We start from the raw sequence: 56799 nt of genomic DNA on the forward strand, positions 1-56799 counted from the left end.
CGCAGAGCATGGTTGCCCAGCTTCGCTCAAATGCTATTTTCGCGGTGCTTCTAGAGATGCGTGAATCGGCCTCGGCGGCCCGAAGGAACAGATGTCTATTCTGAAGAAAATCAGCGCGCAGCTCGAGACCATGGCGCCGGCCGACCGCCAGATCGGGCAATTCATCGTCGACAAACCCGACCAGATGCTGCGTCTTTCATCGGCGGCTCTTGCCGTCGAAACCGGCCGCAGTCAGTCGAGCGTCGTCAAGTTCAGTCAGAAGCTTGGCTATGCCGGCTATCAGGAACTGAAGCTCGCGGTCAGTGAGGCGAAGGCCCAGGAATGGCCGGCGCCGGCAGGCATGATCCACGGCACGATCGAAGTGGACGACGGCTATCTGACCATCCTGCAGAAGCTCTTGGGCAGCAAATTGCAGGCCATGCAACAGACCATCTCGGTCAACAACGAGGCCGATATCGAAAAGGCGCTGGAAGCCCTTCACGATGCCAGACGCATCCACCTGGCCGGTGTCGGCGCCTCGTCGCTGGTCGCCAGAGACTTTTCCTACAAGCTGATGAAGCTCGGCCGCAACGTCCTGCACGATAGCGACAGCCATGTGCAGATGGCGAATGCTTCGACGCTCGGGCCGGACGATCTGCTCTTTGCCCTTTCCTATTCCGGCGCCAGCATCGAGACACTGCGGATCGCCGAGCTGGCAAGCCAACGCAAGGCGACCGTCATCGCCGTGACCGGACTTCAGGACAATCCGCTTGCCCGTGTCGCCGATATCCGCCTTCATACCGTCGGTGACGAGGACCGCGTTCGCTCTTCATCGATCACGGCGCGCGATGCTCAGCTGATGCTGACGGATTTGCTGTTCATTCTGCTGGTCCAGCGCCAGCCCGATGCCCACGACTATGTCCACAACAGCGAAACGGCTGTCTCCGTGCTAAAGGCCAAGCGCCTTTCATAGAGGCCAGTAAACAAGCTGTGACGGCGACAAGTCTATACGCCACGGATTTACGGACGTAGCTTGCGAGCCCTTTCGCAATGCACCCGGAGATAGCTCATGGACCTCGGCCTCAAGGATAAAGTCGTTCTGATCACGGGCGGCTCGAAGGGCATCGGCTATGCCTGCGCCGAACTCTTCCTGTCGGAAGGCGCACGCGTTGCCATCTGCTCGCGGTCGCAAGCCAATATCGATGCCGCCCTCTCCAGGCTTTCTGGCGCACATGGCTATGCCGCCGACCTGATATCCGACGAGCAGGCACTCGCGGTCGTTGACAAGGTCGAGGCCGAAATCGGCCCCATCGATATTCTCGTCAACAGCGCAGGGGCTGCGGCACGCACGCCGGCAGACGAGCTGACTCCCGCCATCTGGCGCGCCGCGATGGATGCGAAATACTTCTCTTACATCAACGTGATCGACCCCGTCATCAAGCGCATGGGCACGCGCGGCTCGGGCGCCGTCATTAATATCATCGGCAATGGCGGCAAGATCGCCTCGCCCTTCCATCTGGCCGGCGGCTCGGCCAATGCCGCCCTGATGCTCGCAAGCGTCGGGCTTGCTAATGCCTATGCCGGCAAGGGCGTGCGTGTCGTCGGCCTCAATCCCGGCCTGACGGAAACGGACCGCGTTGCCGAAGGACTGAAGGCTGCAGCCAAAGCCACCGGCTCGACCGAGACGGAAGCACTCGCGGATGCCTTGAAGCGCATCCCGATCGGCCGCATGGCCGATCCGACCGACATTGCCAATGTCGTTGCCTTCCTGAGTTCGGCCAAGGCAAGCTACGTCACCGGCGTCATCATCAGCATGGACGGCGCTCAGGTGCCCGTCGTGGTTTAGGAAGCCAGACGGCGGCTCAGGCCGCCGCCTTCCAGTCCAGACCGATATCGAGCGTCGGCGCGCTATGGGTCAGCCATCCCGCGGAAATGAGATCGACGCCGGAGGCGGCGATGGCGGCAGCGGTTGCCGGCGTGATACGGCCCGATGCTTCGGTAATGGCACGGCCAGCGACGATATCGACAGCGGCACGGAGTTGATCCGGCGTCATATTGTCGAGCAGCACGGCATCCACACCCTCGGCCATCGCTTCGCGCAGCTGTTCCAGCGTATCGACCTCGACTTGGATCTTGACCATATGGCCGACGCTCGCCTTGGCGCGGCGGATCGCCTCGACGACACCGCCGGCAATGGCGACATGATTGTCCTTGATCAGAACCGCATCATAGAGCGCGAAGCGATGGTTCATGCCGCCGCCGGCGCGGATTGCATATTTCTCCAGCGCCCGAAGACCCGGCGTTGTCTTGCGGGTGCAGACGATCGACGCCTTAGTGCCCGCAATCGCCTCGACGATACCGCCCGTCACGGACGCAATGCCGGAGAGATGACCGAGGAAATTGAGCGCCGTGCGTTCCGCCGTCAGCAGGCCGCGCGACGGGCCTTCGATCGTTGCGATCACGTCACCGACCTCGACCTTAGTCCCGTCTGGCACATGACGGGTCATGACGATCGCCGGATCGACAAGCTGGAAGGCAAGTTCGGAGGCATCGAGGCCAGCAATCACGCCCGGCTGGCGCGTTACCATCGCTACGCGGGACCGATGTGTTGCGGGGATCACGGCTGTCGATGTGACATCACCGGCGAGGCCGAGATCTTCGAGGAGCGCATTGCGCACCAGCGGCTCGACGATGAGGCGAGGAAGGGGGGCGAGGGTCATGTCAGGCACTCCTGGCAAGGGAATAAGGGGGAACAGATCTGGCGATATCAAGCGCATCGGACAGGCGCATGGTGCGGCGCTGCGCGTGCGGCAGCTTCAGCGGGAAATCCGTGCGGGCATGGGCCCCGCGCGATTCCGTCCGAAGGCTGGCAAAGACGGCGATCAGCAGCGCGACGAGAGCCGGATCGGCCGACGCCCCGTCCTCGTCGAACAATGGCAGGAGGGCCGCGGTCGCGCCATGAATGGCGCCGGCATTGCGCAGCACGCCGAGATGGCGCGAGACGATTGGCCGAACGAGCGACAGATCCGGCGCCGCCATGCTCGGATTGTCTCGCGGCAATTTCACTTGGCTCGCATCGGTGTCGGCGATATCACGCGCCGCCCGTATGCCCATGACGGCAGCTTCCAGCAACGAGTTGCTGGCAAGACGGTTGGCGCCATGAAGGCCGGTGGAAGCGGCCTCGCCCACGACCCAAAGGCCCGGCACCGAACTGCGACCAGCCTCATCCGTCGCAACGCCGCCCATATGATAGTGAACGGCAGGACGCACGGGGATAAGCTCGTGGGACGGATCGACACCGGCCTCACCGCACAGCGCATCGATGACGGGGAAGCGCTGGGCGAAGCTGTTGCCAAGCGCTTGACGGGCATCGAGGAAAACCCGGCCGCCACGCGCGATCTCCGCGCTGATGGCGCGCGCAACGACATCGCGGGGTGCAAGTTCCGCACCGTCGACTTCGGCCATGAAGCGCTCGCTCTTTTCATTCAGGAGCAAGGCACCCTCGCCGCGAACCGCCTCGCTGACGAGTGCCAGCGGCCACCGGCGGCTATCGAGCGCCGTCGGGTGGAACTGCACGAACTCCATGTCGGCCAGCAGCGCTCCGGCGCGGGCGGCAAACGCGATCCCTTGACCGAAATTGCCGACCGGATTGGTCGTAGCATCGTAAAGGCCGCCTATGCCGCCCGTCGCAAGCACGATGCGGGAGGATGGCAGGATGACCGTGCCCTTCTCCGTTGCGCACAGGAGACCGGCAACATGATCGCCGTCCAGCAACAGGCGTCTTGCTTCATAGCCTTCGAGCACCGTGATCGATGGTGTGCGGGCGACCGCTTCGACCAGCGCGCGAACGATGGTCGCACCCGACCCGTCACCCTTGGCATGCACGATGCGGCGCAATGAATGAGCTGCTTCGAGACCCAGGGACAACTCGCCTGCACTATCGCGATCAAACTCGACGCCGGCGCGCTCAAGAGCCGCAATGGCAGCAGGCCCCTCCGCGAGAATTCTCGCCGCGACCTGCGCGTCGCAGAGGCCATCGCCGGCGGCAAGCGTATCTGCCAGATGCAGCGCTGCGCTGTCATCTCGGCCAACGCAGGCAGCGATGCCGCCCTGTGCCCAACCGCTCGATGTTTCCGCGCCGACCGCAGCACGCGTTACGATCACGGTCGGCTCAGGCGCCAATGTCAGCGCCGTCATCAGCCCGGCAAGGCCGCTGCCGACGATGACGATACGACCACTTAATTCCTCAAGGATCTCGCTCATATCGCCAGCATCCTCTCTACCGCGCGCCGCGCGTCGGCCGCGATTGCGGGATCAATGGTCACTTCATGCTGGCCCTGCTCCAGCGCCTGGCGAATATTGCCGAGCGTGATGCGCTTCATGTGCGGGCAGAGATTGCAGGGCCGGATGAACTCGACATCGGGATGGTGCACGGCGACATTGTCGCTCATCGAACATTCCGTCAGAAGCACGACGCGCGCTGGGCGCTTGTTGCCAACGTAATCGGACATGACGGCGGTCGAGCCGGCAAAATCGGCCGCCTCGACGACATCGGGCGGGCATTCCGGATGCGCAAGCACGGTTACACCGGGATAGTTCTCCCGAAGCTGGCGAATATCGTCCGCAGTGAAAAGCTCATGAACCTCGCAATGCCCATGCCAGGCGATGAGCTCGACATTGGTTTCGCGCGCGACATTGCGTGCCAGATATTCGTCGGGGAGCATCAGCACCTTCGGCACCCCGAGCGATTCCACCACTTGCTTAGCGTTGCCCGAGGTGCAGCAGATATCCGATGCTGCCTTCACGGCCGCCGAGGTGTTGACATAGGTGACGACAGGAACGCCCGGATGCGCCTGCCGCAGCAGGGCGATATCCGCAGGCGTTATCGAATCCGCCAGCGAGCAACCGGCTCCCATATCCGGGATCAGAACTGTCTTCGTCGGGTTCAAGAGTTTCGCCGTCTCGGCCATGAAGTGCACGCCGGCAAGCACGATGACGTCGGCGTCCACTTCCACAGCTTTGCGGGCAAGAGCCAGACTGTCGCCGACAATATCGGCAACGCCGTGGAAGATTTCCGGCGTCTGGTAGTTATGCGCGAGAATGACGGCGTTGTGCCGTCGCTTCAATTCGAGGATGGCGTCAACGTCATCCTGAAATGTCAGCCACTCGGCTTTCGGGATAACGCGGCTCACGCGCTCGTACAGGGAAGATGCGGATACGGGAAGATTCATGACCGGCTCCTTATTATACTCACTCTGAGTATATCATGCGCAAATAGATATTCTCGATATGAGCATATGTCAATTGCGGGAGAGCGGTAATTTCGTTCCGGAGAATTCGCGTTCTTCAAGGATGGCGCGGCGGAAGCGGAAGAGCTTGGCCGGACGTCCGCCGGTCTCGCTTTCAGTGCCGCCGGTCTCTTCCACCAGTTCCTGCTGCTCGATCAGCCGGCGAAAGTTCTGCTTGTGCAACGTCAGGCCCGCCAGTGCCTCGACGGTTTTCTGCAATTGCAGAAGCGTGAAATTTTCGGGCAGGAGCTCGAAGACGACAGGGCGATATTTGATCTTGGCCCGCAGACGCGCCATGCCGGTGGCAAGGATACGGCGATGATCGGCAAACATCGTCCGGCCGAACGTCCGTGACCCATCGCAACCTGCCTCCGCAACAAGACGCGCCTCGTAAAGCAGCTCATAGCGCTGCAGAACAAGATCCTCGTTCCATCCAGCCCCATTCATTCCGAAATCGAAGTCGACGCGGCGGCGGCGCTGACCGCTTCGTGCTGTATCCGCATCGACCCATGCAGCCAGACTGGCAGCGATATCATCGAGAATTGCCGGACGGCCCTTGCGGTGGTCTTCCCAGGGCAGATATTCGTACCAGCCATGCCAGCCTGGCAGGCCGCCGCCTGGCGCCGCCTGCTCCCGCACGAGGCCGAGATAGCTGATCGAAATCGTCCGTCCGCCCAGGATTTCATTGTTCCGGTCGCGATCGGCGAACGTATAGAGCTGTTCGAGATAGCCGACCGGATGGGCCGTCTGCTCCCTGATCCATTCGCGCAGTCCGCTTTGCAGCGTTCGATGCCCAAGCTCGAACGGACCGGAGGGCAAGGCTTCGCCGGAACGCACTGTCATCACTCTGGGATCATTCCCCGTAACGGCCGTCAGAACCGCGATCAGTTCGGCATGCGCAAGCCCGATGGTCAAGCGAACTCCATCATTCGTTTCACTATGGATGTTCTCGCATGAAGCGAGGCGCAAGCCAACGCCATAAGCAACGTTGACGACACAAGCTTGCCGGGGAAATTGCACCCCTATAGTGTGAAGACACCCATAAAATAGATGCAGCCATACATGCCGCCCCCGGCGAGGAGTCACATTGTCTGAGAACGATTACGACGCTTTCGCCGCCGCTTATCAGGCTGACAACGAGAACAATGCCTGGAATGCCCATTATGAGCGGCCGGCAATTCTCTCGTTGGCCGGGAAAGTCGCCGGGCTTCGCGTACTTGATGCCGGATGCGGCGGTGGCGCTCATGCCGCCGCGCTCGTCGATGGAGGAGCGATCTTGACCGGCATAGACCTGAGCGCGGGTCTGCTGGAAATTGCGCAACATCGCCTTGAAGGACGGGCGCAACTGCTGCTCGCTGACCTCAACGAACCGCTCCCCTTCGATGACAGCGCGTTCGATTTGGTCATTGCCTCACTGGTCATGCATTATCTGCCTGAGTGGTCCTTGCCACTTTCGCAGTTCAACCGGGTCTTGTCCCGAGGCGGCCGACTGGTTTTTTCCACGCATCACCCCTTCATGGATCACGACCTCGCCAGCGGCGACAACTATTTCGAGACCTACAACTTCAGCGAAACGTGGCACCGCGGGGGGAAAAGCATCGCCATGCGCTTTTGGCATCGGCCACTTCATGCGATGTTCGATGCGCTCAAATCGGCTGGATTCCATATTGATGTCGTAAGCGAGCCTCGGCCCGATCCAAAGGTCGGCACACTTTTCCCCGAGGCCTATCGAAGCCTGACGACCAAGCCTCGCTTCCTGTTTTTTTCGGCAGTCAAAGTGTGATCTACCGGCTCACATAGTCGGGATATTGCTCGCAGATCAGATCGATGATCGACAAGGTGCCGGATAGATGCTGACGCAGCGCGGCTACGGCCGCCTCCGGATCGCCCAGGCGAACGGCATCGACGACGGCCTGATGATCGACGATGATCTGCTCCAGCTTGCCCGGCATCGGCAGGTTGAGCATGCGCAACCGGTCGATATGTACGCCCTGACGCCGGACTGTCGCCCACAGACCAAGAATGTCCGCCCCCTCGTAAAGCACCCGATGAAAATCCTTGTCGAGCGTGTCGAAGAGATCATAGGTCTCCGGCGACACGACATGCTTCTGGCGAGACAGAACCGTTTCCAAAGCTGCTGCCGTCTCATCGGGCGATTCCAGCGTCAGCCGGCGGACCGCCTCAAGCTCGATCGACAGCCGCAGGAAATGCGCCTCGATCGCATTGCGGACATCGATCCTTGAGACAACCGTCGCATATTGCGGATAGACCTCGACGAGCCCCTCCTCTTCCAACCGGATCAGGGCGTCGCGCACCGGCGTCTGGCTGACGTTGAATTCGCTTTGCAGCGAGATGCGCGACAGAACAGTCGTTGGCGGCAAGCTCATGGAAAGAATACGGGATCGCAGGATTTCCAGGATCTGCGGCGCAACCTGCCGGGAACGGTCCAGGGCGAATTCTTTCGGGTTGAGCTTCACTGGCGGCCTTTCTGATCGAGAGCGTCAATCCATTAAGCACAGTTTGGGGCTTGATGCACTGATACATTAGTGCTTTAGTCTTACCAACCCAACTTCATTTCTCAAGGGTTGGATCCAAGGGGAGGAATAAATGAGAGGATTTCTTCGCTGTCTGACCGCGGCCGGCATCGTCTTTGCCGGTGCTCTTTCAACCAGCGCCGCCGAGAAGACCGATATCTCGATCACGCGCCAGCCGGGCATTCTTTATCTCGCAAGCCACGTCATGGAGACGCAGAAGCTGATCGAGAAACATGCGGCGGCCGATGGTCTACCCGGTGTCAACGTGGAGTGGCGCACCTTCAGCGGCGGCGGCGCGCAGACCGATGCGCTACTGTCCGGCAATGTCGACATCGTCAACACCGGCACCGGCAATCTGCTGCTGCTCTGGGACCGCACCAGGGGCAAGGTCAAGGGCATCGTCACCAATTCCGCCCAGCCGGTCATCATGGTCTCGCGCGATCCGCGGGTTCAGTCGCTGAAGGATATCCAGCCGGGCGACAAGATCGCGGTGCCGACGGTCGGCGTTTCGACACAGGCGATTCTGTTGCAGATGGCCGCCGCGCAGATGTATGGCAATGATCAGGTTCATAAATTCGATGCCAATACCGTGCAGCTCGGTCATCCCGATGCGATGGCCGCGCTTGCCAACCAGACCCATGAGGTCAAGAACCACTTTTCCGCCCCGCCCTTCCAGTATCTGGAATTGAAGCAGGCCGGCGTCCACAAGGTCATCGATTCCCGCGACATCATCGGTGGCGAGCTGACCCAGGGCACCTTCTTCACCACGACACAGTTTGCCAGCGCAAATCCGACGATCATCAAGGCAGTGCGCGAGGCGACGGCGGACGCGATCGATTTCATCAAGAAGGATCCGAAATCGGCGGTGGAGGCCTACAAGACCGTCAGCGGCGACAAAACGAGCGTCGAGGACCTGCTGGCGATCCTCAACGAGCCGCACATGATGGAATTCCGCATGGACCCGCAGGGCACCATGAAGTTCGCGGACCACCTCTATAAGACCGGCGTGCTGAAGACGATGCCCAAGGCTTGGACGGATTATTATCTGCCGGAAGCGGCCGATCTCAACGGCAACTGACGCCCGCGGGCGGCTTCAATGCCGCCTGAAAGCCATCTCTTGGAGAAGCCCTCATGCTTCAGGCAAACATTGCCGCTGATAGGCCGATGACAGAAACGACGATCGCCAAGCCGCTGTTGAATGTCGAGAAGGTGACGTTGCGTTACAAGACGCCGAACCTCCTCATCACTGCGACCGAAGACGTCAGCTTCTCGGTGGCCCAATCCGACCGTTTCGTGCTCCTCGGACCCTCGGGCTGTGGGAAGTCGACGCTGCTGAAGGCCATCGGTGGCTACATGACGCCGACGGCGGGCCGGATCGAGATCAAGGGGCAACAGGTGAGGAAGCCCGGTGCCGACCGCATGATGGTCTTCCAGGAATTCGACCAGCTGCTGCCCTGGAAGACCGTGCTGGAAAACGTCATGTTTCCGCTGACGACGGCCCGCCGCCTGCCGCGCAAGGAAGCGGAGGCCATTGCCCGCGACTATATCGAGAAGGTGAAGCTCACCCGCGCGGTGGACACCTATCCGCATATGCTTTCCGGCGGCATGAAGCAGCGTGTTGCTATTGCCCGCGGCATGGCGATGCAGCCTGATATCCTGTTGATGGACGAACCCTTTGCCGCGCTCGACGCGCTCACTCGTCGCCAGATGCAGGACGAGTTGCTGCAGCTCTGGGAAGATACCCGTTTCACCGTCATCTTCGTCACCCATTCGATCGCCGAGGCGATCAAGATCTCCAACCGCATCCTGCTGCTCTCGCCGCATCCAGGCCGCGTCAAGGCCGAAGTGCGCGATGTGGAATCGGTCCGCGACGATGCCGCGGCTGCCGCAAAGCTCGAGCAGGAAATCCATCACATGCTGTTTGCCGAACAGGGACACAGGGAGTGAGACCATGAGCGCACCGCAGATCATCCTTGCTCCGCAGGCAGCAGAAACGGCTGGCCACATTGCGGCCGTCGAACAGAAGCTCGGCACGCTCGAACTCCTCTGGCAGTCGAGCCTGTTTCGCAAATCCCTGCTGATCGTCATCCTCGCCATCATCTGGGAGGCCTATGCCAGGCATCTCGACAATCCGCTGCTGTTCCCGACGCTCAGCGACACGCTGACCGCGCTTTACGACCGTTTTGCCGATGGCGTCCTGCCGGCACGCATCTGGACGACGCTGAAGGTACTAGTGACGGGTTACGTCTCGGGAACGGTGCTCGCCGCCATCCTCACGGTCGTCGCGATCAACACCCGTATCGGCACCGATTTTCTGGAAACCATGACCGCAATGTTCAATCCGCTGCCAGCAATTTCGTTGTTGCCGCTCGCGCTCATCTGGTTCGGTCTCGGCCCGGCAAGCCTCGTTTTCGTGCTTATCCATTCGGTTCTTTGGGCTGTGGCGCTCAACACCCATGCCGGCTTCCTCGGTGTATCCCGCACGCTGCGCATGGTCGGCGCCAATTATGGGCTGACGGGACTTTCCTATGTCTTCCGCATCTTGATCCCTGCCGCCTTCCCCTCGATCCTAACCGGATTGAAAATCGGCTGGGCCTTTTCCTGGCGCACGCTGATCGCCGCCGAGCTTGTGTTCGGTGTTTCCTCCGGCCAGGGCGGCCTTGGCTGGTTTATCTTCGAAAACCGCAATCTCCTCGACATTCCCTCGGTCTTCGCCGGCCTGCTGACTGTGATCGTCATTGGGCTTATTGTCGAGAACTTGGTCTTCCAGACGATCGAGCGTCGAACCCTGCAAAAATGGGGCATGAAGGAATGATGCGGCGCATCGATTTATCGCTTCCACCAACATTTGGATACAAGGCTGGAATATAATGAGCAGCAGGAAAAAGCCCTCGGAACTGCGCAGCGCCAGATGGTTCGCACCGGACGATCTTAGAAGCTCTGGTCATCGCTCGCGCACCATGCAGATGGGCTATGCGCCCGAAGAATGGGTAGACAAGCCCGTAATCGCCATCCTCAACACCTGGTCTGACGCCAATCCTTGCCACGCGCATTTCAAGCATCGCGTCGAGGATGTGAAGCGCGGCATCCTGCAGGCCGGCGGCTTCCCGTTGGAACTCCCCGCCCTGTCGCTATCGGAAAGCTATGTGAAGCCGACGACCATGCTTTATCGCAACATGCTGGCGATAGAAGCCGAGGAGCTTTTGCGCTCGCATCCGGTCGACGGCGCCGTCTTGATGGGTGGCTGCGACAAGACCACGCCGGGCCTCGTCATGGGCGCGCTTTCCATGGGTCTGCCGATGATCTATCTGCCGGCCGGCCCGATGCTGCGCGGCAATTATCGCGGCGAATATCTGGGCTCCGGCTCCGACGCCTGGAAATTCTGGGACGAGCGCCGCGCCGGCACCATCTCGGAGAAGGAATGGGTTGATGTCGAGGCCGGTATCGCCCGCTCCTACGGCCACTGTATGACCATGGGCACGGCGAGCACCATGACGGCGATCGCCGAAGCGCTCGGCCTCACCCTGCCCGGTGCAAGCTCGATCCCTGCTCCAGATGCCAACCATATCCGAATGTCCTCGGCCGTCGGCCGCCGCATCGTCGAGATGGTGTGGGAGGATCTCGTTCCCTCCAGGATCGTCACGCAAGCCGCTGTCAACAATGCCGTTGCCGTCGCGATGGCGACGGGCTGTTCCACCAATGCCGTCGTCCACCTGATCGCCATGGCGCGGCGGGCCGGCACCAATCTCTCGCTCGACGACCTCGACAGGGCCGGCCGCACCACGCCGGTACTGGCCAATATCAGGCCGACCGGCAAGACCTATCTGATGGAAGACTTCTACTATGCTGGCGGCCTTAGAGCCTTGATGGCGAAGCTTTCCTCCAAGCTCGATCTGTCGGCCCTCACCGTATCGGGCTTCACCCTCGGCGAAACGCTGGAGGGTGCCAAATGCTACAATGACGACGTCATCCGATCGCTCGACAACCCTGTCTATCATGAGGGCTCGCTTGCGGTGCTGAAAGGCAACCTTGCCCCGACAGGCGCCGTCATCAAACCCGCCGCCTGCGATCCGCGTTTTCATAAGCATCAGGGGCCGGCGCTGGTCTTCGACACCTATCCGGAGATGAAGGCGGCAGTGGACGATGAAAATCTCGACATCACGCCCGACCACGTTATGGTGCTGCGCGGCGCCGGCCCACAGGGCGGCCCCGGCATGCCCGAATGGGGCATGCTGCCGATCCCCAAGGCGCTCTTGAAGCAGGGGCATCGCGACATGCTTCGCCTCTCCGACGCCCGCATGAGCGGCACCAGCTACGGCGCCTGCATCCTGCATGTCTCGCCTGAATCCTACGTCGGCGGCCCGCTGGCGCTTCTACACAACGGCGATATCATTCGTCTCGATCTCGAGGCACGTCGTATCGACATGCTTGTCGACGAAGACGAATTGCAACGGCGCCGCGAAGCATGGGTCAAGCCGGCTGAAAAATTCGGCCGCGGCTATGGCTGGATGTTTTCGCGCCATGTGGCGCAGGCCGATACCGGCTGCGATTTCGACTTTCTGGAAACCAGCTTTGGCCCGACACCGGGCGAACCCGACATCTACTGATCATAGAGGATATATCGCATGAGCAATTACGTGCTGAGTAACGAGACACGCGACAAGCTGAAGGGGGTCGCGACGCCGACGATCGCCACCGCACTCTTCAAGCGCGGCTTGCGCAACCAATTCATCCAGGATGTGCGGCCGCTATCGCCGAAGAAGGCGAACATGGTCGGCCAGGCCTTCACGCTGCGCTATATCCCGGCACGCGAAGACTTGAACACGCTCGAGGTCTTCCGCAATCCGGAACACCCGCAACGTGCCGCCGTCGAGCAATGCCCTCCCGGTTTCATCCTGGTCATGGATAGCCGCAAGGATGCGCGAGCAGCCTCGGCGGGCTCGATCCTGATCTCGCGTCTGCAGGTGCGCGGCGTCGCCGGCGTCGTCACCGACGGCGGCTTCCGCGACAGCCCGGAAATCGCCGCGCTCGATATCCCCTCCTATCATCACCGCCCGTCCGCCCCGACAAACCTTACGCTGCATCAGGCAATCGAGATCAACGGCCCAATCGGCTGCGGCGATGTCGCAGTTTTCCCCGGCGACGTTCTGGTCGGCGACAATGAAGGCGTTATCGTCATTCCCGCCCATATCGCCGACGAGATTGCCGACGAGACGGTGGAGATGACGGCCTATGAGGACTTCGTCACCGAAGAGGTCTTGAACGGCGCCACCATCATCGGCCTCTACCCGGCAACGAGCGACGCTCCGAAGCTGAAATTCGCCGAATGGCGGAAGCAGAAGGGCCGTTAATCCCGCTTCGAACAAATGCAGCCGGGAGCAAACGACCGGCTGCGTTTCTCAGCGCTATTCTTCCCGCACCAGTTTCAGAACGAGCTGCTGGAGATTGCCGCCGTCGCTGAATTCGACCTTGTCGAAATCGACATTGCGCTGCCGTTCCTTTTGGGAAATCTCGCCGAGCCGCTTCGTCAATTCGACGCGGATCTTGCCGCACTTCGGATCGTCCGGCACAGAAAAACCGACGCTCATGGCCTCGATTTCCTTGACCATGTCCTTGATGTACCCGCCATGCACCCGCTCATGCGCCTCGACGCCGGCGATGAATTTCTGCCAGCTTCTGCGGGTCTGGGCCGGCAGCTGCCCGGTGGGCTTCGGCAAGGTGTAGGTGATGATCACCTTGGGAATGTTGGTGGTGATCGTGCAGGCGCCATTGGGTTGCGGTTCGTATTTGCGGGTCCAGGTAAGCTTGAAATCCGTATGAGCGATCGCCCTTACCTTAGGACCGAGCAGCGGGCCGCGCTCGCCGATCGAATCGTAGAGTTCAGCGCCGGACGTTCCGGTAATCGAATAGGTCTTGATGACCTCAACCGGCTGCCAATCGGCATGTGCGGTCATGGGCAGAAAAGCGATGAAAAGTGCCATCGCCGGCAATCGAATAGCTGATCTCACAAACTTCCCCGTGCACGCGGCTCTCAAGCCCGCCAAGCTAGCCGGTGACCCAGGCTATTTCAATGAGCGTCAGGTCTCAGAATGCCGAAGCAGAGTAGAGGACCTCTTCGGCGTCCTCTCGCTCCATATCGAAAACCCGTTTGCCGATGGCAAAGCTGAAGCCATTGCGGGCGAAAGCGGAGAGTTCCTTCGCCTTGCGCTTTTCGTCGAGATCGCCGCGGCGAAAAGGTCCGAAACCACGCTTCCTGGCAAAGATGACGGCGGAATGGAGATCATCGACCTCCTCCACTGCCGCGACGACCGTCTCGCCAGCAATGCCTTTGGAGGCGAGCTTGAAGGCGATGGCTTTCTTCGATTTGCCGGAGCGAACCGCCGAACGCGTGCTGATCTCGGCAAAGGCGACATCATCGAGCACCTTCAGCTCATAGGCGAACTTTACGGCAAAATCGGCAAGCGCCTTGATCTGGGCCTCGCTGATGTCCTCGAACTTCTGCTTCGCTTTCTTGGCAATCGCTTCGAACAATTGCTTCTCGGTCATCATCCGGCGCTCGAGACGATAGATGGTGGAGTTGCGCGCCCAGGAGAGCATGCGGCTGGTCGGCGGTGTTTCATCCATACAGGAAGGCATTCGGCGAAAGAGGAATCATCACGGAGAATTTTACGCAAGCCGAGCCGTCCAGGCAATGAATGCGCTTGGTTATCATGGGATGATTGGCTAAGTTGCACTGCGGCCTCGGCAGTAACATGTCGAGCGCCGAACCCCATCGACGGTGGAGGCCGTCTCAAGCATCACATTGCTATGGATCACGGAGTCTGCGGCTCTCCCGGCCGCGCTGCCATCAGGCACCAGTGCTTCGTCAGAGGAGACAGAAATGGATTATCGCAAGCTCGGCCCGAGTGGGGCTGTCGTCACGGCCTATTGCCTTGGCACCATGACCTTCGGCGCGGAAGCGGACGAGGCCGCGTCCCACAAGCTGCTGGACGATTATTTCGCCTGGGGCGGCAATTTCATCGATACCGCCGACGTCTACAGCGCCGGCAAATCGGAGGAGATCATCGGGCGCTGGCTGAAGGCACGTCCGACTGAGGCACGGCAAGCCGTCGTCGCCACCAAAGGCCGTTTTCCTATGGGCAAAGGCCCGAACGATATCGGCCTCTCGCGCCGGCATCTGGGCCAGGCCTTGGACGACTCGCTGCGCCGCCTCGACATCGATCATATCGATCTCTACCAGATGCATGCCTGGGACGCCCTGACACCGATCGAAGAGACGCTGCGCTTTCTGGACGATGCCGTGCGTGCCGGCAAGATCGGCTATTACGGCTTCTCCAACTATGTCGGCTGGCATATCGCCAAGGCCGCCGAGATCGCCAAGGCGCGCGGATATACGCGGCCGGTGACGCTGCAGCCGCAATACAATCTGCTCGCTCGCGATATCGAGCTTGAGATCGTCGACGCCTGCCTGGATGCTGGCATGGGCCTTCTGCCCTGGTCGCCGCTCGGCGGCGGCTGGCTGACCGGCAAATACAAGCGCGACGAGACGCCAACCGGTGCGACCCGTCTTGGTGAAAACCCAAATCGCGGCAACGAATCCTATGCCGCCCGCAATGCACAAGAGCGGACCTGGGCGATCATCGATGCTGTCGAAGAGATCGCCAAGGCGCGCGGCGTCAGCATGGCGCAGGTGGCGCTTGCCTGGACGGCGGCGCGGCCAGCTGTGACCTCCGTCATCCTCGGCGCCCGCACGCGCGAACAGCTTGCCGACAATCTCGGCTCGGCAGAACTGAAACTGTCGGAAGCGGAGATGGGCAGACTGAACGACATCAGCGCGCCACAGGCGGCCGCCTACCCTTATGGCGAAGGCGGCAGGAACCAGCGCCATCGCAAGATCGAGGGTGGCCGGTAACATGAAATTGGCGGCGGAGATTGCTCTTCGCCGCCAATTTTTTTCGTTGCGATATCGGAAAGCCCAAGATTCCCGGTCAGACCAACGGCGGATTGAGCCGGGCAAACCCTTCCTGCCGCCGATAGGGAAAATAGGGATAGGGCGCGGTCACGGCGCTGACCTTGTCCAGTTTTTCGACCTGCTCCTTGGAAAGCGCCCAGCCGACGGCTCCGAGGTTTTGCCGCAGCTGCTCTTCGTTGCGCGCGCCGATAATGACGCTCGACACCGTCGGGCGGCTCAAGAGCCAATTAATCGATATCTGCGGCACGCTCTTGCCGGTTTCGGCGGCAATCTCATCCAGCACCTCGACAATATCGTACAGTTTTTCGTCATCGACCGGCGGACCGAAGGTTGCGGTCTCGTGCAGGCGGCTTTTCTCCGGCAGCGGCTGACCACGGCGGATCTTGCCCGTCAGTCTGCCCCATGCAAGCGGGCTCCAGACCAGGGCGCCGACATTCTGATCAGCGCCAAGCGGCATCAATTCCCATTCATAATCCCGGCCAGCAAGCGAATAATAGACCTGATGGGCGACGTGGCGTGCATAGGAATGCTGGTCGGAGATGGCGAGCGATTTCATCAGCTCCCAGCCAGCAAAATTCGAAGCGCCGATATACCGGATCTTGCCGGCCTTCACGAGGCTGTCGAGCGTGGAGAGCGTCTCGTCGATCGGCGTCGAGGCATCGAAGGCATGCAACTGCAACAGGTCGATATAGTCTGTACCCAGACGGCGTAAGGCGGCATCGACGGATTTGATCAGCCGCGACCGCGAGGTGCCCCAATCAGCCGGTCCATCTCCCATCGGCAGAGCGGTCTTGGTCGAGATCAGCACCGCATCACGCCGGCCCTTGATCGCCTCGCCGAGGACTTCTTCCGAGGCACCGGCCGAATAGACATCGGCCGTGTCGAAGAGATTGACGCCGGCCTCGAGGCAGATATCGACGAGACGGCGAGCCTCCGCCGCATCCGTCGTGCCCCAGGCGCTGAAAAGCGGCCCGCTGCCGGCAAACGTTCCAGCTCCGAAGCTGAGTACGGGCACCCTCAAACCGGAAGCACCAAGATTTCTGTAATCCATCGTCTGTCTCCTTTGCTTTCCCAATAGATAGACGCTCCCGCGCTGTTGATATAGATTGCCGATAAGAAACTGATTTGTGATTTCAATTCATCATGAGCCGTCAAGATATCAATCGCTCCGGTGAGATGGAGGTCTTCGTCCGCGCCGTGGAGCTCGGTGGCTTCACCGCCGCCGCTACAGCCTGCCGCATGACGCCCTCAGCCGTCAGCAAGCTCGTGGCAAGGCTGGAAAAACGCCTCGGCACGCGCCTCATCAACCGCTCGACGAGACGTCTGCAACTGACGCCCGAGGGATGCGGCTTCTATGAGCGCAGCGTGGCAATCCTCGCTGATATCGCAGAGGCGGAACGCCATGCTTCGGCTGGCGAGCAGGTTAGCGGGCATATTCGCGTCAATACCAGCGGCTCTTTCGGCAACCACGTCCTCGCCCCGCTCATCCCCGCCTTCATGGCGCTCTACCCGGATGTTTCGCTTGAGGTCTTCCACACCGATCGTGTCGTGGACCTGATGGAAGAGCGGGCGGATGTCGCAATCCGTACGGGACCGTTGAAAAGCTCCAGCCTCATCGCTCGCAAGCTCGGTACGGTGCGCAATATGCTCATTGCATCGCCCGACTATCTGAAGCGGCATGGCACTCCGACTTCGCCGCCCGAGCTTGAAAGGCATTTCCGCATCGACTTTTCCTATTCTCGGGCAACACAAGGCTGGCCTCTCCGGCTCGGCAATCAAATGATGACAATTCCTGCGACACGCGGCCTGCAGGTGGGTGATGGCGAAGCCATGCGCCATCTCGTGCTTGCGGGCGCGGGCATTGCACGCCTCGCCGCCTTTACCGTCAAAGCCGATCTTGAAGCCGGCCGGCTTCTGCCCGTCCTGGAAGAGTTCAATCCGGGCGATGTCGAGGAATTCTACGCCGTCTATATCGGCCAGGGCGGGCCGCTACCGGCGCGGGTGCGGGCGCTTCTGGAATTCCTGCGGGAAAATGTCAGGCTATAAAAAGCGATGCGGCCCATCGGACCGCATCGAACAAACCGATAATCTTGCCGTCGCTACTCGTTAGGCAGCCGGCTGACGGGTCTTGCGCAGATAGGGCAATACCGTGTCGAACGAGCCGAAGCGGGTGATCGCATCCTCGTTGGAGACGGCGGCGGTGATGATGACGTCTTCGCCCTGCTGCCAGTTTGCCGGCGTTGCGACCTGGTGCTTTGCCGTCAGCTGGATCGAGTCGATGGCGCGGAGAATTTCGCCGAAGTTGCGGCCCGTTGTCATCGGATAGGTGAGGATCAACTTGATCTTCTTGTCCGGGCCGATGACGAAGACGGAGCGAACCGTGGCGTTGTCAGCCGGCGTGCGCCCTTCCGAGCTTTCGCCGGCACCTGCCGGCAGCATGTCATAGAGCTTGGCGACCTTGAGATCCTTGTCGCCGATCAACGGATATTCGACTTCGAAGCCGGTTGCCGTCTTGATGTCGCTCTTCCACTTGCTGTGGCTTTCGACCGGATCGACGGAAATGCCGATGACCTTGACGCCGCGCCCGGCGAATTCCTGTTCCAGGCCTGCCATCGCTCCGAGTTCGGTGGTGCAGACGGGCGTGAAGTTCTTCGGGTGAGAGAACAGCACCGCCCAGCCGCCGCCAATCCAGTCATGGAACTGGATCTCGCCCTGCGTCGTCTCCGCGGTGAAATCAGGAGCAATATCGTTGATACGCAAACTCATTATGGTACCTCCAAAATGTGAACCTCGTCGCATGCCTTGAAGGCTGGGCGAGAGGCAGCACGGTCAAAAAAGTCGGCCGCACAATGACGTTGAATGCCTCGCATGAAAAGCCCTCTTTCAGGCGGATGCGGCGATTGCTGTCGAAAATCCGTGCGGCCTGCGATGTCTGGCACGCGCCTTCACCATTTCGAGGAAAGCGTAGCCGCTGGGCCACCGTCCAAAGCCGCTGGCGACATTGATATGGCCGGCAAGGCCAATATTGCGGATATCGGAATTCCACAGCCGCCCGAACATTGTGAGGCGATCCAGCCGCATATAGAGATCGTTCAGGCTGCCGATCGTCATGCTCGGGAAAGGCAATGTCTCCGTCGGCATGGTCCCGAAGGAAAGATGGCCCGGATGAAGCGTCTCGGTCGCGGGAATATCGCAAGGTGCGACGAGAAGCGCGCCCTTGATCCTTCGCGCTGCCGGGCGACCGGCCAATCTGGCCGTCAGCAGGCAACCGAGGCTATGGGCAACGATATAGGCTTCGCCTGCATCTTCCAGCGCCGCCTCAAGCCTTTCCCTCCAAATGCCGAGATTGGGGAAATCCCAATCATCCTGCTCGACAAGCCGTGCGTCAGGCTGATCCTGCAGCCAATGGCGCTGCCAATGCCCCTCGCCCGATCCGAATAATCCCGGCACGATCAGCACTCTGGTCATGATACCCCCGCTGCCGATTTAATCGAGAACCGTAGCTCGCAACACGAAACCAAAGGCAGCCCCCTCAATACCAGGGCGCCGGCATGGAGCACCAATAGTAGAGTTCATAGTCGCGGGCTGAAGGCTCCCGGTCGTGAGAGGCCGGCGCCGCCGCTTGCACGGACACTTCTCTCTTTCCATCCAACGGGAAGAAACCAAAAATCGTCTTCAGGCGACTGATGATATTAGATCTCATGCAACCCTCCATCGCGTTGAACTCCGGCCTGACCTCGCAGACCGCATATCTCCAGGTACTATTCCGCAGCGACCAGCGCCGCTGTCCGATGCGGAAAGAAGGCGGCGAGCTCGCCGACAACCTCGTTGATCCGGCTGGCGAGCGGCTCCGAGGAAACTTTGTAATTGGTGAAATCGCGATCCGAGGCATAGACTGCGGTCGGCAGCGTATGGGCCATGAAGAAACCGAAGAGCGGCCGCAGCTGGTGCTCCACCATCAACGCGTGGCGATCGCCGCCGCCGGTAGCGGTGATGATGATCGGCTTGGCGCGCAGCTCGTGCGGATCGATAAGGTCGATGAGATGCTTGAAGAGCCCCGGATAGGATCCCTTATAGGTCGGCGAACCGATGATCAGCGCGTCCGACGAGACGATATCGTCGATCACGCGCTTCGCCCGATCGTCGAGATCCTGGCGCGATAGCGCAAGGCCGAGCGAAGGGCCGACATCGTGCAGGTCGTGGACCTTGGCGGAGAACCCGTATCGGTCTCCCGCCAGATCCGCGACGGTCTGGACCAGTGCGTAGGTCTTCGATGGCCGGTTGAAGCTGCCGGCAATGCCGACCAGTTTAGGCGCACTCATTCTCATCCCTTTCAGAACGTCGGGCATGTTTTCGATAATGCGAATATTGTCCATAAAAATGGTAGATTAAAAGAAATAGCGATCTCTCAACGCACCGAAAACGAGAAATCTCTTTCCCGCGTCGCGGCGTCTGAAATCAGCGGGCCTTCCGTTCGTCAGGCTCAAAATCCAGAGGAAACCAATCGCAACAGGTCATTTCCTGTGGGAAAACTGCAAACTTCATCCGTCCAACACATGATGCCGGTGCACATGTGGCAGTAGTCCCCACGCATCCCGACCCTGATAGTGGATCGGGTTTACCCGGCGTAGCCTTACGCATCCGGGTATCGCAAAAGCGAATGGAGACAGTCCATTGGGTTCGCCCGTGGCAGCCTTCCAGAACAGCAACATCAGGACCTGGAGGTCTTAAATGAAGAAGCATATCGCTGCCGCCTTATTCGCCGCAGCACTCTATACCTTTGCCGGCGCCGCACATGCCGATTGCGGCTCGGTATCGATCGCCGAAATGAACTGGGCGTCGGCGGGCGTCGCGGCAAATGTCGACAAGATCATCCTCCAGGAAGGTTATGGCTGCTCGGTAGAACTCGTCACCGGCGATACCTTGCCGACCTTCACCTCGATGAACGAGAAGGGACAGCCCGACATCGCTCCCGAGCTTTGGATCAATGCAGTCCGCACGCCTCTGGATCAGGCCGTCTCCGAAGGGCGTTTGGTCATCGCCGCCGGCATTCTCTCCGAAGGCGGCCAGGACGGCTGGTGGATTCCGAAATTCCTCGCCGACGCACATCCCGATATCAAGACCGTTCAACAGGCCCTGGAACATCCCGAACTCTTCCCCGCGTCGGACGACCCGAAAAAGGGCGTCATCTACAATTGTCCGCCCGGCTGGCAGTGCCAGGCATCGCTCGGCAATCTCTTCAAGGCGCTCGATGGAGAGAAGAAGGGGTTTGAAATCGTCGAGACCGGCTCCGCTGCAGCCCTTGACGGCACGATCGCCAACGCCTTCGAAAGGAAGACCGGCTGGCTCGGCTATTACTGGTCGCCGACATCAATCCTCGGCAAGTACCCGATGGTTCGCCTCTCCTTCGGCGTACCCCATGACAAGGCCGAATGGGATGCCTGCACATCCGTCATCGACTGCGCCAATCCGAAGGTCAACTCCTATCCCGTCTCGGAAGTCTACACCGTCGTCACCAAGAAATTCGCCGAAAAGGCCGGGGTTGCGATGGACTATCTGAAGAAGCGGAAATGGGCCAACGACACGGTGAACAGCCTCCTTGCCTGGCAGACGGACAACCAGGGCACCAACGAAGACGCGGCCAAATATTTCCTGAAGACCCGTGAAGACATCTGGACGACCTGGGTGAGCCCGGAAATTGCCGCCAAGGTAAAGGCTTCCCTTTAAAAACCTCGAACATTGGCGACGCGATGAACGATCGCGTCGCCAGCCCCCGCGCCGTGCTTCTGCAAACCCCAATCCCCTCTCGAATGGTGTGATGAAAAAACTTGTTCCAGGGGGTGGCAAAAAAATAAAGCACGCTATGTAACGCATATAAGCGGAGAGAGATATTAAGTCGGTGGAGGAGACAGCCCGGCACAAAGGAAGAGGTTTGCGATGCCCAATTCAGTTTTGAATGCCCTAGGCCAGCCACTCTACTATAGCGACACCTCGACGGGGTTCTTCTCAGCGACCGGTTCAGGCCCGACGCTCTACGGCACCAGCGGCAATGACTCCATGTGGGGCGACAGCTCCGTCAACGTGACCATGGTGGGCGGTACCGGCGACGATATCTACTACCTCTATTCGAGCCTCAATCACGCCTACGAAGCCCCCAATGCCGGTGTCGATACCATCAACACCTGGATGGACTATACCCTCCCCGAAAATTTCGAAAATCTCACAGTGACCGGCAACAACCGCCATGCCTATGGCAACGATGCCGATAACATCATCACCGGCGGCAGCGGCAGCCAGACCATCGACGGCGGCGCCGGCAACGATGTGCTGACGGGCGGCGGCGGGGCCGATACCTTCATCATCTCCAAGGGCAATGGCAGCGATCTCATCACCGATCTCAGTGATGACGACAAGGTGCGCCTCAACCAGTATGGCCTGACGTCCTTTGATCAAGTCATCAGCCATTCCAGCCAGGAAGGTGCGAATGTCCGTCTCGATCTCGGCAATGGCGAGAGCCTGGTTCTCGCCAATAAGACCGTTGCCGACCTACACGAGGATCAATTCCAGCTCGGGCTGGACAGGTCGTCGCTGACGCAAACCTTTTCGGACGATTTCAACTCGCTCTCCCTGCATGAGGGAACACAGGGCACCTGGGATGCGAAATATTCCTGGGCGCCCGACAAGGGCAGCAGCCTGAACGACGAGCTGCAATGGTACATCAACCCGTCCTACGCGCCGACGGCATCGGCGAACCCGTTTTCCATATCTTCCGACGGTATCCTGACCATCACGGCGAAGCCGACGCCCGACGCATTGAAGACAATCGTCGAGGGACATGACTATACATCCGGCATTCTGACGACCTATTCCTCCTTCTCGCAGACCTATGGATATTTTGAAATGCGCGCCGAGATGCCGCATGACCAGGGCGTATGGCCTGCTTTCTGGCTGCTCCCAGAGGACGGCTCCTGGCCGCCGGAACTCGATGTCGTGGAAATGCGCGGCCAGAACCCGAATACCGTCAACGTGACTGCCCATTCGAACGCCACCGGCGAACACACGATGACGTCCATTCCCGTCGAAGTGCCAAGCACGGACGGCTTCCACAATTACGGCGTGCTCTGGGAGAAGGATCAGATCACCTGGTATTTCGACGATGTCGCCGTCGCCCATGCCGCGACGCCCGCCGACATGCACAGCCCCATGTATATGATCGTCGATCTCGCCGTCGGCGGTGTGGCGGGCACGCCGTCAAATGGGCTTCCAAACGGGTCGGAGATGAAGATCGACTACATCAAGGCCTATTCGCTGGATGACCACGCTTCACAGCTGGCAGCCTCGGCTCAAACAGCCCATACGTCGGACTGGCACATCTGAGATCAGGCAGTCAAATCCATGACGGGGGTGCCTCGCGGAGGCACCCTAATCCTCCTTGAACGCCCGCCGGATCTGATCGGTCATCGGCTTTGTCAGATAAGCCAGAACACTTCTCTGGCCTGTTTGCATGAAAGCTTCTGCCGGCATGCCGGGCAGCGGCGTCAATTTCCCCAACCGATCCCACTCCTGCTTCGGCACCCTCGCCCGCACGATGTAGTAGCTCTGGCCTGAACGCTGATCCGTCGCCAGATCGGCAGAGACGGTTTCCACATGCCCGTTCAACTCTGGCGTAATCCGCTGATTGAAGGCCGGAAATCGCAGCGAGACCGGCTGTCCGACAGAAATCTGATCGATATCCTGGGGTGAAAGTTTCAGCTCGGCCACGAGCGCATCCTTGTCGGGGACGATCTGCATGACAGCTTCGGCAGGTGAAATCACGGCTCCCTCGGCGTGGATGCCCAGTTGATCAACGACACCGGCCTGCGGCGCCCTGATGTCCACCCGCTTCAAATCATCTTCCGCAGCAACCAGACGTTCCGAATATTGTCCCGTATCACTCTCCGCCTGTCGCAGCTGATCGGAAACCTGCGAACTCTGATCGGCATCGATCTGGAGGATCTGCAGCTCGGTTTCCGCGATCTTGCCACGGGTCTGGGCGATCGACGAGACGACATTGCCGAGATCGCCGTTCAGCGAAGCGCTCTCCCTTTGCAACGAATAGACCTTGGTCGCCGAAATGATACCCTGGCTGAGCAGCCCTTCGAGACTGCCAAGCTCCTTGCCAATCAGCGCGATCTCGCTGCGTTTGCCCTGCTCCTGCGCCAGAAGTCCCTCGATCTCCTGCTGCAGCTGCTGAATTCGCTCGCGCAGCTGCGATTTCTGGCCATTGCGCGAAGTCTGGCGGTCTTGAAAGAGCCGCCGCTCCCCTGCCAAAATGGCTCCAACGTCTTCGTTGCTGGCGGAACGAAGCAGATCGGCCGGAAAGGCGATGTCATCCTTGGCGTCACGCTCGGCGACCAGACGTGCGGTGCGGGCGGAGAGTTCATTGAGGCGCTTGCGAATGATCGCAAGATTGGCCCTGGTCTGCGTGTCGTCAAGCCGCACCAACACCTGGCCTGCATCGACATGCTCGCCGTTCTTCACGAAGATCGTCTTCGCGATGCCGCCCTTGAGGTGCTTCACCGACTTTACATAGCTGTCGACGACCAGGCTGCCGGAGGCAATCACCGCGCCGGAAATCTTCGTCGCGGCGGCAAGGCCGCCCATCACGCCGAACAGCAGCAATATCGCGGCTACGATGAGAAGCGACAGGCGGCGTATGGCGCGTTCGGTCGAGGGCGAAGGCCTGTCGTTCATCGTGCTTCTCCCCCGGCGATCGCGAGTGCCGCTGACCCCGCATGCTTGGGCGGCAACCCAAGGATCTCCTTCTTCGGACCGAATGCCTGCACCTGGCCGCCGGCAACGATCATCACCGTATCGGCGGCAGCAAGCGCGCTCGGCCTATGGGCAATGACAATGGCGATGCCGCCGCGCTCCCTCACGCCCGTCAGCGCCGCGCTCAGGCACGCTTCTCCTTCCGCATCCAAGTTGGAATTGGGCTCATCCAGCACCACCAGGAACGGATCGCCATAAAGTGCGCGCGCCAATGCGATGCGCTGCCTCTGGCCGGCCGAAAGCCGCGAGCCGCTTTCACCGATCACCGTATCGAATCCTTCGGGAAGCTTGACGATCATGTCGTAGACGCCAGCAGCCCTGGCGGCCGTTATGATTGGTTCGGGCGCCATATCCCTGGCGAAGCGGGAAATATTATCCGCGATCGACCCTTCGAGCAGACCGACATCCTGCGGCAGATAGCCGATATGCCGGCCGAGTTCATCCGAATCCCATTGCGACAGCGCTGCCTTGTCGAGCCTGACGCTGCCGATCGCAACCGGCCAGAGGCCGGTGATCGCGCGTGCCATTGATGATTTTCCCGATGCACTCGGGCCGATGACGCCCAGCACCGTTCCCGCCGATATCTTGAACGACACATTGCGCAGGATGAGATCGCGGCCGCCGGGAGATGCCACACTGATGTTCTCGACGCTGAGCTCCTGCATTGGTGCCGGCAGCGTGAGCACGTGCTGCTCGACGGGTGCGACATCGATGAGTTTCGCAAGCCGCGCCCAGCCCTGACGCGCCGCAATGAAACCCTTCCATTGCCCGATTGCAAGCTCGACGGGCGCCAGCGCCCGCGTCACAAGGATAGAGCTGGCGATGATGATGCCGCCCGTCGCCTCCTGGCGAATGACGAGGATCGCGCCGACGGCCAGCACTGCGGATTGAAGCATCATACGCGCGATCTTTGCCGTAATCGTCAGCGCGCCGACGATGGAGCCCGCGGCCGACTGATGCTTCAGATAGTCGTCATTCATGGCGACCCATTTCTCGGTCAGCCGGCCGGCAAAACCCATCGAGATCGCGGCCTCCCAGTTTCGCCGAGCAGCCTGGGCAAAACCAAGGCGCTGCGCTGAGGATTTGGCCGCCTCGAGCGCCGGCCGCCGCGACAATATTTCCGCGAGCAGGGTAATGCCGACCAGTAAAACGGCGCCACACAGGGCGGTGACGCCGATCCAGACATGAAACAGCGAGCAGAGGATCAGATAGAACGGCACCCAGGGCAGATCGAAGAGCGCAGTCGCGCCGCTGCCGGATAAAAACGTGCGGATCTGCTCGAGATCGCGAACGGATTGCAGCCCGTCATCCGATGTCTGCTTCTGGGTCGGCAAAAACAGAAGCGAGCGGAAAACCTTTCTGTTCAAGCGCTCATCCAGAGACATGCCGATGCGCGCAAGCAACATGGAGCGCAGCAACTCCAGTGCTCCCTGGAAAAGAAATAGCGTGGCTACGATGATGACGAGCCCCGACAGCGTCGGCAAGCTGTGGCTCGGAATGACCCGATCATAAACCTGCAGCATGAAGAAGGAGCCGGTCAGCGCCAGCACGTTGATGGCAGCACTTGCAAGCGCGATGCTGAAGAAGGCCTTGCGGAGCGACGACAGCATCAGCGAGACGAATGTCTGCGGCGGTTCTTTCGGGACGGCAAGCATCTCGCTTCGTTCCTCAGCATTGGCCGTCGCATGCGGCAGGGGTTTGCGCGACGTTCGTCAGCATCGCCTCCCGCTCGGCGCCTAGAACATGCAAAACGATCGGTGGTGCTTCCGTCACCGTTTCCGTCCTGCACCTAACCTTCGGCGATCCCACGCAATTTAGGAAGTCGAAATCTGCCCCGATTTCAGTCGAGGTGAACCCAATCTTAGCATTGGGGCCCTCGTCCATTTACGGCACAGTTGTGCCATGAGATGGAGCAGCAAGATTGGCCGGCAAGATCTGCCGCTCTTCACATTGCGATTGGCGAGCGGTTTTTCATATCCGCCCGCCATATCGACGCTTATTCGAACTTCTCAGTCGTATCAGCCTTGCCCTTCACCCAGTAGCCGGATGCCTTGATCCAGCTCAACGGATAGCCACGCTCTTCGACGAGATGGGCACGCAGCGCACGCGTCACCGATGCTTCGGCGGCAATCCAGACGAAGGTGCCGGGCGCGAGCTCGACCGTTCGGAGAATGGCCAGCAACGCCGACGCGTCGGTCGCTTGTGACAGGGGCCGATGAGCCCAATGAGTTTCCAGCTGCGCATCGGTCTGAAAAACCTGATGTTCGGCGCCATCCGCAACCGCGACGATCGCCGTGACGTGTGCATCGCCACCCGTCTCCTCGATGCGGCGGCCGATTGCCGGCAAAGCCGTCTCGTCGCCGATGAGCAGCCAGTTCTTGATGTCGCTGGAAACGACTGCGGACCCTCGGGGCCCGCCGATCTCGAGCTTGTCGCCGAGACGAGCGTCGAGCGCCCATTGGGTAACCGGCCCGGCTTCATGAATGGCAAAATCGATGATGAGCGTGCGAGCGTCATTATCGTAGCGCCGAGGCGTGTAGTCGCGCCGTTCCATCTCCTCGCCTGCGCCGGCGACGAAGATCTTGATGTGATCGTCAGGCGCCAGGCTGACGAAATCGGCAAGGTCTTCGCCGGCAAGTTCAATACGCAGCATGCCCGGCGTGATCTTTTCAAGACTGGAGACGGTGAGGGAACGCCGCTTCAACTCATGACGCACGCGCTCGATCTTCGGAGCCGAGCTATTCGGATTTGATGTTTGGGGGTTATCCATCTGTACCCTTTCGAGGCTCTTGAACCTCGATCTGCAGGACACAGCCGCGCAGATCGAAGCCGCAAAGCCGTCCGATCATACGCGTTGAGTGACGTTAACGCTTACGTGGCCGGACATAACCAAGCCAATTGGAGCCTTCTATAAAAGAAGAATTCTCATCTCGCAACAAAAGATGATAATTTGAGACAAGATTTTATTGCGGCAAACTAATTTAGCTGCCTGATCGTCTTGTGGACAGGCCGGCACGGCTCTTTCGAACCGTGCCGGCCCCAATCGGCTACTGAAGAGCCTTTTCCATCACCCGCACCAGACGCTCGGCAAAGGCACGCGGATCGGCCGGCTTGTCGCCATCGAGCACGCGCGCCTGGTCGAGGAGCAGTAATGCCGCATCGTCGCGCAGCGACGGCGCGTCGATCTTGGCGGCGATCGCCTTGACGACCGGGTGGTCCATATTGACCTCCAGGATCGGCTTGGCGCCGGACTGCAGACGGCCAGCCCCCTGCAGTATCTTCTCAAGCTGGCGGTCGTAACCCTGTTCGGAGGCGACGAGGCAGACGGCGCTTTCGATCAGGCGATCGGATGCGCGCACGTCGGATACCTCATCGGCAAGCTTTTCCTTGGCGAAATCGATGAAGGCCTGCACTTCGGCGGGCGCGCTCGTGCTTTCCGCCTTGTCCTCCTGCAGCTTCTTGAACTGCGCGAGATCGGCGGAACCCTGGGTGATCGACTTGAAGCTCTTGCCTTCGAACTCAGGCGCATTCATCACCCAGAAGCTGTCGACGGAATCCGACAGCAGCAGCACTTCGATGCCGCGGGCGCGGAACCCTTCGAGCTGCGGCGAGGCCTTCAGCTGTTCCAGGCTGCCGCCAACGAGATAATAGACCGCCTCCTGACCTTCCTTGCCATCCTTGACGTAATCAGCAAGCGAACGATAGCCCTCGCCGGAGGCCGTCGTGCGGAAGCGTGACAGCGCCAGCAATTGCGAGCGCCGCTCGAAGTCCTCGTGGATGCCTTCCTTGATCAGGCTGCCAAAGTTTTCCCAGAGCTTCAGGAAAGCATCCTGGTCGCTTTCGGCCAGCTTCTCGATCGCCGTGATGATGCGGTTGGTGACGCCCTTGCGGATTGCCGACAGGATCGCGCTTTCCTGGATCATCTCGCGCGAGACGTTGAGCGGCAGGTCGTTCGTATCGACAAGGCCGCGCACGAAACGCAGATAGCGCGGCAGCAATTCCGCCTCGTCGGTAATGAAGACCCGCTTCACATAAAGCTTCATGCGGCCCTTGCGATCAGGATCGAAGAGATCGAAGGGCTGCGAGCCGGGCACGAAGGCAAGCGCCGAATATTCATGGCGACCTTCGGCGCGGAAATGAACCGTCAGGGCCGGCTCGTCATATTGGCCGGACATGCCGCGATAGAAATCGGCATATTCTTCGCTGGTGATGTCATTCTTCGACTTGGTCCAGAGTGCCGTGCCGTCGGTCAGCTGCGTGGCTTCCTCGCCCGGCTTTTCGGCGATCTTGATCGGCACCGGCACATGGCCGGATTGCTCCTTGACGATGCGCTCGACACTCCAGCGCGATGCGTAGTTCTTGGCATCCTCCATCAGATGCAGCGTGATGCGCGTTCCGCGGGCGGGAGCATCGGCCACGTCGATCGGAGCGACGCTGTAGCCGCCCTTGCCGTCCGACGACCAGATCCAGGCATCGTCGGCACCGGCGCGGCGGGAGACAACATCGACCCGGTCGGCAACCATGAAGCAGGAATAGAAGCCGACACCGAACTGGCCGATGAGCTGGGCGCCTTCGCCCTGCTTCTGGGCCTCGATGCGTTCCATGAAGGCGCGCGTGCCGGAGCGGGCGATCGTTCCGAGCGCCTCGATCATTTCCTCGCGGCTCATGCCGATGCCGTTATCCTCGACGATGAGCTTGTTGGCATCGGCGTCGAGCGTCAGCAGGATGCGGCTTTCGGGGTCCTTGGCCAGCAGCGCCGGTGCGGCGATCGCCTCATAGCGCAGCTTCTCGCAAGCGTCGGCCGCGTTCGAGATCAGCTCGCGCAGGAAGACGTCCTTATCCGAATAAACCGAGTGAACCATCATGTGCAGAAGGCGGGCAACGTCAGCCTCAAAGACGTGGCTCTCGGCGGTATGTTCTGCGGTGGTGGCTGTCATAAGCGTCTAGTCTCCTGGGAATAACAAATGTCGCGCCGAACAGGTGGCGGAAGACGAGGCGAATTTCAAGCGTGCGTTGTTGCGTCATTGCATGATGGCGGGAGATTTCCGTCGCATCATGTCCGGTTTTTCAGCCGCGACATCAATCCATCCGCACAGCTTGCGACCGAGAAACAAGCCGTCTTGCCATCCAAAGTCGGGAACTATAAAGCCCGCAATCGCCGGATTGCCAGCGGCTCGGCTCTGCTATAATAACTTGAGTTAAATATGAAGGATTTTCGCGCGGAGCAACACCGGAAGCTGCAAATGACGTTTCAGCCCAGAATGCAGAACAAGATTGGCGGCTTCTCCGTTATCGGCGGCGTTCATCGCCGCCAATGGAACGGCATCGTCGCCGACATTTGGAACGTCAATTGCGCGGCGCGTGCGGGTGGATATTACGTCGCCCAGGATCCGCGGCTTTTCATTTTGCTCGATCAACGCGGCTCTGGAGCGACAAACGTCAGGCTGTCACCGCGCGCGCAGAGCCGTGCGCAAGACTATGATCACGGCCGCATTTCCTACATCCCGGCCGGCATGGAGCTTTGGGCCGATCTCACCGGCATCGAATTCGTGCGCCACCTCGACATCCATTTCGATGCCGCGATCATCGGCCAGAGGCTGATGGAAGACATCGATCCCGCTCGAATTGATAATCCACGCCTGCACTTCAGCGATCCGCGCCTGATCGCTCTCGCCGAACTGATCGCCGCCGAATGCGAGAATCCCGAGCCTCTCCACGATCTCTATGGCGATGGCCTGACGCTCTCGCTGCTGATCGATGTGCTGCAATTGCGTGCGCAGCAGCCGCGCCGTCGCAGCGCGCTCGCCGCCTGGCAGCTCCGCCGCGCCGTCGACTACATCGAGGAAAATTGCGTGCGCAACATCCGGCTAGAAGAACTCGCCTCGCTGACCGGCCTATCGCAATCTCATTTCAGCCATGCCTTCAAAGCCTCGACCGGCCTGCCGCCGCATCAATGGCAGACACAGGCAAGGCTCGAACGCGCCAAGCACATGTTGTTGACGAGCGAAATGCCGCTGACCACGGTCGCAGTCGAAACCGGGTTTGCGGACCAGGCGCATTTCACCCGTGTTTTCCGCAAGAATGTCGGCACTGCTCCGGCCAACTGGAAACGCAGCATGCTTGCCTGAAAACCACAGTTCACGAGCAATTGCGCGCGCCACGGAGAATTGCCCAAAAACGTTCAATTTCCCCAGAAACAGACAAGCGTCGCCGTTAAATATGAGTTAACTGCTCATCTTATTGAGGGATCGGCCACCTTGGCCGGGCAGGCGCAAGATCGGGACAGATGACGGAAATGCTGGGATTGAAGCAAGACGTATCACGGGCGTGGATATTGGCGACGGGCGTAGCCATTACCGCACTGCTGGCAGGTTCGCAGGTAGCGGCACAGGAAAAGGCCACGGAATTGCAGCCGCTGGTCATTCAAGGCGGTGGCTCGCAACAGACGGGCGAAGATAGCGGCACGGCACCGGTCAAGGGCTATGTTGCCAAGAAAACCACTTCCGGTTCGAAATCCGACACGCCGATCACCGAAGTCCCGCAATCCGTCTCCGTCATCGGCCAGCAGGAAATGCAGGATCGCGGCATCACCAACAAGGTCGATGAAGCACTGCGCTATACGCCGGGCGTTACCACGCAGCCTTTCGGCAATGATGGTGATACCGACTGGTTCTATATTCGCGGCTTCGACGCGACGCAGAGCGGCGTCTTCATGAACGGCCTGACGCTCTATAGCTATGGCTTCGGCGGCTTCCAGATCGATCCTTACATGCTCGAGCGCGTCGAGGTCTTGAAGGGTCCTGCTTCCGTACTTTACGGCGGCGCCAATCCGGGCGGCCTCGTCAACATGGTCCGCAAGGAGCCGACGGATAGCCCGCAATATTCCACCGAGATCGGCATCAACAATCTCGGCAACGCTTTCCTCGGCTTCGATTTCTCCGACAAGCTTTCTGCGGATGGCGTCTATCGCTACCGCCTGACCGGCAAGATCGCCGGCGGCGATACCTATAGCGACGGCACGCATGACCTACGCGGCTTCATCATGCCGCAGGTGACGATCTCTCCCGACGAATCCACCAAGCTCACCGTCTTCGGCATGCTGAGCGGCCTCGATGAGATCCACAGCGGCAACGGCTTCTTCCCCTATGTCGGCACCGTCGTCGACGCGCCGTTCGGCAAGATCAAGCGCGATGCCTTCTATGGCGAACGCAGCATCGACAACCTGAAATACGCCCAGCAGATGCTCGGTTACGAGTTTTCGCATGACTTCGACGGCGGCTGGACCGTGTCGCAGAATGCGCGCTACGGCCACCTCTACAAGCGCGAGGAAGGTCCTTATCTCAATGGCTATGTCGGCGGCAATCCGCTAAGCCCGGGCTATAGCGACCCGAACTACATGCTGAACCGCATCGGCTTCTTCGAGCGCTCGAAGGTGGACACCTTCTCGGTCGACACCCGCGCAGAGAACAAGTTCGATACCGGCCCCATCAGCCACGACTTCCTGATCGGCACCGATTACTCGATCTACCGCCTCGATCAGATCCAGTCCTGCTGCGGCTCCAATCCGATCAGCGCTACCAACCCGATCTATGGCACACCGCAGGGAACCAACTTCGTCTACCTCAATCAGGTCATGACGCAGCAGCAGCTCGGCATCTATACCCAAGACCAGATACGCTTCGGCGACGGCTGGCTGGTAACGCTCAACGGCCGTTATGACTTCGTCGACACCAACTCCGACTCCAAGGTCGGCACGAGTTACAAGTCGAACGAAAACGCGCCGAGCGGCCGCGCAGGCCTTGCCTACGAGTTTTCGAACGGTATCACGCCCTATATCAGCGCCGGCACCTTCTTCAATCCGCTGATCGGCACCAGCGTCACCGGCGGCGGCCTGACACCTGAAAAGGGCGAGCAATACGAAGCCGGCGTCAAGTACCAGCCTGACTTTATCGACGGCCTGTTCACCGCCTCCATCTTCCAGATCGACCGAAAGAACATGGCGCTGACCGATCCGACGACCTTCCTGCAGCGCCAGATCGGCGAGGTCCGTTCGCGCGGCGTCGAATTCGAAGGCAAGGTCAATCTCGACGACAACTGGAAGGTGCTTGGTTCCTATTCCTATACGGATCTGGAAGTCATCAAGGATCTGAATACCGCCATCATCGGCAATTCGCCCTACCTCGTACCAAACTCGACCGCCTCGCTCTGGCTCGACTACGCCTTCACGAGCGAAGCGCTTGACGGCCTCAGCATCGGTGCCGGCGTACGCTATCAGGGCAAGTCATGGGCTGACCAGGCCAACACGCTGCGCGTACCTTCCGCAACGCTCTTCGACGCCGGCATCCGCTACGAGAAGAAGGGCTGGGGCGCGTCGCTCAACGTCGCCAACCTGTTCGACAAGGACTATGTCTCGGGCTGCGCGGGGGAGAATGTCTGCGGCTATGGCGAAGCACGCACGGTCACCTTCAAGCTCACCAAGAAGTGGTAAGTTGAGATTAAAAGTATACTTTTGTTCTCGATCATGGCAAAGAGCCGGGGATTGCCAAATGGCAGTCCCCTTACCCGTTTGAAACCAAAGGCGTCGCAATGAAGACGGCTGGACAGCTGCAGCGCATTTTCAACGTCGATATGGACGTGCTTTCCCGCCTGCCGCGTTGCGAAACCATCAGCTATCTTCCATGACTGCGCGACGCGAACATACCCTATCACGCCGGCAATTCCTGGCGACGGCTGCGGCCGGCGCGGTTGCCGGTTTTGCGCCAGCGCAGGCAGCAACGAGCCCGCGCGTTGCGACGCTCGATTGGGCGATCCTCGAAACGCTGTTCGCCATTAATGCCAATGTCGTTGCCGGAACCGAGCTTCTGCAGTTCAGAGAGGTTGCGGTCACGCCCACGGTGCCTGCCGGCGTCGCCGATCTCGGCCTGCGCGGCACCCCGAATTTCGAAGTCCTCTACGCCACCAAGCCCGACCTGATCTTCAACTCCAATTTCTATGCCTGGGCCGATGATCGCATGCGCCTGATTGCGCCGGTCGAAAGCCATGCCGTCTATAAGCCGGGCAGCAGCCCCTACCAGCTCTCCGAGCATATGACGCTTGCGCTGGGCGACCGGCTTGGACTGGCCGCCGGCCGGGCGCTGGTCGATACAATGCGAGCAAAGCTCGAAACCTATCGCGACCGGTTCAGCAAGGGTGACCATCGGCCGATCCTGCCGATCAACCTTGGTGATGCCAGGCACTTCCGCGTCTTCGGTTCCGACAGCATGTTCGGCGAAGTTCTCACCCGCACCGGCCTCACCAATGCCTGGCCTGACCTCACCAGCTATTCGGCCACCGCCCCGGTCGGGATCGAGCGTCTGGCCGCCATGCCGGAAGCATGGATCGTGCTGATCCCGCCGCATCCGGCGGATGCTTTTGCCGAACTGCAGTATAGCGCCTTCTGGAAGGCACTCCCGCCGGTCCAGGCCGGCCGCGTTCTTCTGCTCGGTTCGATCAACCCCTATGGCGCATTGCCGGCGGCCGGACGTTTTGCCGATCTCCTTGCAGGAGGGCTCTCCCATGCATGGAACGGTTGAGCGGCCCGGCATCGTCAGACGCGGACCGCTGGGCCTCAGCAGCCTCGTCCTTGGCCTTGCCTGCATCCTCGCCTTCACCCTGCTGGTCGCCCTGCGTCCACAGCTCGCTCCGGATTTGACCGGTGCGGCGGTTCTCAATCGCATCCTGCTTGTCGACAGCCTGTTGCCGCGCTCGGCCATCGCGCTCATCGCGGGCGCGGCTCTCGGCCTTTCCGGCGCGCTGCTGCAGAGGGTTCTGCGCAACCCCATCGCCGACGCATCAACACTCGGGATCGCCGCCGGCGCGCAACTGGCAATGACGATCACGATCGGCTTTTTCCCGCTTCTGATCGGCTTGCCACGCGAGATCGCGGCGTTTGCCGGCGGACTAGCGGCTGTCCTGATCGTGCTGGCGCTAAGCTGGCGCCGCGGCCTCGATCCGGTGACGGTCGCGCTTTGCGGCATGATGGTGACATTGGTCGCCTCGGCACTCAGCGTGACCATCATTCTTGCGCGCGGCGAGTATGCCATGTCGATCTTCATCTGGGGTGCCGGCGCCCTGAACCAGCAAAGCTGGGATGGTGTCATTACGCTCGCCCCACGGCTCGCCATAGGCTTCATCGCCGCTGCCGTGCTGATCCGTCCGCTTGCTATCATGAGCCTAGACGACACGAGCGCAAAGAGCCTCGGGCTCGGCCTCCACAGCACGCGCTTCGCCATTCTGGCGCTTGCAGTGTGGCTCTCGGCCTCGGTGACCGCTGAGGTCGGGATCATCGGCTTTCTCGGGCTCGCCGCGCCGCATCTCGCCCGATTTTGCGGCGCCCGCCGCACGGGGCAGTTGTTGATCGCCGCACCGCTTGCCGGGGCCGGCCTGCTGTTCCTCACGGATTGCGCGGTACAATTGCTCTCGCCCGGCTTTTCCGACATTGCGCCGACCGGTGCGGCAACGGCGCTCCTCGGCGGCCCGCTGCTGCTTCTGCTTTTGCCAAGGCTGCGTTCTGCCAGCGCACATCACACCCAAGGCGCGCCGCGCGTAAGGCAAAATCTAGCCAAGCCGCACCGAACACTGGTCCTCCTCGTCGTCACATTCGTCCTTCTGATCCTGTGGGCGCTGTCGGTCGGTCGCAGCATGGATGGCTGGCAGGTGGCAATTGGCAGTCAATTCCCGGAACTTCTGCCGTTCCGCCTGCCAAGGACCGTAGTCGCCGGAGCAGCCGGCGCGATGCTGGCGGCCGCCGGCTTCATCATGCAGCGCCTCACGGGCAATCCACTCGCCAGCCCCGAAGTGCTCGGCGTCAGCGCCGGCGGCGGCGCGGGGCTGACGGTGGCCCTGTTCCTGTTCGCCTTCCCCTCGCCTGCGATCATGATCACGGCCATGACGATCGGCGCACTCGTTGCCTTCCTCATCATGCTCGCCATCAGCGCCCGAGGCGGCTTCGGACCGGAGCGGCTGCTGTTGTCGGGAATAGCGATCGGCGCGCTATCGATGGCGATCGTCACCGTCGTTCTCGCCCGTGGCGACCTGCGCGGCTATCTCCTGCTGACCTGGCTGTCAGGCTCCACCAATCGCGCCGGCTCGTTCGAAGCATGGACCGGGGTCATTTCGGCTGCCGTCCTCATTCCGTTGCTGCCGCTGCTGCGGCGATGGTTCGACATCCTGCCGATGGGCGGTGGCGTCGCCCACTCAGTCGGCCTATCGGTTGCGATAAGCCGGCTCGTTCTGGCGGTGCTGGCTGCCCTGTTGACCGCCATTCCGTCCTACCTCGTCGGCCCGCTCAGCCTGACGGGACTGATCGCGCCACATCTCGCCCGCCTGATCGGGTTTCGCAGCACCATCCACCAATTGATCGCCAGCGTACTGCTTGGAGCGATGCTGCTGACCATCGCCGACTGGTTGTCGCGAATGGTGATTTTTCCCTACGAGGTGCCGGTCGGCCTTTTTGCGGCCCTGATCGGCGGCCCATATCTCATCTGGTTCCTGACCCGCAAGGAGACAAAGCAATGATGCATGCAAGGGACTTCACAGCGTCCGGCGTCGCCACACCACATCAGGATGCCGGTCAGTTGCTGGAGCAATTCTGCGGGCGTTTTGCCGAGCACGTCAAGGTCACGCGAAGCCCATCCGGAGCGCGCCTGGAGACCGTCATCGGCAGCGCCGACATCGCCATTTCCGACAATCGTCTCGACATCAAATTGCGTTGCCCGACAGCGGCGATGCTTTTCACCGTGCGCAGCATGGTGGCCGAGAACCTTTTCGAGCTCTCGGCTGGCAATGCGCTTGATCTGACCTGGGCCGATGGGCCACAACCATCCGTCATTCCAAACCTTCGCGAGATTACCGTCGTCAACGCCTATAACGTCACTCCGCATATGCGCCGTGTCGTGGTCGCGACCGATGACGTCAGGCATTTTTCCGAAGGCGGCATGCATGCCCGCCTCCTCATTCCGCCGAAAGGCCGCGAGCCGGTCTGGCCGCATACGGAGCCGGACGGCCGCATCCATTGGCCGAAGGGCGATGATGCGCTGACCATTCGTGCCTATACGATCCGCAGCATCGACCTTGTTCGCAACCAGATGAACATCGATTTCGTCGTCCATGAAGGCGATGACGTCCCCGGCGCAACATGGGCGCTGACAACTCGGCCCGGCGACCGAGCTGCTCTCATCGGCCCCGGCGGCGGTGGCGTGCCTGCAGCCCGCAAGCTTATTCTCGCCGGTGACGAAACGGCCCTGCCCGCTATCGCCCGCATCGCAGCGTCTGTGCCCGCCGAAGCCAATCTGCGCATTTTCCTGGAGGTCGCCGACAGGCTCGAAGAGCAACCCTTGCCCTCAGCCGCTTCGATGAATGTCACCTGGCTCCATCGCAATGGTGCCGACGCGGGAACGACGGATACGCTCGAACGCATCCTGAAAGAGATCGTGCCATCAGCCGATCCCGAAACTTTTGTCTGGGCTGCCTGCGAGCAGCAGCAAGCCCGCACCATCCGCTCCTTCATGAAAGGCGAGATGGCCAGAGATGCCGGCACCTTCAGCATTGCCGCCTATTGGCAGCGCTGAGGGGTGGTGCTTTTGAATAAGCTATTGGCATAATATTTAGGCAAATTCCTTTTCGCCTAATATTTTAGCGCATGGCTTGCCCGTTTTGCTGCATTGCGTCATAAAGGCGCAATGAGCCGTCTCGATCTGACCATTCTTGTGATCGATGAGAACGCCATCCGCGCCTCGATCATCGAAGAGGGCCTGCGGGAGGCTGGGCACGAGCGCGTGACCGTCATCCATGAAGTCCATGGCGTGGCACGCACCATCGATACGCTGCGGCCGGACGTCATCATCATCGATCTCGAAAACCCCAACCGCGACATGATGGAGCATCTGTTCCAGCTGACGCGGACTGTGGGGCGACCGATCGCCATGTTCGTCGACCGCTCCGACACAGCCTCGATCGAAGCCGCCGTCGAGGCCGGAGTCTCGGCCTATATCGTTGATGGACTCAGGAAAGAGCGGGTGAAGCCAATCCTGGACATGGCTGTCAGCCGCTTCAACGCTTTCAGCCGACTGCAGCGGGAACTCGCGGATGCCAAATCGGCCCTTGAGGAGCGCAAGATCGTCGAGCGCGCCAAGGGCATTTTGATGAAGATGCGCGGCCTCTCGGAAGAAGAGGCCTTCGCCCTGCTGCGGCAAACGGCCATGAACGAAAAGAAGAAGATGTCCGACATCGCACAAAGCGTGGTGACGGCAGCGGGGTTACTGATGTGACCGCCCCTCGCCCCATCTCGTCCGCCGCCCGCAAGGGGGAGACATCGGAGTGAACATGAGAGCACAAGCAGCCAATTCCACTGGGGATCGCGTGGCAGACGGCGGTAAGCTGGCCGCCCCTTTCCGCAGCAATGGCGAAGGCCCGCGCACGCTCCGTGCCGGCTTCATTCCACTGGTCGATGCTTCCGTGTTGATCGCTGCGGCCGAATTCGGCTTCGCACGCAAGGAAGGCATCACGCTCGACCTCGTCAAGGACGTGTCCTGGGCCAATGTCCGCGACCGCCTCGCATTCCGGCAATTCGACATCGCCCATATGCTCTCGCCGATGCCGGTCGCCGCGATGCTGGGGCTGGGATCGAACCCTTCGCCGACCATCACGCCGTTCTCACTCGGTCGCGGCGGTAGCGCCATCACCCTGTCGACACGGTTGTTCGAACGCATGAGCAACGAGGCCGGCCTTTCCGACCACGCAAGTGCCCTGGAAAATTCAAAGGCCTTGGCCCAGGTCGTTGGAACAATGAAGGAGCGTGGCGAGCAGCCGCCGACGCTCGGCATGACCTATCCGTTCTCGTCGCATAATTACGAATTCCGCTATTGGCTGGCGGCTGGCGGCATCGATCCCGATCGGGACGTGAAGCTCGTCGTCGTACCGCCACCACTGACTTCAGACGCACTAGCGGCAGGCGCAATCGACGGCTTCTGCGTCGGCGCGCCCTGGAACATGGTCGCATCTTCCAGGGGTGTCGGGCGTATCGTCGCCGCCAAGCAGGATATCTGGCCGTCAGCACCGGAAAAGGTGATCGGCATGCGGCCCGAATGGGCCGAAAGCCATCCGGAGACCGTCTCGCGCCTGATCGTGGCGCTGGATGCGGCGGCACGCTGGTGCGACCGACCTGAAAACCATGATGCGCTTGCCGAAGCGCTGGCCGATCAGCGCTATATCGCAGCCCCCGTTGAAATCATCCGCCATGTGCTGGCGGGGGAATTCAACCTCGATGCCAAGGGTCACCGACGCGTCATCGACCGATATTTCAGCTTCCATGGCGGCTTTGCCAATTATCCGCGCCCGAGCCAGGCCCTTTGGATTCTCAGCCAGATGGTGCGCTGGGGCCAGACCGCTCTCTCCGAGCAGAATATGAAGATGGCAGCCTCCGCCTACCGCTCCGATCTCTATCGGCTGGCGCTAGGAAACGAGGCATCACCAGGCGATGCCGATATCCGCATCGAAGGCGACAAAGACGGCGATCGCTTCATGGACGGCCACATCTTCGACCCCAACAAGATGGCAGATTATGTTGCCGGCTTCGCAGTCCAGGCGAAGGCCGCTGGGTCATCTTCCAACGACGAAATCTGACACCTGAATACGCTGCATTGCACAAAATCGACGCAACGCGCAAAGCCCAGCACTGCTCATTCGCTCAAAATATTTGCAGCTGCCGCAACTGCGCACGCAATGAGCAGACACGTGAAATTTCAAAATAACGAATACATTACAATGCAATAGCCTCTTCATCAAAAACTGGCACGCTGATTGCTTCTTTATATTCGCTTCGGTCAATGGCGATCGAAGCACGCAATGCGCGGAAAACGCGCTCGCAAAGACATCGACGTCGCAAGGTTCATGCCCCGGGGACTCTCTTCCTGTTCCGGGCCGCATTGACCGAGCGGCGTTTTTTTATGTCCGAATTTCATCCGTCACGAGCAAAACAAGGGGAACTGCAAGTGAAGAAGATCCTGTCCGGTGGCGTTACCCGCCGAAACATTTTGAAGACATCTGCTGCCGCGGCCTTGATCAGCGCGGTGAAGACAGCCTTCCCCTCCGGCGCCTTTGCAGCGGCAGCCGGCCCCGAAGTAGCGGGGGTAAAGCTTGGCTACATCGCGCTGACCGATGCAGCTCCGCTGGTTATCGCCAAGGAAAAAGGGCTCTTCGAAAAGCACGGCCTTCCAGATGTCGATGTCGCCAAGCAGGCATCCTGGGGCGCAACCCGCGACAATCTCGTGCTGGGCGGCGCTGCGAATGGCATCGATGGCGCTCATATCCTCTCGCCTCTTCCCTACCTCATGCACACCGGCAAAGTGACCCAGAACAACCAGCCGGTGCCGATGGCGATCCTCGCTCGCCTCAACTACGACAGCCAGGGTATTTCGGTTGCCAAGGAATATGCCGACACCGGCGTCGAGCTGGACGCTTCCAAGCTGAAGGCTGTCTTCGACGCAAAACGCGCGGCCGGCAAGGAAATCAAGGCCGCCATGACCTTCCCCGGCGGCACGCATGATCTCTGGATTCGCTACTGGCTTGCGGCTGGTGGCATCGACCCTGACAAGGACGTCTCGACCATCGTGGTACCGCCGCCGCAGATGGTTGCGAACATGAAGGTCGGCAACATGGACGTCTTCTGTGTCGGCGAACCCTGGAACGAGCAGCTCGTCAACCAGGGCATCGGCTTCACGGCCTGTACGACCGGCGAGATCTGGAAGGGCCATCCGGAAAAGGCGCTCGGCATGCGCGCCGACTGGATCGAGAAGAACCCCAATGCCGCCAAGGCACTGCTGATGGCCGTCATGGAAGCCCAGCAATGGTGCGACAGTATGGAAAACAAGGAGGAAATGGCGACCATTCTCGGCAAGCGGCAATGGTTCAACGTGCCGCCCAAGGATGTGCTCGGCCGCCTGAAGGGCGATATCAACTACGGCAACGGCCGTGTCGCCAAGGGCACCGATCTCTACATGAAATTCTGGAAGGGCGGCGTTTCCTATCCCTATCAGAGCCATGACGCATGGTTCATCACCGAAAACATGCGCTGGGGCAAATTCGCTCCCAGCACCGACGTCAAGACCCTGGTCGGGCAGGTAAATCGTCAGGACATCTGGCGCGACGCCGCCAAGGACCTCGGCGTCGCCGCATCGGACATTCCCGCCTCGACTTCGCGCGGCAAGGAAACATTCTTCGACGGGAAGGTCTTCGACCCGGAAAACCCTTCCGCCTACCTCGAAAGCCTCTCGATCAAGGTGGCGTCGTGATGTCTGCACTCGCTCGCAAGCAAACACCCAACCCGGCAGCTCCAACTGTGCCCAAGAGCCAGGTTGTCACCCTCTCCGCTCGCCCTGTGCGCCGCATCGACATCCGTCAGATCGCTTTCGCGATCCTGCGGGCCGTGGTGCCGCCGCTGGTAGTTCTCATGATCATGCTCGGCGTCTGGCAATTGCTCTGTGAGCAGCCGGGCGCCAGCCTGCCGCCGCCCTCGGTGGTCTGGCAGGAGAGTTACGACCTCATCGTCAATCCGTTCTTCAATAACGGGCCACAGGATATCGGACTTGCCTGGCGTGTGCTCGTCTCGCTGCAGCGCGTCGCCTATGGTTTCGGCCTTGCCGCTGTCGCCGGCGTGCTGATCGGCGCACTCATCGGGCAATCCATCTGGGCGATGCGCGGGCTTGATCCGATCTTCCAGGTGCTGCGCACGGTGCCACCGCTCGCCTGGCTGCCGCTGTCGCTTGCCGCCTTCCAGAATTCCAACCCCTCGGCGATCTTCGTGATCTTCATCACCTCGATCTGGCCCGTGATCATCAACACTGCGGTCGGCATACGCAACATTCCGCAGGATTATCGCAATGTCGCGAGAGTGCTGCGGCTGAACCAGATCGAATTCTTCTTCCGCATCATGGTGCCTGCCGCCGCCCCTTACATCTTCACCGGCCTGCGCATCGGCGCCGGGCTCTCCTGGCTTGCGATCGTCGCCGCCGAAATGCTGACCGGCGGCGTCGGCATCGGCTTCTTCATCTGGGATGCGTGGAACTCGTCGCGCCTGCCCGACATCATCGTGGCGCTGGCCTACATCGGCGTCACCGGCTTTGTCCTCGACCGCCTGGTCGCGGGGCTCGGCGCCATCGTCACCCGCGGCATGACCAGCAATTGAGGAGAACAGGATGAGCGCTTATCTGAAGCTCGATCATATCGACAAGCATTTCGATCGTGGCGGCCAGCGGGCCGAGGTGCTGAAAGGCATCGAACTCACCATCGACAAGGGCGAATTCGTCTCGATCATCGGCCATTCCGGCTGTGGCAAATCCACCCTGCTCAACCTCATTGCCGGCCTCACTCGGGTCTCCGCCGGCGCGGTGCTCCTGGAAAACCGCGAGGTCAATGAGCCGGGCCCCGAGCGTGCCGTGGTCTTCCAGAACCACAGCCTTCTGCCGTGGCTCACCGTCTACGAGAACGTCAATCTCGCCGTCTCGAAAGTGTTTCGCGGCAAGAAGACCAAGGCCGAGCGACATGAATGGGTGATGCGCAATCTCGATCTTGTGCAGATGGCGCATGCCAAGGACAAGCGCCCCTCGGAAATCTCCGGCGGCATGAAGCAGCGCGTCGGCATCGCCCGCGCGCTCGCCATGGAGCCGAAGATCCTGCTGCTCGACGAGCCCTTCGGCGCGCTTGACGCGCTCACCCGCGCCCATCTGCAGGATGCCGTCATGGAGATCCATGCCCGCCTCGGCAGCACGATGGTCATGATCACCCATGACGTCGACGAGGCGGTGCTGCTCTCCGACCGCATCGTGATGATGACCAACGGGCCTGCCGCCCATATCGGCGACGTGCTTGAGGTACCGATCCCAAGGCCGCGCAGCCGCCTCGATCTCGCCTCCGACCGAACCTACCTCAAATGCCGCGAAGCCGTGCTGAAGTTCCTCTACGAACGCCACCGCTTCGTCGAAGCTGCGGAGTGATCTCCATGACCCAGAAACTCATCATCATCGGCAATGGCATGGCGCCCGGCCGCATGCTGGAGCACCTTCTCGAAAAGACACCCGACCTCTATCAAGTCACGATCTTCAACGCCGAGCCGCGCGTCAACTACGACCGCATCATGCTGTCGCCGGTCCTGTCAGGCGAAAAGAGCTATGAGGAAATCGTCATTCATGGCGACGGCTGGTACATCAAGAACAACATCACCCTCTACAAGGGCCACAAGATCGTCGCCATCGATCGCGCCGCCAAGACCGTAACCTCGGATCACGGCGTCACCGAGAGCTACGACAAGCTGGTCATCGCCACCGGCTCCGTTCCCTTCATCATCCCCGTTCCCGGTGCGAACCTGCCCGGCGTCCTGAGCTATCGCGATCTGGATGATGTCAACGCCATGTTGCTGGCGGCGCAATCGCGCGCCAAGGCTGTCGTCATCGGCGGCGGCCTGCTGGGCCTCGAGGCGGCGGCCGGCCTCAATCTGCGTGGCATGGATGTCACCGTGCTGCACGTCAATGAGACCTTGCTCGAGCGTCAGCTCGACCCCGCCGCCGGCTATCTCCTGCAGAAGGCGATCGAAGAGCGCGGCATCAAGGTCATCACCAAGGCCAATACCAAGGCCATTGTCGGGAACGGCAAAGTCGAGGGTCTGGAACTCTCCGATGGCACGATCATACCGGCAACGCTGGTGGTCATGGCCGTCGGTATCCGCCCAAGCGCCGGGCTCGCGAAGGAAGCCGGCCTTGCGGTCAATCGCGGTATCGTCGTCGATGCCGGTATGGGCACCTCTGACGGCGATATCCTTGCGCTGGGCGAATGCGCCGAAGTCGGCGGGCAGGTCTATGGCCTTGTCGCGCCGCTCTACGAGATGGCGCGCGTTGCAGCCGCGCGGCTTGCCGGCGATACATCCGCCAGCTTCGTGCATTCGGATACGCCAACCAAGTTGAAGGTCACGGGCATCGACCTGTTTTCGCTCGGCGACTTCGCCGATGGCGACGACCGCGAGGAGATCGTCCTGCGCGATGCGGCAGCCGGCGTCTACAAGCGACTGATACTCAAGGACAACCGCATCATCGGCACCGTGCTTTACGGAGAAACGGCCGACGGCGCCTGGTTCAACGACCTGAAGAAGAAGGCGACCGACATCTCCGAGATGCGCGAGACGCTGATCTTCGGTCAGGCCTATCAGGGAGGGTCACCGCTGGACCCTATGGCGGCCGTTGCAGCCTTGCCGGATGACGCGGAGATCTGCGGCTGCAACGGCGTCTGCAAGGGCAAAATCACCTCGACCATATCAGCTAAGGGCCTGACTTCGCTCGATGATGTCAGAGCCCATACCAAGGCCTCCGCCTCCTGTGGCTCCTGCACTGGTCTCGTCGAGCAACTGATGTCGATCACGCTTGGTGATGCCTATAATCCAAAGGCCGTGCAGCCGATGTGCACCTGCACCGAGCTTGGCCATGACGACGTGCGCCGCCTGATCAAGGCCAAGAAGCTGAAGACCATACCGGCCGTTATGCAGGAGCTGGAATGGAAGACCTCCTGCGGCTGCGCCAAGTGCCGGCCAGCATTGAACTACTATCTGGTCTGCGACTGGCCGGACGAGTATGCCGACGACTACCAGTCGCGCTTCATCAATGAGCGCGTCCACGCCAATATCCAGAAAGACGGCACTTATTCAGTGGTGCCGCGCATGTGGGGCGGCGTCACCAATTCCGGTGAACTGCGCGCCATCGCCGATGTCGTCGACAAGTTCGAGATCCCGATGGTGAAGGTGACCGGCGGCCAGCGCATCGATCTGCTTGGCATTCACAAGGAAGACTTGCCGGCCGTCTGGGCCGATCTCGGCAAGGCCGGCTTCATATCGGGCCAGGCCTATGCCAAGGGCCTGCGCACGGTGAAGACCTGCGTCGGTTCCGACTGGTGCCGTTTCGGCACGCAGGATTCCACCGGTCTCGGCATCCGCATCGAGAAATTCATGTGGGGCTCCTGGACACCGGCAAAGCTCAAGCTGGCGGTATCGGGGTGTCCGAGAAACTGCGCCGAAGCAACCTGCAAGGACATTGGCGTCATCTGCGTCGACAGCGGCTTCGAGATCCATTTCGCCGGTGCTGCCGGCCTCGACATCAAGGGCACGGAAGTGCTCGGCCTCGTCAGGACCGAGGACGAGGCACTGGAGCATATCGTGGCGTTGACGCAGATGTATCGCGAACAGGGCCGTTATCTCGAGCGCATCTACAAATGGGCCAAGCGCATCGGCCTTGACGAGATCCGCCGCCAGATCATGACAGACCGGGAGAAGCGTGAAGCCTATTACCAACGCTTCGTCTTCAGCCAGAAATTCGCGCAGGTCGATCCCTGGTCCGAGCGTGTCTCCGGCAAGGACAAGCACGAATTCCGGCCGATGGCGACAGTCGGCTTCCATCAGGCGGCCGAGTGAGGAGATGGACATGAACTGGATCGAAATCGGCGATATCTCGGATATTCCCTTGCGTGGCGCGCGGTGCGTGAAAACCCCGCAGGGCAAGATCGCCGTCTTCCGCACCGCCGAAAACCAGATCTTCGCCATCGAGGATCACTGCCCGCACAAGGGCGGCCCGCTGAGCCAGGGGATCGTCCATGGTGCGGCCGTCACCTGTCCGCTGCACAATTGGGTGATTTCGCTCGAAACCGGCGAAGCACTTGGTGCGGACAAGGGCGCGGTCAGGACCATTCCGGTGCGCAACGAAAATGGCGTGCTGTCGATAGCTCTCGACAGCCTGATGATGGCGGCAGAGTGAGCGGCGCGACCATGCCCGTTGAGACCAAAACCACCTGCCCTTATTGCGGCGTCGGCTGCGGCGTCATCGCCAGCGCTGGCGATGACGGCAACGTCTCCGTCAAGGGTGACCCCGACCATCCGGCCAATTTCGGCCGGCTGTGTTCCAAGGGATCGGCCCTTGCCGAAACCATCGATCTCGACGGGCGGCTGCTCCATCCGGAGATCAACGGCGAGCGGGCGAGTTGGGACCAGGCGCTCGATCTTGTTGCGAAACGCTTCGGCGAGGCGATTGCCGAGCACGGGCCGGATTCCGTTGCCTTCTACGTTTCCGGCCAACTGCTGACGGAAGATTATTACGTCGCCAACAAGCTGATGAAGGGCTTCATCGGCTCGGCCAATATCGACACGAACTCCCGGCTCTGCATGTCATCCTCCGTTGCCGGACATCGCCGCGCCTTTGGCGCTGATACCGTGCCGGGCACCTATGAAGATATCGAGCTTGCCGACCTGGTGATCCTGACCGGCTCCAATCTCGCCTGGTGCCATCCGGTCATCTACCAGCGGCTGGCCGCAGCCAAGGCGGCGCGGCCATCGATGAAGATCGTCGTCATCGACCCGCGCCGGACAATGAGCTGCGATATTGCCGATCTGCATCTGGCGATCCGCCCGGATGGAGACGTCGCGCTTTTCCTCGGCCTCTTCGCGCATCTGATCGCAAACAACGCCGTCGATCAGAATTACGTCGCGGAACACACCAATGGCTTTGCCGAGGCTTTTGCCGCCGCATGCGCCGTGTCGTTCAACGAGGTGCTTGACCTCACTGGCCTGCCGGCGATGCAGCTTCGCGAATTCTATCGGCTGTTTGCCGCGACCGATAAAGTCGTCACCTGCTACAGCCAGGGCGTGAACCAATCCGCGTCCGGCACGGACAAGGTCAACGCCATCATCAATTGTCACCTCGCCACCGGCCGCATCGGCCGGCCCGGCATGGGCCCCTTCTCCTTGACGGGACAACCGAACGCCATGGGCGGCCGCGAAGTCGGTGGCCTCGCCAACATGCTAGCCGCACACATGGCGATCGAGAATGCAGAAGACCGCGACCGCGTGCGGCGCTTCTGGCAGGCGCCGGGGATTGCCGCCAGGCCGGGGCTGAAAGCTGTCGACATGTTTCGCGCAGTCGGCGATGGCCGCATCAAGGCGCTGTGGATCATGGCCACCAATCCTGTGGTCTCTATGCCGGATGCCGACGCCGTCAAGGCCGCGATCGAGGCCTGCCCCTTCGTTGTCGTCTCCGACATACTGAGAGAGACCGATACGACGCGGCATGGGCATGTGTTGCTACCCTCGCTCGGCTGGGGCGAAAAGGACGGCACCGTCACCAATTCCGAGCGACGGATCTCCCGGCAGCGGCAGTTTCTTTCGGCACCCGGTGAAGCCAGGCCCGATTGGTGGCAGATGGCCGAAGTCGGCCGCCGCATGGGTTTTTCTGCCGCCTTTTCGTTTCAGACTGCCGCGGACATCTTCGCCGAACATGCCGGCCTCTCCGGCTTCGAGAACGATGGCAGCCGCGACTTCGATATCGGCGTCCATGAGGCGATCGGTGAAGAAGAATATGACGCCCTAGTGCCGTTCCAGTGGCCGCAGCCGGCCGGATCGGCGCGGCAGACGACCCGCTTCTTCGCCAAGGGCGGATTCTACCATGCCGATCGCAAGGCACGTTTCGTGGCCGTCGAAGCGCCGGTGAGTGATCGGACCAACAGCCAGTTTCCGTTGACGCTGAATACCGGCCGTATTCGCGACCACTGGCATACGATGACGCGCACCGGCAAGAGCGCCCGCCTGTCGCAGCACATCGCCGAGCCCTTTGCCGAAATCCATCCGCGCGACGCCATGGAGATCGGCGTCGGCGATGCCGGCCTGGTCGAGATCGAAAGCTCGCATGGCGCGGTGATCGTTCGAGCCCTGGTGACGGAGAGGCAGGCACGCGGCAGCCTGTTCGTGCCGATGCACTGGAACGACAATTTTGCCGCAAGAGCCCGCATCGATAGCGTCGTTGCGCCCGTCACCGACCCCATTTCCGGCCAGCCGGCTTCGAAAAATGTCGCCGTCCGCGCCCGCCCCTTCAAGCCAGCACATTATTGCTTTGCGGTCTCAGCGGCAAAGCCGCATCATCTGGATAGCGCCTACTGGGCGCTGGCCAAGACCGATGGCGGATGGCGCACCGAGCTTGCGTTTGATGCCACGCCGGATGATTGGGCTAGCTGGTGCCGCGCAACCTTCGACATACCCGACCGGCTGGAGCCGCTCGGTTACGCTGACCGAGCCTCCGGCGACCTGCGTCTTGCCTTCTTCGACGGCGAGCGGCTGCTTGCCGCGCTGTTTGTCGCCAGCCAACCGGTTGCCGTTGCCAGAAGCTGGGCGATCGCACAGCTATCCGCGTCGCATGGCAATCTGCGCAAACGCTTCGCTCTCGTCGCCGGCAGGCCGGGCGCCGATACCGTCGATGCGGGTGCAACCGTCTGCTCCTGCTTCAGCGTCGGCGTCAACCAGATCGTCAGCGCCATTCGTGGCGGGTGCCACAGCGTCGAGGCCGTCGGCAAGGCCCTGAATGCCGGCACCAATTGCGGCTCCTGCCGCGCTGAGATCCGCGGGATCATCGATGGATGTCTCGCCGCGGCCGCCGAGTAAGCCAGCCTAAGGCTAAGTCGTCGGGCCAACATCAATCATTCGTCGCCCCCCTGTTTCGCGCGATTGGCGGTAATGCTAGGCTTTTGGAAAGCAGCCTTATGATTTCGGTTGCTTTTTGCACTCGTGGGGGATGAGGGCGGATGGAGCCAGCAGGCCAGAAGATCCAGTTGAGTTATGGGGTCGAGCCCGGAATTCGCTTTGCCCTGCTTCTTGACGGCAACGGCGGCTGTCGTGAAATCAGCAGCACAGGCTTGCGGGAGTGGAAACCTGCCGACGGAATCCTCTGGGTTCATCTCGAGCGCGATCACGACGCGGCAGCAGCATGGGTGGCTGACAATGGCGGCTTCGATCCTCTCGTTGCCGACGCCCTGCTGGAGGATGAATCCCGCCCGCGCGTCGAGCCCGTCGACGACGGTTTGCTGATCATCCTGCGCGGGGTCTGCGCTTCGCCTCCCGAGGACGCGGAAGGAGCAGCGGCGGAACTGGATCTTGTTCCCCTTCACGCCTGGGTGGACGAAAACCGCGTCGTGACGCTTCGTGACAGCGGGCATTACATCACAGCGCTTCGCGACATCCGGCTGGTGCTCGAAAAGGGTAAGGGTCCGAAGCGCACCGGCGAACTGCTCGCCCTCGTCAGCGACAAGCTCGTGAGAGACCTGGAACCGGTCCTTGACGGGATGGACGAGGAAGTGGACGAACTGGATGAGCTTATCTTCCACGGCGAAGCAGCCGAAGTTCGCGAGCGTCTGAAGCTGCTTCGCAGACAAGCCGTGCAGCTTCGCCGCTATCTCGCGCCGCAACGCGATGCGCTCAACCGCATCGAACATGACGATGCGCCCTGGCTTGCCGAACGCGACAAGCTGCGCATGCGTGAAGTCATCGACAAGCTGATGCGCTGCATCGAATATCTGGATGCCATCCGCGACCGGACAAGCATCCTGCACGACGACCTTTCCACCGTGATCAGCGAACGGATCGCGCGCAATTCCAACCGGCTTGCAGCACTTGCCGCCCTCCTCCTACCGCCAAGCGTCGTCGCCGGCCTTTTCGGCATGAATGTCGGCGGTATTCCAGGCGTCAATGACACCTGGGCCTTCATCATCATCGTTGCCCTTGTCGCTATAACCTCCGCTGTCACCCTCTACATCATGAAGCGCATACACTGGCTTTGATGGCGGCGGAACCGCCGGGGCCGCAGCAGCGTTCCCTATCAATTCCGCTCAGGAGATTGAGATGATGCGCCGCCAAGCATGCCTTCTTGCAATCCTCGCCGCACTCTGTGCCGCGGCTCCTGCCTTTGCGGATGATAGCGGATTTCTGAAGCCATTGAACGGCACTTGGATTGGGACCGGCAAGGTACTGCGCAAGATCGGAGGCTCGCCGATCAACGTCTCCTGCACATTCACTATCAGCGCACCCGGATCTTCTATTGTGATGAAGGGCAATTGCCGCGGGCTTCTGGTCATCAACCGCGCAATTTCGGCGAACCTTACGGCGCGGGGAACCCGCTATTCGGGCACGTACACCGGCCCGTCCGGTGCGTCGTCGCAATTATCCGGGAGCAGACGGGGTGATGTCATCAATCTGGCGGTGCGCTGGGCACGCTTGGTCAATGGCGACCGGAATGCCAATATGGCCATCCGCAAACAAGGCAGCAACCAACTGACAATCCAGACAATCGACAAGGACCTGTCATCAGGCAAATCTGTCGTTACCAGCGACATCAACCTGCGTCGTCAATGATCGTTAGGGCAAGCCGATGCCTTAAGACCGCTTTGAGCGTACCCCCGACCGACACCGCTTCCGAACCTGGCCCGCCTGCCGCGTCCAAAAATGCAGCCTTGCCTTTGCCCTATTTCGTCCCTATATTATAAACTGTCGATCTTGCTTGATGATCTTTGTTCGCCCGGAAGCGTGGCGCGAATTTTCTTTCAATTTCGGTTTGTAATACTGTGGAAATTCTTTTCCACAGAACGAAATTCCATGTCCAATTGAAAGGAATTCCCTATGACTTCAGGGACCGTAAAGTGGTTTAACAGCGCCAAGGGTTTTGGCTTCATTCAGCCTGAAGACGGCGCGACGGATGTGTTTGTTCACATTTCTGCCGTTGAGCGCGCTGGGATGAATTCTCTCGCTGAAGGTCAGAAGCTGAGCTACGAGCTGGTGCGCGATCGCAAGACCGGCAAAAGCTCTGCTGACAACCTGCGAGCAATCTAATTGTCATTCGTCATGCTGACCACGGATGTACTGGCAGCGATGAACTGAGTGACGGGGAAGGTCGGGTTAAAGCCCGGCCTTTTGTATTTCTGCGACCCATCGATAAGGGGATGCCATGAGCAGAATGACGTATTCGACTGGAGACTTGGTGGTCTTGAAAGCGGATCTCACTCGGCTGAAGGCGGCTCCGAGGATGTGCCGCATCATCAGCATGCTGCCTTCCGACACCGTCGAGGCCTACTACCAGGTTCGCTTCACGCATGAGAACTTCGAGCGGCGGATCGCAGCAACGGAAATCGAAACGCTCTGCGAAGATCCACTTGCCGGTGGAGAGGGATCTCCATCCCAACGATCGGAGCCTTGGCTGAAACCCCTCGCCAAGGGAGCTAAAAAGCAGGTCTCCCGATAGGCCGGAGCGTAGTGCGTTGAAGAAGCGAGAATGCATGTTGCAGTTCTCGCAGGCGGCAATGATATTGATCAGGCATGGTGCGCATTCAATAAGGCTATGACTCGAAAGGGTATATCGCTTGAAACAGAAATGCGTAGAGCCCGTACAAACAATTAGAACTGTGCATTGAAGACGAGGCATGAGCCAGTTCACGATAGCACAGCTTGATAAGAACCACAGAGATATGGCTTGCTACCCCAGAGCGACCGAAGCCGAACTCAAAATCGTTAGTCTTCGGACATTTGTCCGTATTTGTCCTTAAGCAAAAAGGAGCGATCATGTCAGCTACCAAAGAACAGTTTTTCAAGAAAACCGCATCTCTCGGCAGTGATAAAGCCACGATTACCGACAATGCAGCAAAGAGCATCGTTGCAGCAGAAAACATCGCTCGGGAGAAGAAAACCGAGGCACTACGAGCCCTTCGCCTGCAGCAGGAAGCCAACGAAGAGCCCAAGGCCGCCAAGCCGGTAAAAGAAAAGAAAAAGACTGTCAAACGCGGCCGGGCATAGGCTGGCCGCCTCACCAGGCGTGGCACATACATTCGGACAACAGGTTAGCGGACAGCTTGCGACATGGCGCTAGAAGCCAAGTCGTTCACGCCTTTCCATGTCCTTGACGTTGAGAATGGCGCAATAAGTCTTTGCTTCCTTCTCCGTCAGAACATTCAAGATCCAATGCGTGGGCTCTGCCGCCCTTCCCGTGAAAATATCATACACAGTCCAGGTACGATCGCATTCCCGGCGAATGGCGTACCTGAATGTGAGCTTCGACATGGGCCACCGCGAAGGATGGCGGCGGAGCAATTTCCGTGTCACATCGATCGCAAGTACTTTACCAGTCATTCAGTTACCGGAAAAGGTGGATTGCTCGGCGAGCCTTTGCAACGTCAAAAAATGCTTGCCGTTACGCTAGGCAGACGACGGAAAAGCGGAAATAAAATTCCCCACCACTTGAATTCAACGAATAATAGACTATCTACTTGTTAACAATATTGCTGGTGAGCGCAGAAATGACGCTCGCAATGTTCTAGTCGCTTTCCTCTTCTGACCACGGATGTACTGGCATTGGTGAGAGAGCGGCGTCAGGAAGGTCGGCGCGGTTTCGCTCCGGCCTTTTTTGTTGCCGATGGCTATAGGCGTCATCGGAAAAGGCTACATTTCTCTAAAATCGAAAAGCCCCAGCTGCCGCTGATCTCATCGAGGTTCATGGGAGACTATAGTCGGCGACGCCGTCGGCGCATGCGATTGACACGGAACTTCCGGTCGGTCGTGACGTTATAGTATCAGAATACTGCACAGACCAATTCCAATACGCTGGCTCAGCGCGTGAGCATTGGAACGCGACGGGCTCTTATAGGCCACGAGCTTGACTTTGAGTTTTCAATATGAGAACATAAAGTGAACAAATGGAGGTATCCATGAGCAAAGCAGAGCAAGTCATTGAGCGTGCCATGACCTTTGTCGCGGTCTCGAAGGCTCTTCGGGAGCGGGAGCAGGAGCGGCTTGCCAATTGGAAACGCCGCGTCGACATCAGCCGACCGCTACCGCCCTTGCCGCGTGCCGTTCAGCTTTCATTGAAACTGGATAGCTGAGGCGGCGGAGGTGGTAACAGCACTCGGCCGGCTGTGGGCGCTCGCCTGCCGGCGGGCGCCCTGTTCTTTAAATCCTATCAAGCCTTGAAGAAGGCCAGCAGATCGGCATTGATGACGTCTGCATGCGTCGTGGCCATGCCGTGCGGGAAGCCCTTATAGACTTTCAGCGTGCCGTTCTTCAGCAGCTTGATGGAGAGAAGAGCCGCATCTGCGATCGGAACGATCTGGTCGTCATCGCCGTGCATGACGAGCGTCGGCACTTCGATCTTCTTCAGATCCTCGGTGAAATCGGTTTCCGAGAAGGCCTTGATGCAATCATAATGCGCCTTGGTGCCGCCCATCATGCCCTGGCGCCACCAATTGTCGATGATCCCTTGTGAAACTGCCGCACCGGGGCGGTTGAAGCCGTAGAACGGTCCCGACGGAATATCGCGGTAGAATTGCGCGCGATTGGCGGCAAGAGCAGTCCGAAAGCCGTCGAATACTTCCAGCGGCAGACCGCCGGGATTCTTGTCGGACTTGACCATGACTGGCGGCACGGCACCAATCAGCACTGCTTTTGCAACCCGGCCGTGATGGCCATACTGGCCCACATAGCGGGCGACTTCACCGCCGCCGGTGGAATGGCCGACGTGGATGGCGCCTTTCAGATCGAGATGCTCGGCAAGGGCGGCCACGTCAGCGGCGTAAGTATCCATCTCGTTTCCGGTCGCTGTCTGGCTGGAGCGGCCGTGGCCGCGGCGGTCATGCGCGATGACGCGGTAGCCCTGATTGAGGAAGAACAACATCTGGGCATCCCAGTCATCGGCGCTCAAGGGCCATCCGTGATGGAAAACGATCGGCTGCCCTGTTCCCCAATCCTTGTAGAAAATCTCGGTTCCGTCCTTGGTGGTGATCGTGCTGCTGCTCATTGTGTCCTTACCTTTCGAAGATTGCTTTGTAGAGGCTTGTGCAGGTTGCGCGAAGGGCGTGATGGCTGCGGCGGCGGCAAGGCCTAGCCCGGCTGTCATGACGCCCCGGCGGGTAGCTTGATGCATCGACTGGCTCATTTCAATCTCCACTTAAAATGTATCGTGCGATTTATTATCGCGACATGCATATCTGTAGAGAACCGTTTCGTCCTTGTCCATATAAAAATTTGTTTTGCGATTATTTATCGCGATATATAATTTTGCCAACGGAACCGAAAGGCCTTGTTTCCACCCAAACCACACCCTTCAAAGCCGGCCTGCCCCACAGACGACCGGACATTCCAACATCACCTGCGTCGATTATTGCGCCGGCTTATCTGCGAAGTGCGAGATTGCAAACTCGGCCACTCTCGCACCCGACTTCCTGGCATCGTCGAGCCAGAATGGAAAAATCTGCCATTGATGGATCATGCCGGGCCAGATCTCCAGGCTCACATTGCCTCCCGCCTGCTCCACCTTGTCCGCAAGACGCGTGCTGTCGTCGAGCAGTGCTTCTCGCGAGCCGACCTGTATGAGCAGCGGCGGAAATCCGCCGAAATTGGCATAGAGCGGTGATATATCGGGATCGACCGCGGAGTGACCACGCGCGAAGGCGTCTCGGATGACCGTCAGCTCGGCCTTGCCCATGAACGGATCACTGGCAGCGTTGGTAACCAGCGAAGCTGCCGTTGCCGCGAAATCGGTGACAGGACTCATGGCAATCACGGCCGCGGGAAGCGCGCCCCTCAGTCGAAGCTGGTTCAGAACGACCTCGATAGCCAGCGTCGCGCCCACGGACTCACCGGCGATCACTATATTTCCGGCCTTGTATCCCGACATCAAAAGCCAGCGATAGGCGGCAATTGCGTCGTCTGTCTGGGCTGAAAAGCCATAGTCCGGTGCGAGACGATAATCGATGATCAGCACGTCGGCTGATGCCGCCTTGGCGAGCGAGGAGGCGATGTTGCGATGCGTCCTCAGCGAGCCGCTGTAGAAGCCGCCGCCATGCAGATAGAGAATGGCCCGCCTGCCGATTGGATGATGGAGCCTTGCCGGCCACATGAGATCGGCATCGACGCCATTGGCGTCGACACGGCGAATCTGCACCCGCGTCGCATCCGGCGTCGCCGCCATCAATGTCTCGAAATCGGCGCGACGGCGTAGCAGGTCCTTGTCGGACATGGCGCCGTTTTCGCGTATGACAGCGATCAATTTCTCGATCTGCTCGCTCGATGCCTTCGTCTGCGGCGGCAAACTGACCGCCTCGACTGCGAATGCCGACCCTAGCGGGAAAAAGCCGAAGGCTGTTGTAACGACCATCGCCATGACAAAGCGGAGCGTGCAGCGAAGTGACCGGAACTCGTTCATAAGATAAGCCTTTTCCCTCAAGGCCGAACAGGATGTCGCAACGCTACGGTCGCAGAAATGCGCTTTGAGTCAAGCAGAGCGGAGAACGGAATGGATGGCGGGCGACGGTCAAGCGGCGCATGCTTGGCCATCAGCTATAATGCACGCCCTTGTACATGACATAGCCGACCGGATGATGCGTGAAATGAAGAACAGGCAATATCGGATTGCTGTTATCGTCTGTGGGGTATGCAGAAGCGATCGGGATATATTCGCCCTGCAGCTCGATGGGCTCGCCCGCCTTCAGGTCGGGAATCTCGTGATCCAGCCCCTCATCGTCGCCAAAGCGAACAGCGACGAAAACGGTCTGCCCATTGATATCCTCATCGCCACCGTCGAACTTCAGCACCGCGCTGATTGTGACGGTAAAATGCTGATGGTTTGCCCCGTGGTGATTGTCCGGCGCCTCGAACACATGGGCTATGGTGCCCTGGACGCGCGCCAGCGGCGCGCCCAACGAGTGCGAAAACCGGTGGTGGGGCAGGATCTTGGTCGCGCGATTGCTCATCATCACCTCGATGGAAATGCCGATGGGATCGGCTTTATGATCGACTGATTATCGATCTTCCATTGCAATGAGGAGACAGGCGGGATGTGCGAAATCCTGCAAGCTCAATCGGCCTGTCGCGCCGCCGCCAAACGAGCCATGATCGCCTCACGCGCCTTCCGCGAGCCGGCAAGGCGTGCCTTCGTCTTTGCCAAGACATCGGCGCTCGCCTCTTCCGGCAGACCGGAATGAAACGGCGGCTCAGGCGCATATTCGAGCGACAGCTGGATTGTTTCCGCCTCTTCTCGATCCCGTAGAGCCGCGACAATCGTCAGTCCGAAATCGATGCCGGCGGTAACGCCACCCGCGGTGAAGATATTGCCATCCCGCACGACGCGTCCCGGCGTGGCGATAGCGCCGAAGCCCGAAAGAAAATCCCTGGCGTTCCAATGGGTCGTCGCCTTCTTACCCTTTAGCAGACCGGCTGCGCCAAGCACGAGAGCGCCGGTGCACACCGATGTCACGAAGCGTGCTTGCGCCGCCTGCTCGCGGATAAAGGTCAGAACCGTTTCGTCCTCCAGCAACGCATTGACGCCTGCGCCACCGGGCACGCAAATGACGTCGAGCTGCGGGCAATCGGCGAAGGTCGTCGTCGGCTGCAGCACCAGCTTCGTTGCCGAAATGACGGGCGATCGATCCTTCCAGACGAGATGAACTTCGGCATCCTCCATCGATGCGAATACCTCATAGGGCGCGGTCAGATCGAGTTGCTGGACGCCTGGGAAGGCGAGCAGGCCGAAGCGAATGGTCATGATGCGTCTCCAATGATTGACTTTGCCAATCTTATGCGAGAACAATTTGGCGCATTTGCCAATCAACCCTCATTTCTTGCCAATCATGCGCCGCATCGAGATACTCGCCTTTGAGAATGCCCAGCTGCTGGATATCACCGGTCCGCTGCAGGTTTTCACTAGCGCCAATGAAACCGCGTCCAACAATGGCCTGCCGCAGCCCTACGAGGCCGTCGCCGTTGCGGCCGGCACACAAACCAGGACCAGCTCGGGCCTTGTGCTGATGACGGAGCCGCTCGGCGATACCAGTGGCTCGCTCGACACTTTGCTGATCGCCGGCGGCTGGGGCGTCAACAAGGCTTGCGAAGATTTGGAGCTGGTCGAATGGATACGACGGCGATCAGCCAGCGCCCGGCGAACCGCCTCCGTCTGCAGCGGCGCCTTTCTGCTCGCCGAAGCCGGCCTTCTCGACGGACGACGGGCGGCAACTCACTGGAACCGCATCGAAGAGTTTTCGAAACGCTTCCCTCTGGTGAAGCTCGAACCTGATCCGATCTTCGTTCAGGACGGGCAGATCTGGAGCTCCGCCGGCGTCACCGCCGGCATCGATCTTGCCCTTGCGCTCGTCGAGGCGGATCTCGGGCGCAAGCTGGCGCTTTCGGTGGCGCGAGAACTCGTCGTCTTCCTGAAGCGACCAGGTGGCCAGGCGCAATTCAGCTCGGCGTTGCGCCTGCAGCAAAGCGACGAACGCTTTGACCGTCTGCATGCCTGGATCATGGACAATCTGCGCGCCGACCTTTCCCTGCCCGTCCTTGCCGAGCAGGCGAATA

The 56799-nt window shown here is 60.3% G+C and carries 52 protein-coding genes (1 of these 52 cut by a window edge); 32 read left to right on the top strand and 20 right to left on the bottom strand.

Features of this window, described 5'->3' with window-relative positions:
• Positions 1 to 91: 91 nt before the first annotated feature.
• Both A6U86_RS17875 and A6U86_RS17880 read left to right on the top strand, forming a co-directional pair.
• Positions 92 to 952: a MurR/RpiR family transcriptional regulator gene (locus A6U86_RS17875; protein ID WP_068393762.1), complete on the top strand. Its 861-nt coding sequence runs from the start codon at positions 92 to 94 to the stop codon at positions 950 to 952.
• A gap of 96 nt (positions 953 to 1048) precedes the next feature.
• On the top strand, positions 1049 to 1825 hold the full coding sequence (locus A6U86_RS17880) for an SDR family oxidoreductase (RefSeq protein WP_068393764.1): 777 nt from the start codon (positions 1049 to 1051) through the stop codon (positions 1823 to 1825).
• A gap of 16 nt (positions 1826 to 1841) precedes the next feature.
• Here A6U86_RS17880 and nadC read toward each other — a convergent pair whose 3' ends face one another.
• From nadC to A6U86_RS17900, 4 genes are all read right to left on the bottom strand, one after another.
• The gene (nadC, locus tag A6U86_RS17885) at positions 1842 to 2699 is read right to left on the bottom strand and encodes a carboxylating nicotinate-nucleotide diphosphorylase (protein WP_068394092.1); all 858 of its coding nucleotides are present in this window, start codon (positions 2697 to 2699) and stop codon (positions 1842 to 1844) included.
• Between the two features lies 1 nt (position 2700).
• Positions 2701 to 4242 (bottom strand): L-aspartate oxidase, encoded by a 1542-nt coding sequence (locus tag A6U86_RS17890; RefSeq protein WP_068393766.1) that lies wholly within the window; start codon positions 4240 to 4242, stop codon positions 2701 to 2703.
• Positions 4239 to 5210, bottom strand: coding sequence for a quinolinate synthase NadA (nadA, locus tag A6U86_RS17895; protein WP_068393768.1), 972 nt, complete (start codon positions 5208 to 5210; stop codon positions 4239 to 4241). Before nadA ends, A6U86_RS17890 begins: the two co-directional genes overlap by 4 nt.
• A 69-nt stretch (positions 5211 to 5279) precedes the next feature.
• Positions 5280 to 6182 carry a hypothetical protein gene (locus tag A6U86_RS17900; RefSeq protein ID WP_068393770.1) on the bottom strand — a complete coding sequence of 301 codons (903 nt, stop codon included), beginning with the start codon at positions 6180 to 6182 and terminating at the stop codon, positions 5280 to 5282.
• 172 nt (positions 6183 to 6354) lie between these two features.
• Here A6U86_RS17900 and A6U86_RS17905 point away from each other — a divergent pair, with 172 nt between their 5' ends.
• Positions 6355 to 7050, top strand: a complete 696-nt coding sequence (locus A6U86_RS17905; RefSeq protein ID WP_068393772.1) for a class I SAM-dependent methyltransferase — start codon at positions 6355 to 6357, stop codon at positions 7048 to 7050.
• Position 7051: 1 nt separating this feature from the next.
• On the opposite strand, the gene A6U86_RS17910 is transcribed toward A6U86_RS17905, so the two are convergent.
• The gene (locus A6U86_RS17910; protein WP_068393774.1) at positions 7052 to 7744 is read right to left on the bottom strand and encodes a GntR family transcriptional regulator; all 693 of its coding nucleotides are present in this window, start codon (positions 7742 to 7744) and stop codon (positions 7052 to 7054) included.
• Between the two features lie 130 nt (positions 7745 to 7874).
• Here A6U86_RS17910 and A6U86_RS17915 point away from each other — a divergent pair, with 130 nt between their 5' ends.
• The 5 genes from A6U86_RS17915 to A6U86_RS17935 are packed head-to-tail and all read left to right on the top strand — an operon-like array spanning position 7875 to position 13152.
• Entirely contained in the window at positions 7875 to 8879 is a 1005-nt protein-coding gene (locus tag A6U86_RS17915) for an ABC transporter substrate-binding protein (protein WP_068393776.1), read from the top strand.
• Positions 8880 to 8932: 53 nt separating this feature from the next.
• On the top strand, positions 8933 to 9748 hold the full coding sequence (locus A6U86_RS17920; RefSeq protein ID WP_068393778.1) for an ABC transporter ATP-binding protein: 816 nt from the start codon (positions 8933 to 8935) through the stop codon (positions 9746 to 9748).
• A 4-nt stretch (positions 9749 to 9752) separates the two neighbouring features.
• Positions 9753 to 10616, top strand: coding sequence for an ABC transporter permease (locus tag A6U86_RS17925; RefSeq protein ID WP_068393780.1), 864 nt, complete (start codon positions 9753 to 9755; stop codon positions 10614 to 10616).
• A gap of 55 nt (positions 10617 to 10671) precedes the next feature.
• Positions 10672 to 12408 carry an L-arabinonate dehydratase gene (araD, locus tag A6U86_RS17930; protein ID WP_068393782.1) on the top strand — a complete coding sequence of 579 codons (1737 nt, stop codon included), beginning with the start codon at positions 10672 to 10674 and terminating at the stop codon, positions 12406 to 12408.
• A gap of 18 nt (positions 12409 to 12426) precedes the next feature.
• Entirely contained in the window at positions 12427 to 13152 is a 726-nt protein-coding gene (locus tag A6U86_RS17935; RefSeq protein WP_068393784.1) for a ribonuclease activity regulator RraA, read from the top strand.
• 54 nt (positions 13153 to 13206) lie between these two features.
• Here A6U86_RS17935 and A6U86_RS17940 read toward each other — a convergent pair whose 3' ends face one another.
• Both A6U86_RS17940 and recX read right to left on the bottom strand, forming a co-directional pair.
• Positions 13207 to 13782 (bottom strand): DUF922 domain-containing Zn-dependent protease, encoded by a 576-nt coding sequence (locus A6U86_RS17940; RefSeq protein ID WP_068393786.1) that lies wholly within the window; start codon positions 13780 to 13782, stop codon positions 13207 to 13209.
• Positions 13783 to 13885: 103 nt separating this feature from the next.
• Positions 13886 to 14425 (bottom strand): recombination regulator RecX, encoded by a 540-nt coding sequence (gene recX, locus A6U86_RS17945; RefSeq protein WP_068393788.1) that lies wholly within the window; start codon positions 14423 to 14425, stop codon positions 13886 to 13888.
• Between the two features lie 256 nt (positions 14426 to 14681).
• Here recX and A6U86_RS17950 point away from each other — a divergent pair, with 256 nt between their 5' ends.
• Positions 14682 to 15713, top strand: a complete 1032-nt coding sequence (locus tag A6U86_RS17950) for an aldo/keto reductase (RefSeq protein WP_068393790.1) — start codon at positions 14682 to 14684, stop codon at positions 15711 to 15713.
• A gap of 76 nt (positions 15714 to 15789) precedes the next feature.
• On the opposite strand, the gene A6U86_RS17955 is transcribed toward A6U86_RS17950, so the two are convergent.
• Positions 15790 to 16824, bottom strand: coding sequence for an aldo/keto reductase (locus A6U86_RS17955; RefSeq protein ID WP_068393791.1), 1035 nt, complete (start codon positions 16822 to 16824; stop codon positions 15790 to 15792).
• A 92-nt stretch (positions 16825 to 16916) separates the two neighbouring features.
• Between A6U86_RS17955 and A6U86_RS17960 the strand changes: the two genes are divergently transcribed.
• Entirely contained in the window at positions 16917 to 17819 is a 903-nt protein-coding gene (locus tag A6U86_RS17960) for a LysR family transcriptional regulator (protein ID WP_068393792.1), read from the top strand.
• Between the two features lie 60 nt (positions 17820 to 17879).
• Here the strand turns inward: A6U86_RS17960 and A6U86_RS17965 are convergent, their stop codons facing one another.
• The 4 genes from A6U86_RS17965 to msuE form a co-directional block, all read right to left on the bottom strand.
• Positions 17880 to 18539: a peroxiredoxin gene (locus A6U86_RS17965; RefSeq protein WP_068393793.1), complete on the bottom strand. Its 660-nt coding sequence runs from the start codon at positions 18537 to 18539 to the stop codon at positions 17880 to 17882.
• 117 nt (positions 18540 to 18656) lie between these two features.
• Positions 18657 to 19241 (bottom strand): alpha/beta hydrolase, encoded by a 585-nt coding sequence (locus tag A6U86_RS17970; RefSeq protein WP_068393794.1) that lies wholly within the window; start codon positions 19239 to 19241, stop codon positions 18657 to 18659.
• 64 nt (positions 19242 to 19305) lie between these two features.
• Positions 19306 to 19476, bottom strand: a complete 171-nt coding sequence (locus A6U86_RS34790; RefSeq protein ID WP_244509968.1) for a hypothetical protein — start codon at positions 19474 to 19476, stop codon at positions 19306 to 19308.
• Between the two features lie 58 nt (positions 19477 to 19534).
• The gene (gene msuE, locus A6U86_RS17975) at positions 19535 to 20095 is read right to left on the bottom strand and encodes an FMN reductase (RefSeq protein ID WP_068394094.1); all 561 of its coding nucleotides are present in this window, start codon (positions 20093 to 20095) and stop codon (positions 19535 to 19537) included.
• A 409-nt stretch (positions 20096 to 20504) separates the two neighbouring features.
• Here msuE and A6U86_RS17980 point away from each other — a divergent pair, with 409 nt between their 5' ends.
• On the top strand, positions 20505 to 21500 hold the full coding sequence (locus A6U86_RS17980) for an ABC transporter substrate-binding protein (protein ID WP_068393796.1): 996 nt from the start codon (positions 20505 to 20507) through the stop codon (positions 21498 to 21500).
• Positions 21501 to 21710: 210 nt separating this feature from the next.
• On the top strand, positions 21711 to 23150 hold the full coding sequence (locus A6U86_RS17985) for a family 16 glycosylhydrolase (RefSeq protein WP_068393797.1): 1440 nt from the start codon (positions 21711 to 21713) through the stop codon (positions 23148 to 23150).
• Positions 23151 to 23195: 45 nt separating this feature from the next.
• Here A6U86_RS17985 and A6U86_RS17990 read toward each other — a convergent pair whose 3' ends face one another.
• The 4 genes from A6U86_RS17990 to htpG form a co-directional block, all read right to left on the bottom strand.
• Positions 23196 to 24506: an HlyD family type I secretion periplasmic adaptor subunit gene (locus A6U86_RS17990; protein ID WP_068393798.1), complete on the bottom strand. Its 1311-nt coding sequence runs from the start codon at positions 24504 to 24506 to the stop codon at positions 23196 to 23198.
• Positions 24503 to 26239: a type I secretion system permease/ATPase gene (locus A6U86_RS17995; RefSeq protein ID WP_068393800.1), complete on the bottom strand. Its 1737-nt coding sequence runs from the start codon at positions 26237 to 26239 to the stop codon at positions 24503 to 24505. The genes A6U86_RS17990 and A6U86_RS17995 overlap by 4 nt, the downstream gene beginning before the upstream one ends.
• A 341-nt stretch (positions 26240 to 26580) precedes the next feature.
• Positions 26581 to 27354, bottom strand: coding sequence for a siderophore-interacting protein (locus A6U86_RS18005; protein WP_068393803.1), 774 nt, complete (start codon positions 27352 to 27354; stop codon positions 26581 to 26583).
• Positions 27355 to 27631: 277 nt separating this feature from the next.
• Positions 27632 to 29521, bottom strand: a complete 1890-nt coding sequence (gene htpG / locus A6U86_RS18010) for a molecular chaperone HtpG (protein WP_068393804.1) — start codon at positions 29519 to 29521, stop codon at positions 27632 to 27634.
• A 306-nt stretch (positions 29522 to 29827) separates the two neighbouring features.
• On the opposite strand from htpG, the gene A6U86_RS18015 reads away from it, so the two are divergent.
• The 19 genes from A6U86_RS18015 to A6U86_RS35650 all read left to right on the top strand — a co-directional run bounded on the left by A6U86_RS18015 (position 29828) and on the right by A6U86_RS35650 (position 52334).
• The gene (locus A6U86_RS18015) at positions 29828 to 30712 is read left to right on the top strand and encodes an AraC family transcriptional regulator (protein ID WP_068393805.1); all 885 of its coding nucleotides are present in this window, start codon (positions 29828 to 29830) and stop codon (positions 30710 to 30712) included.
• 167 nt (positions 30713 to 30879) lie between these two features.
• Positions 30880 to 33072, top strand: coding sequence for a TonB-dependent siderophore receptor (locus A6U86_RS18020; protein WP_068394096.1), 2193 nt, complete (start codon positions 30880 to 30882; stop codon positions 33070 to 33072).
• Between the two features lie 190 nt (positions 33073 to 33262).
• Positions 33263 to 34156 (top strand): ABC transporter substrate-binding protein, encoded by an 894-nt coding sequence (locus A6U86_RS18025; protein ID WP_068393807.1) that lies wholly within the window; start codon positions 33263 to 33265, stop codon positions 34154 to 34156.
• Positions 34140 to 36140, top strand: a complete 2001-nt coding sequence (gene fhuB, locus A6U86_RS18030; RefSeq protein WP_068393811.1) for a Fe(3+)-hydroxamate ABC transporter permease FhuB — start codon at positions 34140 to 34142, stop codon at positions 36138 to 36140. The genes A6U86_RS18025 and fhuB overlap by 17 nt, the downstream gene beginning before the upstream one ends.
• A complete protein-coding gene (locus A6U86_RS18035; protein ID WP_083196872.1) occupies positions 36137 to 37192 on the top strand; it encodes a siderophore-interacting protein in 1056 nt (351 codons plus the stop codon). The genes fhuB and A6U86_RS18035 overlap by 4 nt, the downstream gene beginning before the upstream one ends.
• Positions 37193 to 37303: 111 nt before the next feature.
• Complete coding sequence (locus A6U86_RS18040) at positions 37304 to 37891, top strand: ANTAR domain-containing response regulator (protein WP_034479549.1); 588 nt, start codon at positions 37304 to 37306, stop codon at positions 37889 to 37891.
• 55 nt (positions 37892 to 37946) lie between these two features.
• Positions 37947 to 39245 (top strand): CmpA/NrtA family ABC transporter substrate-binding protein, encoded by a 1299-nt coding sequence (locus tag A6U86_RS18045; protein WP_068393812.1) that lies wholly within the window; start codon positions 37947 to 37949, stop codon positions 39243 to 39245.
• Positions 39246 to 39613: 368 nt separating this feature from the next.
• The gene (locus A6U86_RS18050; protein WP_068393813.1) at positions 39614 to 40912 is read left to right on the top strand and encodes a CmpA/NrtA family ABC transporter substrate-binding protein; all 1299 of its coding nucleotides are present in this window, start codon (positions 39614 to 39616) and stop codon (positions 40910 to 40912) included.
• Complete coding sequence (ntrB, locus tag A6U86_RS18055) at positions 40912 to 41805, top strand: nitrate ABC transporter permease (protein ID WP_068393815.1); 894 nt, start codon at positions 40912 to 40914, stop codon at positions 41803 to 41805. The genes A6U86_RS18050 and ntrB overlap by 1 nt, the downstream gene beginning before the upstream one ends.
• A gap of 10 nt (positions 41806 to 41815) precedes the next feature.
• Positions 41816 to 42613: an ABC transporter ATP-binding protein gene (locus A6U86_RS18060; RefSeq protein ID WP_068393817.1), complete on the top strand. Its 798-nt coding sequence runs from the start codon at positions 41816 to 41818 to the stop codon at positions 42611 to 42613.
• A gap of 5 nt (positions 42614 to 42618) precedes the next feature.
• Positions 42619 to 45069 (top strand): nitrite reductase large subunit NirB, encoded by a 2451-nt coding sequence (gene nirB, locus A6U86_RS18065; protein ID WP_068393818.1) that lies wholly within the window; start codon positions 42619 to 42621, stop codon positions 45067 to 45069.
• Between the two features lie 4 nt (positions 45070 to 45073).
• A complete protein-coding gene (gene nirD, locus A6U86_RS18070; protein ID WP_068393820.1) occupies positions 45074 to 45409 on the top strand; it encodes a nitrite reductase small subunit NirD in 336 nt (111 codons plus the stop codon).
• Positions 45410 to 45420: 11 nt separating this feature from the next.
• Positions 45421 to 48078: a nitrate reductase gene (locus A6U86_RS18075; RefSeq protein ID WP_068394099.1), complete on the top strand. Its 2658-nt coding sequence runs from the start codon at positions 45421 to 45423 to the stop codon at positions 48076 to 48078.
• 140 nt (positions 48079 to 48218) lie between these two features.
• Positions 48219 to 49250 (top strand): zinc transporter ZntB, encoded by a 1032-nt coding sequence (locus A6U86_RS18080; RefSeq protein WP_068393821.1) that lies wholly within the window; start codon positions 48219 to 48221, stop codon positions 49248 to 49250.
• A gap of 64 nt (positions 49251 to 49314) precedes the next feature.
• Positions 49315 to 49821 carry a hypothetical protein gene (locus A6U86_RS18085; RefSeq protein ID WP_068394101.1) on the top strand — a complete coding sequence of 169 codons (507 nt, stop codon included), beginning with the start codon at positions 49315 to 49317 and terminating at the stop codon, positions 49819 to 49821.
• A 264-nt stretch (positions 49822 to 50085) separates the two neighbouring features.
• Positions 50086 to 50295, top strand: coding sequence for a cold-shock protein (locus A6U86_RS18090; protein ID WP_068393822.1), 210 nt, complete (start codon positions 50086 to 50088; stop codon positions 50293 to 50295).
• A 115-nt stretch (positions 50296 to 50410) separates the two neighbouring features.
• Positions 50411 to 50704, top strand: coding sequence for a hypothetical protein (locus tag A6U86_RS18095; protein WP_068393824.1), 294 nt, complete (start codon positions 50411 to 50413; stop codon positions 50702 to 50704).
• Between the two features lie 317 nt (positions 50705 to 51021).
• Positions 51022 to 51252, top strand: a complete 231-nt coding sequence (locus A6U86_RS18100; RefSeq protein WP_068393826.1) for a hypothetical protein — start codon at positions 51022 to 51024, stop codon at positions 51250 to 51252.
• A 908-nt stretch (positions 51253 to 52160) separates the two neighbouring features.
• Positions 52161 to 52334: a hypothetical protein gene (locus A6U86_RS35650; RefSeq protein ID WP_169055465.1), complete on the top strand. Its 174-nt coding sequence runs from the start codon at positions 52161 to 52163 to the stop codon at positions 52332 to 52334.
• A gap of 77 nt (positions 52335 to 52411) precedes the next feature.
• Here the strand turns inward: A6U86_RS35650 and A6U86_RS18115 are convergent, their stop codons facing one another.
• The 4 genes from A6U86_RS18115 to A6U86_RS18130 all read right to left on the bottom strand — a co-directional run bounded on the left by A6U86_RS18115 (position 52412) and on the right by A6U86_RS18130 (position 55990).
• Positions 52412 to 53245 (bottom strand): alpha/beta fold hydrolase, encoded by an 834-nt coding sequence (locus A6U86_RS18115; RefSeq protein WP_136687288.1) that lies wholly within the window; start codon positions 53243 to 53245, stop codon positions 52412 to 52414.
• A gap of 360 nt (positions 53246 to 53605) precedes the next feature.
• Positions 53606 to 54652 carry an alpha/beta hydrolase gene (locus A6U86_RS18120; RefSeq protein ID WP_083196874.1) on the bottom strand — a complete coding sequence of 349 codons (1047 nt, stop codon included), beginning with the start codon at positions 54650 to 54652 and terminating at the stop codon, positions 53606 to 53608.
• A gap of 130 nt (positions 54653 to 54782) precedes the next feature.
• Entirely contained in the window at positions 54783 to 55199 is a 417-nt protein-coding gene (locus tag A6U86_RS18125; protein WP_083196897.1) for a hypothetical protein, read from the bottom strand.
• 104 nt (positions 55200 to 55303) lie between these two features.
• Positions 55304 to 55990, bottom strand: a complete 687-nt coding sequence (locus A6U86_RS18130) for a DJ-1/PfpI family protein (protein ID WP_068394105.1) — start codon at positions 55988 to 55990, stop codon at positions 55304 to 55306.
• Positions 55991 to 56075: 85 nt separating this feature from the next.
• On the opposite strand from A6U86_RS18130, the gene A6U86_RS18135 reads away from it, so the two are divergent.
• Positions 56076 to 56799, top strand: partial view of a GlxA family transcriptional regulator gene (locus A6U86_RS18135; protein ID WP_068393835.1) — the 5' portion only. The gene runs 227 nt beyond the window's last position; only the first 724 of its 951 coding nucleotides appear in the window; it begins with the start codon at positions 56076 to 56078; its stop codon lies off the right edge, out of view.

This window comes from Rhizobium sp. AC27/96 (assembly GCF_001692325.1).
Classification (GTDB): Bacteria; Pseudomonadota; Alphaproteobacteria; order Rhizobiales; family Rhizobiaceae; genus Rhizobium.

What these genes read in the sequence shown, in the direction of transcription:
- A6U86_RS17875 (WP_068393762.1), top strand. Translation starts at nt 92, where the DNA reads ATGTCTATTCTGAAGAAAATCAGCGCGCAGCTCGAGACCATGGCGCCG.
- A6U86_RS17880 (WP_068393764.1), top strand. Translation starts at nt 1,049, where the DNA reads ATGGACCTCGGCCTCAAGGATAAAGTCGTTCTGATCACGGGCGGCTCG.
- nadC (WP_068394092.1), bottom strand. Translation starts at nt 2,699, where the DNA reads ATGACCCTCGCCCCCCTTCCTCGCCTCATCGTCGAGCCGCTGGTGCGC.
- A6U86_RS17890 (WP_068393766.1), bottom strand. Translation starts at nt 4,242, where the DNA reads ATGAGCGAGATCCTTGAGGAATTAAGTGGTCGTATCGTCATCGTCGGC.
- nadA (WP_068393768.1), bottom strand. Translation starts at nt 5,210, where the DNA reads ATGAATCTTCCCGTATCCGCATCTTCCCTGTACGAGCGCGTGAGCCGC.
- A6U86_RS17915 (WP_068393776.1), top strand. Translation starts at nt 7,875, where the DNA reads ATGAGAGGATTTCTTCGCTGTCTGACCGCGGCCGGCATCGTCTTTGCC.
- A6U86_RS17920 (WP_068393778.1), top strand. Translation starts at nt 8,933, where the DNA reads ATGCTTCAGGCAAACATTGCCGCTGATAGGCCGATGACAGAAACGACG.
- A6U86_RS17925 (WP_068393780.1), top strand. Translation starts at nt 9,753, where the DNA reads ATGAGCGCACCGCAGATCATCCTTGCTCCGCAGGCAGCAGAAACGGCT.
- araD (WP_068393782.1), top strand. Translation starts at nt 10,672, where the DNA reads ATGAGCAGCAGGAAAAAGCCCTCGGAACTGCGCAGCGCCAGATGGTTC.
- A6U86_RS17935 (WP_068393784.1), top strand. Translation starts at nt 12,427, where the DNA reads ATGAGCAATTACGTGCTGAGTAACGAGACACGCGACAAGCTGAAGGGG.
- A6U86_RS17940 (WP_068393786.1), bottom strand. Translation starts at nt 13,782, where the DNA reads ATGGCACTTTTCATCGCTTTTCTGCCCATGACCGCACATGCCGATTGG.
- recX (WP_068393788.1), bottom strand. Translation starts at nt 14,425, where the DNA reads ATGGATGAAACACCGCCGACCAGCCGCATGCTCTCCTGGGCGCGCAAC.
- A6U86_RS17950 (WP_068393790.1), top strand. Translation starts at nt 14,682, where the DNA reads ATGGATTATCGCAAGCTCGGCCCGAGTGGGGCTGTCGTCACGGCCTAT.
- A6U86_RS17955 (WP_068393791.1), bottom strand. Translation starts at nt 16,824, where the DNA reads ATGGATTACAGAAATCTTGGTGCTTCCGGTTTGAGGGTGCCCGTACTC.
- A6U86_RS17960 (WP_068393792.1), top strand. Translation starts at nt 16,917, where the DNA reads ATGAGCCGTCAAGATATCAATCGCTCCGGTGAGATGGAGGTCTTCGTC.
- A6U86_RS17965 (WP_068393793.1), bottom strand. Translation starts at nt 18,539, where the DNA reads ATGAGTTTGCGTATCAACGATATTGCTCCTGATTTCACCGCGGAGACG.
- A6U86_RS17970 (WP_068393794.1), bottom strand. Translation starts at nt 19,241, where the DNA reads ATGACCAGAGTGCTGATCGTGCCGGGATTATTCGGATCGGGCGAGGGG.
- A6U86_RS34790 (WP_244509968.1), bottom strand. Translation starts at nt 19,476, where the DNA reads ATGAGATCTAATATCATCAGTCGCCTGAAGACGATTTTTGGTTTCTTC.
- msuE (WP_068394094.1), bottom strand. Translation starts at nt 20,095, where the DNA reads ATGAGTGCGCCTAAACTGGTCGGCATTGCCGGCAGCTTCAACCGGCCA.
- A6U86_RS17980 (WP_068393796.1), top strand. Translation starts at nt 20,505, where the DNA reads ATGAAGAAGCATATCGCTGCCGCCTTATTCGCCGCAGCACTCTATACC.
- A6U86_RS17985 (WP_068393797.1), top strand. Translation starts at nt 21,711, where the DNA reads ATGCCCAATTCAGTTTTGAATGCCCTAGGCCAGCCACTCTACTATAGC.
- A6U86_RS17990 (WP_068393798.1), bottom strand. Translation starts at nt 24,506, where the DNA reads ATGAACGACAGGCCTTCGCCCTCGACCGAACGCGCCATACGCCGCCTG.
- A6U86_RS17995 (WP_068393800.1), bottom strand. Translation starts at nt 26,239, where the DNA reads ATGCTTGCCGTCCCGAAAGAACCGCCGCAGACATTCGTCTCGCTGATG.
- A6U86_RS18005 (WP_068393803.1), bottom strand. Translation starts at nt 27,354, where the DNA reads ATGGATAACCCCCAAACATCAAATCCGAATAGCTCGGCTCCGAAGATC.
- htpG (WP_068393804.1), bottom strand. Translation starts at nt 29,521, where the DNA reads ATGACAGCCACCACCGCAGAACATACCGCCGAGAGCCACGTCTTTGAG.
- A6U86_RS18015 (WP_068393805.1), top strand. Translation starts at nt 29,828, where the DNA reads ATGACGTTTCAGCCCAGAATGCAGAACAAGATTGGCGGCTTCTCCGTT.
- A6U86_RS18020 (WP_068394096.1), top strand. Translation starts at nt 30,880, where the DNA reads ATGCTGGGATTGAAGCAAGACGTATCACGGGCGTGGATATTGGCGACG.
- A6U86_RS18025 (WP_068393807.1), top strand. Translation starts at nt 33,263, where the DNA reads ATGACTGCGCGACGCGAACATACCCTATCACGCCGGCAATTCCTGGCG.
- fhuB (WP_068393811.1), top strand. Translation starts at nt 34,140, where the DNA reads ATGCATGGAACGGTTGAGCGGCCCGGCATCGTCAGACGCGGACCGCTG.
- A6U86_RS18035 (WP_083196872.1), top strand. Translation starts at nt 36,137, where the DNA reads ATGATGCATGCAAGGGACTTCACAGCGTCCGGCGTCGCCACACCACAT.
- A6U86_RS18040 (WP_034479549.1), top strand. Translation starts at nt 37,304, where the DNA reads ATGAGCCGTCTCGATCTGACCATTCTTGTGATCGATGAGAACGCCATC.
- A6U86_RS18045 (WP_068393812.1), top strand. Translation starts at nt 37,947, where the DNA reads ATGAGAGCACAAGCAGCCAATTCCACTGGGGATCGCGTGGCAGACGGC.
- ntrB (WP_068393815.1), top strand. Translation starts at nt 40,912, where the DNA reads ATGTCTGCACTCGCTCGCAAGCAAACACCCAACCCGGCAGCTCCAACT.
- A6U86_RS18060 (WP_068393817.1), top strand. Translation starts at nt 41,816, where the DNA reads ATGAGCGCTTATCTGAAGCTCGATCATATCGACAAGCATTTCGATCGT.
- nirB (WP_068393818.1), top strand. Translation starts at nt 42,619, where the DNA reads ATGACCCAGAAACTCATCATCATCGGCAATGGCATGGCGCCCGGCCGC.
- nirD (WP_068393820.1), top strand. Translation starts at nt 45,074, where the DNA reads ATGGACATGAACTGGATCGAAATCGGCGATATCTCGGATATTCCCTTG.
- A6U86_RS18075 (WP_068394099.1), top strand. Translation starts at nt 45,421, where the DNA reads ATGCCCGTTGAGACCAAAACCACCTGCCCTTATTGCGGCGTCGGCTGC.
- A6U86_RS18080 (WP_068393821.1), top strand. Translation starts at nt 48,219, where the DNA reads ATGGAGCCAGCAGGCCAGAAGATCCAGTTGAGTTATGGGGTCGAGCCC.
- A6U86_RS18085 (WP_068394101.1), top strand. Translation starts at nt 49,315, where the DNA reads ATGCGCCGCCAAGCATGCCTTCTTGCAATCCTCGCCGCACTCTGTGCC.
- A6U86_RS18090 (WP_068393822.1), top strand. Translation starts at nt 50,086, where the DNA reads ATGACTTCAGGGACCGTAAAGTGGTTTAACAGCGCCAAGGGTTTTGGC.
- A6U86_RS18095 (WP_068393824.1), top strand. Translation starts at nt 50,411, where the DNA reads ATGAGCAGAATGACGTATTCGACTGGAGACTTGGTGGTCTTGAAAGCG.
- A6U86_RS18100 (WP_068393826.1), top strand. Translation starts at nt 51,022, where the DNA reads ATGTCAGCTACCAAAGAACAGTTTTTCAAGAAAACCGCATCTCTCGGC.
- A6U86_RS35650 (WP_169055465.1), top strand. Translation starts at nt 52,161, where the DNA reads ATGAGCAAAGCAGAGCAAGTCATTGAGCGTGCCATGACCTTTGTCGCG.
- A6U86_RS18115 (WP_136687288.1), bottom strand. Translation starts at nt 53,245, where the DNA reads ATGAGCAGCAGCACGATCACCACCAAGGACGGAACCGAGATTTTCTAC.
- A6U86_RS18120 (WP_083196874.1), bottom strand. Translation starts at nt 54,652, where the DNA reads ATGAACGAGTTCCGGTCACTTCGCTGCACGCTCCGCTTTGTCATGGCG.
- A6U86_RS18125 (WP_083196897.1), bottom strand. Translation starts at nt 55,199, where the DNA reads ATGAGCAATCGCGCGACCAAGATCCTGCCCCACCACCGGTTTTCGCAC.
- A6U86_RS18130 (WP_068394105.1), bottom strand. Translation starts at nt 55,990, where the DNA reads ATGACCATTCGCTTCGGCCTGCTCGCCTTCCCAGGCGTCCAGCAACTC.